Annotated in this window: 44 protein-coding genes (2 of these 44 running past the window's edge); 13 read left to right on the top strand and 31 right to left on the bottom strand. The window is 47.4% G+C overall.

Translation table 11 applies throughout. The features are described from left to right. The 5 genes from GO493_RS11990 to GO493_RS12010 all read left to right on the top strand — a co-directional run. A protein-coding gene (locus GO493_RS11990) for a response regulator (RefSeq protein WP_157306399.1) crosses the window boundary here: on the top strand, positions 1-981 show its 3' portion. 78 nt of this gene lie to the left of the window's left edge; only the last 981 of its 1,059 coding nucleotides appear in the window; its start codon lies beyond the left edge, outside the window; its stop codon occupies positions 979-981. 163 nt (positions 982-1,144) lie between these two features. Next, a complete protein-coding gene (locus GO493_RS11995; RefSeq protein WP_157306400.1) occupies positions 1,145-1,456 on the top strand; it encodes a hypothetical protein in 312 nt (103 codons plus the stop codon). Between the two features lie 152 nt (positions 1,457-1,608). Further along, entirely contained in the window at positions 1,609-2,037 is a 429-nt protein-coding gene (locus GO493_RS12000) for a MauE/DoxX family redox-associated membrane protein (RefSeq protein ID WP_157306401.1), read from the top strand. Between the two features lie 80 nt (positions 2,038-2,117). Beyond that, positions 2,118-2,339 carry a hypothetical protein gene (locus GO493_RS12005; RefSeq protein ID WP_157306402.1) on the top strand — a complete coding sequence of 74 codons (222 nt, stop codon included), beginning with the start codon at positions 2,118-2,120 and terminating at the stop codon, positions 2,337-2,339. Positions 2,340-2,429: 90 nt separating this feature from the next. Further along, positions 2,430-3,470, top strand: coding sequence for a hypothetical protein (locus GO493_RS12010; RefSeq protein ID WP_157306403.1), 1,041 nt, complete (start codon positions 2,430-2,432; stop codon positions 3,468-3,470). A gap of 28 nt (positions 3,471-3,498) precedes the next feature. On the opposite strand, the gene GO493_RS12015 is transcribed toward GO493_RS12010, so the two are convergent. The 7 genes from GO493_RS12015 to rmuC all read right to left on the bottom strand — a co-directional run bounded on the left by GO493_RS12015 (position 3,499) and on the right by rmuC (position 16,140). Next, a complete protein-coding gene (locus GO493_RS12015; RefSeq protein WP_157306404.1) occupies positions 3,499-4,854 on the bottom strand; it encodes a RagB/SusD family nutrient uptake outer membrane protein in 1,356 nt (451 codons plus the stop codon). Positions 4,855-4,863: 9 nt separating this feature from the next. Next, positions 4,864-8,097: a SusC/RagA family TonB-linked outer membrane protein gene (locus tag GO493_RS12020; RefSeq protein ID WP_157306405.1), complete on the bottom strand. Its 3,234-nt coding sequence runs from the start codon at positions 8,095-8,097 to the stop codon at positions 4,864-4,866. A gap of 51 nt (positions 8,098-8,148) precedes the next feature. After that, a complete protein-coding gene (locus GO493_RS12025) occupies positions 8,149-9,378 on the bottom strand; it encodes a FecR domain-containing protein (RefSeq protein ID WP_157306406.1) in 1,230 nt (409 codons plus the stop codon). A 54-nt stretch (positions 9,379-9,432) separates the two neighbouring features. Then, positions 9,433-9,954, bottom strand: a complete 522-nt coding sequence (locus GO493_RS12030) for a sigma factor (protein WP_157306407.1) — start codon at positions 9,952-9,954, stop codon at positions 9,433-9,435. 143 nt (positions 9,955-10,097) lie between these two features. Beyond that, positions 10,098-13,697: a response regulator gene (locus GO493_RS12035; protein WP_157306408.1), complete on the bottom strand. Its 3,600-nt coding sequence runs from the start codon at positions 13,695-13,697 to the stop codon at positions 10,098-10,100. Between the two features lie 247 nt (positions 13,698-13,944). Beyond that, complete coding sequence (locus GO493_RS12040) at positions 13,945-14,634, bottom strand: basic secretory protein-like protein (RefSeq protein WP_157306409.1); 690 nt, start codon at positions 14,632-14,634, stop codon at positions 13,945-13,947. A 105-nt stretch (positions 14,635-14,739) separates the two neighbouring features. Beyond that, positions 14,740-16,140: a DNA recombination protein RmuC gene (gene rmuC / locus GO493_RS12045; RefSeq protein WP_157306410.1), complete on the bottom strand. Its 1,401-nt coding sequence runs from the start codon at positions 16,138-16,140 to the stop codon at positions 14,740-14,742. A gap of 257 nt (positions 16,141-16,397) precedes the next feature. On the opposite strand from rmuC, the gene GO493_RS12050 reads away from it, so the two are divergent. Then, positions 16,398-17,006 (top strand): porin family protein, encoded by a 609-nt coding sequence (locus GO493_RS12050; protein WP_157306411.1) that lies wholly within the window; start codon positions 16,398-16,400, stop codon positions 17,004-17,006. Positions 17,007-17,189: 183 nt separating this feature from the next. Here GO493_RS12050 and GO493_RS12055 read toward each other — a convergent pair whose 3' ends face one another. The 11 genes from GO493_RS12055 to GO493_RS12105 form a co-directional block, all read right to left on the bottom strand. Beyond that, positions 17,190-18,884, bottom strand: a complete 1,695-nt coding sequence (locus tag GO493_RS12055) for a DUF885 family protein (protein ID WP_157306412.1) — start codon at positions 18,882-18,884, stop codon at positions 17,190-17,192. A gap of 11 nt (positions 18,885-18,895) precedes the next feature. Beyond that, the gene (locus tag GO493_RS12060) at positions 18,896-20,143 is read right to left on the bottom strand and encodes an NAD(P)/FAD-dependent oxidoreductase (RefSeq protein ID WP_157306413.1); all 1,248 of its coding nucleotides are present in this window, start codon (positions 20,141-20,143) and stop codon (positions 18,896-18,898) included. 29 nt (positions 20,144-20,172) lie between these two features. After that, entirely contained in the window at positions 20,173-21,174 is a 1,002-nt protein-coding gene (locus GO493_RS12065; RefSeq protein WP_317165421.1) for a 4-hydroxyproline epimerase, read from the bottom strand. Between the two features lie 290 nt (positions 21,175-21,464). Then, positions 21,465-22,187, bottom strand: a complete 723-nt coding sequence (locus tag GO493_RS12070) for a LytR/AlgR family response regulator transcription factor (protein WP_317165422.1) — start codon at positions 22,185-22,187, stop codon at positions 21,465-21,467. Continuing rightward, positions 22,087-24,024 (bottom strand): tetratricopeptide repeat-containing sensor histidine kinase, encoded by a 1,938-nt coding sequence (locus GO493_RS12075; protein WP_157306416.1) that lies wholly within the window; start codon positions 24,022-24,024, stop codon positions 22,087-22,089. The genes GO493_RS12070 and GO493_RS12075 overlap by 101 nt, the downstream gene beginning before the upstream one ends. A 28-nt stretch (positions 24,025-24,052) precedes the next feature. Next, positions 24,053-24,481, bottom strand: coding sequence for a hypothetical protein (locus GO493_RS12080; protein ID WP_157306417.1), 429 nt, complete (start codon positions 24,479-24,481; stop codon positions 24,053-24,055). Positions 24,482-24,614: 133 nt separating this feature from the next. Beyond that, entirely contained in the window at positions 24,615-24,986 is a 372-nt protein-coding gene (locus tag GO493_RS12085; RefSeq protein WP_157306418.1) for a hypothetical protein, read from the bottom strand. Positions 24,987-25,024: 38 nt separating this feature from the next. Then, the gene (locus GO493_RS12090) at positions 25,025-25,687 is read right to left on the bottom strand and encodes a hypothetical protein (RefSeq protein WP_157306419.1); all 663 of its coding nucleotides are present in this window, start codon (positions 25,685-25,687) and stop codon (positions 25,025-25,027) included. 72 nt (positions 25,688-25,759) lie between these two features. Beyond that, a complete protein-coding gene (locus GO493_RS12095) occupies positions 25,760-26,329 on the bottom strand; it encodes a phage tail protein (RefSeq protein ID WP_157306420.1) in 570 nt (189 codons plus the stop codon). A gap of 23 nt (positions 26,330-26,352) precedes the next feature. Next, a complete protein-coding gene (locus GO493_RS12100; RefSeq protein ID WP_157306421.1) occupies positions 26,353-29,007 on the bottom strand; it encodes a hypothetical protein in 2,655 nt (884 codons plus the stop codon). 74 nt (positions 29,008-29,081) lie between these two features. Continuing rightward, the gene (locus GO493_RS12105) at positions 29,082-29,702 is read right to left on the bottom strand and encodes a hypothetical protein (RefSeq protein WP_157306422.1); all 621 of its coding nucleotides are present in this window, start codon (positions 29,700-29,702) and stop codon (positions 29,082-29,084) included. Between the two features lie 239 nt (positions 29,703-29,941). Here GO493_RS12105 and GO493_RS12110 point away from each other — a divergent pair, with 239 nt between their 5' ends. Next, a complete protein-coding gene (locus GO493_RS12110; RefSeq protein ID WP_157306423.1) occupies positions 29,942-33,349 on the top strand; it encodes a PAS domain-containing hybrid sensor histidine kinase/response regulator in 3,408 nt (1,135 codons plus the stop codon). Positions 33,350-33,482: 133 nt separating this feature from the next. Here GO493_RS12110 and GO493_RS12115 read toward each other — a convergent pair whose 3' ends face one another. Further along, the gene (locus tag GO493_RS12115) at positions 33,483-35,654 is read right to left on the bottom strand and encodes a DUF6055 domain-containing protein (protein WP_157306424.1); all 2,172 of its coding nucleotides are present in this window, start codon (positions 35,652-35,654) and stop codon (positions 33,483-33,485) included. A gap of 271 nt (positions 35,655-35,925) precedes the next feature. On the opposite strand from GO493_RS12115, the gene GO493_RS12120 reads away from it, so the two are divergent. The 4 genes from GO493_RS12120 to GO493_RS12135 all read left to right on the top strand — a co-directional run bounded on the left by GO493_RS12120 (position 35,926) and on the right by GO493_RS12135 (position 39,745). After that, entirely contained in the window at positions 35,926-37,371 is a 1,446-nt protein-coding gene (locus GO493_RS12120) for a circularly permuted type 2 ATP-grasp protein (RefSeq protein WP_157306425.1), read from the top strand. A gap of 18 nt (positions 37,372-37,389) precedes the next feature. Beyond that, on the top strand, positions 37,390-38,331 hold the full coding sequence (locus GO493_RS12125; RefSeq protein ID WP_157306426.1) for an alpha-E domain-containing protein: 942 nt from the start codon (positions 37,390-37,392) through the stop codon (positions 38,329-38,331). 9 nt (positions 38,332-38,340) lie between these two features. Continuing rightward, the gene (locus GO493_RS12130) at positions 38,341-39,270 is read left to right on the top strand and encodes a transglutaminase family protein (protein ID WP_157306427.1); all 930 of its coding nucleotides are present in this window, start codon (positions 38,341-38,343) and stop codon (positions 39,268-39,270) included. A gap of 88 nt (positions 39,271-39,358) precedes the next feature. Further along, positions 39,359-39,745 (top strand): hypothetical protein, encoded by a 387-nt coding sequence (locus GO493_RS12135; RefSeq protein WP_157306428.1) that lies wholly within the window; start codon positions 39,359-39,361, stop codon positions 39,743-39,745. On the opposite strand, the gene GO493_RS12140 is transcribed toward GO493_RS12135, so the two are convergent. Genes GO493_RS12140 through GO493_RS12150 form a run of 3 tightly spaced genes read right to left on the bottom strand, consistent with a single transcriptional unit; the run spans position 39,733 to position 43,555 of the window. Then, on the bottom strand, positions 39,733-41,181 hold the full coding sequence (locus GO493_RS12140) for an APC family permease (RefSeq protein WP_157306429.1): 1,449 nt from the start codon (positions 41,179-41,181) through the stop codon (positions 39,733-39,735). The two genes, GO493_RS12135 and GO493_RS12140, sit on opposite strands and share 13 nt — an antisense overlap. A gap of 9 nt (positions 41,182-41,190) precedes the next feature. Then, positions 41,191-42,639 (bottom strand): aldehyde dehydrogenase (NADP(+)), encoded by a 1,449-nt coding sequence (locus GO493_RS12145; protein ID WP_157306430.1) that lies wholly within the window; start codon positions 42,637-42,639, stop codon positions 41,191-41,193. Continuing rightward, on the bottom strand, positions 42,629-43,555 hold the full coding sequence (locus tag GO493_RS12150; protein WP_157306431.1) for a dihydrodipicolinate synthase family protein: 927 nt from the start codon (positions 43,553-43,555) through the stop codon (positions 42,629-42,631). Before GO493_RS12150 ends, GO493_RS12145 begins: the two co-directional genes overlap by 11 nt. Positions 43,556-43,862: 307 nt before the next feature. On the opposite strand from GO493_RS12150, the gene GO493_RS12155 reads away from it, so the two are divergent. After that, positions 43,863-44,738: an AraC family transcriptional regulator gene (locus GO493_RS12155; RefSeq protein WP_157306432.1), complete on the top strand. Its 876-nt coding sequence runs from the start codon at positions 43,863-43,865 to the stop codon at positions 44,736-44,738. A gap of 111 nt (positions 44,739-44,849) precedes the next feature. Here GO493_RS12155 and GO493_RS12160 read toward each other — a convergent pair whose 3' ends face one another. The 5 genes from GO493_RS12160 to GO493_RS12180 are packed head-to-tail and all read right to left on the bottom strand — an operon-like array spanning position 44,850 to position 53,355. After that, a complete protein-coding gene (locus GO493_RS12160) occupies positions 44,850-47,111 on the bottom strand; it encodes a S9 family peptidase (RefSeq protein ID WP_157306433.1) in 2,262 nt (753 codons plus the stop codon). Positions 47,112-47,119: 8 nt separating this feature from the next. Further along, positions 47,120-48,061 (bottom strand): hypothetical protein, encoded by a 942-nt coding sequence (locus GO493_RS12165; RefSeq protein WP_157306434.1) that lies wholly within the window; start codon positions 48,059-48,061, stop codon positions 47,120-47,122. 11 nt (positions 48,062-48,072) lie between these two features. Further along, the gene (locus GO493_RS12170) at positions 48,073-48,735 is read right to left on the bottom strand and encodes a hypothetical protein (protein WP_157306435.1); all 663 of its coding nucleotides are present in this window, start codon (positions 48,733-48,735) and stop codon (positions 48,073-48,075) included. A 4-nt stretch (positions 48,736-48,739) separates the two neighbouring features. Continuing rightward, positions 48,740-50,206: a RagB/SusD family nutrient uptake outer membrane protein gene (locus GO493_RS12175; RefSeq protein ID WP_157306436.1), complete on the bottom strand. Its 1,467-nt coding sequence runs from the start codon at positions 50,204-50,206 to the stop codon at positions 48,740-48,742. Between the two features lie 5 nt (positions 50,207-50,211). Continuing rightward, complete coding sequence (locus GO493_RS12180) at positions 50,212-53,355, bottom strand: SusC/RagA family TonB-linked outer membrane protein (RefSeq protein WP_157306437.1); 3,144 nt, start codon at positions 53,353-53,355, stop codon at positions 50,212-50,214. Between the two features lie 185 nt (positions 53,356-53,540). Here GO493_RS12180 and mgrA point away from each other — a divergent pair, with 185 nt between their 5' ends. Further along, positions 53,541-54,536: an L-glyceraldehyde 3-phosphate reductase gene (gene mgrA, locus GO493_RS12185; protein ID WP_157306438.1), complete on the top strand. Its 996-nt coding sequence runs from the start codon at positions 53,541-53,543 to the stop codon at positions 54,534-54,536. 67 nt (positions 54,537-54,603) lie between these two features. On the opposite strand, the gene GO493_RS12190 is transcribed toward mgrA, so the two are convergent. From GO493_RS12190 to GO493_RS12205, 4 genes are all read right to left on the bottom strand, one after another. Then, positions 54,604-55,380 carry a phosphosulfolactate synthase gene (locus GO493_RS12190; protein ID WP_157306439.1) on the bottom strand — a complete coding sequence of 259 codons (777 nt, stop codon included), beginning with the start codon at positions 55,378-55,380 and terminating at the stop codon, positions 54,604-54,606. A gap of 61 nt (positions 55,381-55,441) precedes the next feature. Next, entirely contained in the window at positions 55,442-56,308 is an 867-nt protein-coding gene (locus GO493_RS12195) for an aldose 1-epimerase family protein (protein WP_157306440.1), read from the bottom strand. 48 nt (positions 56,309-56,356) lie between these two features. Continuing rightward, entirely contained in the window at positions 56,357-56,566 is a 210-nt protein-coding gene (locus GO493_RS12200) for a hypothetical protein (protein WP_157306441.1), read from the bottom strand. Between the two features lie 53 nt (positions 56,567-56,619). Further along, on the bottom strand, positions 56,620-57,671 hold the 3' portion of the coding sequence (locus tag GO493_RS12205; protein ID WP_157306442.1) for an MBL fold metallo-hydrolase. The gene runs 367 nt beyond the window's last position; only the last 1,052 of its 1,419 coding nucleotides appear in the window; the start codon falls outside the window, past its right edge — the gene reads right to left on this strand; its stop codon occupies positions 56,620-56,622.

Consider the following 57,671-nt stretch of genomic DNA (forward strand, 5'->3'; position numbering starts at 1 on the left):
AAAGTGCTTACTGCTGAAAATGGCAAGATAGGTGTGGAACTGGCCCTGGAAGAAAAACCGGACCTGATAATATGTGATATCATGATGCCCGTGCTGGATGGGTATGGTGTACTGCATCTTCTGCAGAAGCATGAAGAGGTACAGGATACTCCTTTCATTTTCCTGACGGCGAAAAGTGAAAGAGGGGATTTCCGGAAAGGTATGGAAATGGGCGCTGACGATTATATTACCAAACCGTTCAGCGGAACGGACCTGCTGAATGCGGTGGAAGGAAGACTTAAAAAAGCAGCTCTTAAAAAACAGGTATTACCAGCAGATATGGAAGGATTACAACAACTGCTACTGACAGCCACAGGCACTAACCCTCTGAAAAAGCTGATGGAGGAGGGTAATACGGACCGCTATAAGAAGAAACAACTGATCTACCAGGAAGGTAACCGTCCTACCTGCCTGTATTATATACAGAAGGGAAAGATCAAGACATATAAAGTGAATAATGACGGTAAGGAACTGGCGGCCAATCTATATAGTGAAGGAGAGTTCCTGGGTTATGTGGCGTTGCTGGAAGGCAGCAATTACCAGGAGAATGCAGAGGCGCTGGAGGCATGTGAGCTGACGGCTATTCCAAGAGAGGATTTTGAAACACTGATCAACAATAACCGTGAAGTGGCGCAACAGTTTATCCGACTGCTGGCGAAGAATATCACGGAAAAAGAGCAGCAACTGCTGCACCTGGCTTACAGCTCTTTGCGTAAGAAGGTGGCGGAAGCGCTGTTGTTCCTGAAAAAGAAATACCATCACGTTACCGACCAACCTTTCTCTATAGATATTTCCAGGGAAAACCTGGCCACTATTGCAGGTACAGCTACGGAATCGATGATACGAACGCTGGGTGATTTCCGTGATGAGAAGCTGCTGGAGATCAAACAGGGTGTTATAACGATCCTTAATGAACAAAAGCTGGCCAACCTGGTAAATTAACTGATAAAAATCAGTTTTTGCGCTGATGCACATCCTGTGCAGGAGACCGTCGTCAGACTATCTTTACAATAACGATAAGATAGTTTAGACGATGGAATCTCTCCAAAATGAATTAATTACCCTCAGGAAAAAGCTCGCTGTACTCGAAAACCGGAATATTGCCATGAAAACGCAGCTGGCGCATATCCTGCAATACCATTTTGACCGCTCCCTGCTGGACAAACTGGAATACTTCAATACCACGTTTCTCCAGCAGGACACACGCGTAGAAGCATTACGCAGGGAAATGGCGTTGCAACAGGTATGGCTTTCGCAGTCATCCGGGGATGCAGATGGTGATGACACTATCCGCAAACATCAGTGGTTAATGCAGGAAAAACTGTATAATATGGAAACTGATGTGCAGCAGCTCACACAATCATTCAGTGAATATCTTCAGCAACATTTTCCTTCTGTCCCCAAATCTCCGCAGTAGGTTATCCACTTTTTCCTTTTATTGACCGCTACCGCTAATGCGCTATTTCTGCAGGGTATTTTCTTTATTCCACGCCGCACACAGCATAAAAGAAACAAAATACCTTCAATTAATATCAGAAAAGCCCTATATTAGTAACCCGTAAATATCCTATGCTAACAAAACGACTAACAGACATCCTGTGTGCGCTGCTGGTATTCCTGTTCATATATACCAGCGTCAGCAAGCTGCTGGAGTATCACACATTCCGACGACAACTGGGACAATCTCCTTTCATTACTTTGTACGCTCCTTTTATTGCATGGGCGCTCCCGGCGGGGGAAATTATTATTGCCGGTCTGCTGCTCATTCCTCGTACCCGGTTAACGGGGTTCTATCTTTCTTTTTTCCTATTATGCCTTTTTACTTTTTATCTGGCAGCGATGCTGCAGCTGAGTTACTTTATTCCATGTTCCTGCGGAGGCGTATTACAAAGCCTTTCCTGGCAGGCACATATCGTTTTTAATATTGTATTCATTATACTGTCTGCACTTGGGGTACTGCTGCAAATCAGGCAGCAAAGTGCAACAGCCTCTATCTGATCTGGCGGCAAATATTATTCAGGGGGAGCCGAAAACCTGCAGAACAGAGTAGGCATTACTATTATCATCAATTAAATACCATGAAAAAGACCCTATCCTTAGGATTCCTGGCCGCAGTGCTGGCAGTGGGCACTGCTGTTGCCGGAAAAATGCGGAATGAAGACCCGCATTGGTTAATGAATGACAACTCTATCGTTACGGGAACAGCCAACTACATTAAAACATTTTACTGTGCCGGCGCCAACAATATCCAGTGCGCAGTACAGATAGAAGACCCGTTCGTTGTTATCAGAAAATCTTAGTTTATTGTTTACTAATGAGAAGCCTGCTCTGAACAGGCTTCTCATTAATGACTGAGTTGAGATATTACCTTTGCGTCATCATTTGTTTCTATGAAAAAAGCCATTTTGTACCTGCTGTTATTACTGACGGCCGCGTTCCTTATTGTTGCAGTACTTGTTTATACAGCCCCTGATCCGGACAAACAAGCAGCCGGATTTAAAAGAGAATACCTGTTGCCAGGCGCCCTGCCTGCTTTTGCTGCAATTCCTACTTTCGGGAATATCAGGGATATACTGGCAATACACCACGATCATCTTTTCTTTTCTACCAATGATCCTTCCATATTGCTGTTCAGTGATACATTGCTGCGAATGTCTCCTCATAAGAACAGGAAAAATATAAATATCTCTCCCGGCCTCCGGGATTCTATGAGAAATGATTTTTTTACTTTAATGGAGGATGATCAAATCTACATATGTGCTTATAATATTCCGGCAATAGCACCGGCGGATAGCAGCAGTCATTACAAAAGGCTTCCTTACGGCGGGTTTTCACAGGCTGTACTGATGAGGGACGGCAACTTCATGTTGCGGAAACTGGAGCCAGGGATTAAAGACCAGCTGTTCATGCACCTTGATACAAGTACCTGGAGCTTAACAGGGGAAAAAGGTCTTTCTGAAATTTACCATGACGGAGGTATGCGCACAGATGGTTCACTGAACTACGATATAACTACCGGCCTGCTTACTTATGTACACTACTACAGTAACGGCTTTTTTACTTTTGACAACAGTATGCAGCTGCGCAGTAAAGGGCATACCATAGATACATTCAGCCATTACCGTTTCCGGCTGGCAGAGGGCAATAAAAAAGTATTTACCGGTGAAGGGCCGGACCAGCTTGTGAATGCACATAGCTGTGCATATAATGGTATACTGTATGTCAACTCAAAGATCAGGGCTGATAATGACGATTACAGGTTCAGGAGGCATAATGTAATAGATATGTATAGCCTGGCTGATAATTCATATAAGGGAAGTTTGTACCTGGATATTCCTGCTAATGCAGGGATAGGTCAGTTATTTGTTTACGGAAATATTTTGCTTGCTAAGTGTGAGGATAGTGTTTATGGGTTCAGGTTGCCTTTTTGAGAGAAGGGTAAACCAGCCTACGGCTGGTTTACTGATATCCGTCATTCTGTGTAAGCTTAGGGTTCCTGTTACGCTCTTCCTGTGGAATGGGATACAGTGCAGCAGTACTTTTCCATACGGGCTTTACCACCTCCAGCACGGTATCTATCCTGTTAGTTCTTCGCAGGCTCAGCCAGCGGTCGCCCCATTCGGTGAACAGCTCTATTCTCCTCTCCTTCTCTATTGCCAGCAAACATTCATCCTGCTTCAGCAAAATGGAGAGACCGGGCAATCCCGCTCTTTTACGTAATACATTCACATCTGCCAGGGCGCCTGTAACATTTTCCAGTTGTGCCAGGGCTTCTGCCCTGATAAGATACATCTCTTCTATTCTCAGTATCATGAGATATTCTTCACGGCCGCTTATTGCCGCTGCCCTGTTCTTATATTTCAACGGGTAATGATACAGCAGCCCTGCATAGGTGAAAGAGCCTGTCCACATAGCTTTCCGTATATCGCCATCTTCAAAGCCGGCTATGAGATCGTCAGTAAAGGGATAGAAGGAATAATTTCCTGCGGATACGGGAATGAATGTCAGGCCGGGTAATGTGTAGCCTTCGTTTGTCCAGATCTGTAGTATTGCCGGACGGCTATTCCTCAGAAAAACACTGTCAGGCCTGATGAGCGGTGTGTAGATGCCGGCGTTAAGCACCAGGGTAGCCTGTTCTGCTGCCTGCTGCCAGTTATGGGTTTGCAGGGATACACGTGCCAGCATAGCAACGGCGGCCCATTTATTGGCCCGTACTTTTTCTGTACCGGGATAGGCGGCAGACAAGAGACTTGCAGCCGTTTTGAGATCAGACATTACCAGGTCGTATACCACTGCCGACCCGCTCCGGGGTGCGGACGCAGTCTGTTCCACATCTGTTGTGGTAATGAGAGGTACGTCTCCCCAGCAGTTAAGCAGGTAATAATAGCAGAAGGCACGGAGGAAAAGCGCTTCACCCTGCAGCTGCTTTGCTTTTTCCTCCGGCAGTTTCCGGGCCGCCGACACTCCTTCCAGCACAGCGTTGGCACGATAGATGAGCCGGTAGAACTGTTGCCAGGAAGACAGGATCAGGGCATCGTCAGACAGGATAGCATTATTGACATAGCGGCGGTGGTAGATGTTCAGTGTGTTCAGTTCATCTGCTGTCATACCGTTTATAACAGAGAGGATATTGCCGGAAAAATAACCGGAAAGCCCGGCATAAATATCTGCCACGGCGGCATCTGCCATTGCCTCATCATCATAAACAGATTCTGACGGGACTTCATTGGATGGTGGTTCCACCTCTATCAGTTTCCGGCAGGAAATAAACAGCAGACAAAACAGAATGATATAATAGTTGCGGTAATGTAACATACTGTCAGCTTAAAGTGTCAACTGGATACCCGTAGTAACTATTCTTAAAGGCGCTGTACCTACCTGGGTTTCAGGATCTGCTCCCTGGTAACCGGAGAAGGTAAGCAGGTTCTGTCCCTGTATGTACAGGCGGCATAATTTCAGTTTCAGCCTTTTGCTCAATGCTTCAGGCATAATATAAGAGAGTTGAACATTCTTTAACCGCAGGTAACTGGCATCTACATACGATGCACTGGAAAGTCCGAGGATCTCATTGTTATCATACGCCGGAATACCGGGGGTGGCCGTTGCACGTGGTACCATAGTAACATCTCCCGGGTGTTGCCAGCGGTCCAGCGCGGCAATGGTCTGGTTTCTCAGATCGCCGGGTTTGTTGACAATGATCTTCCCCTGTTGTTTTACAAACTGGCAGAAGACTTCCAGCCTGAAAGCGCCGTATTGAATATCATTTCGGAAGCCTCCGTAAAATACGGGGTCTGTGTTGGAGATGGTGGTATAATCTGCTCCGGCCGTCAGACTACCGTCTCCGTTATAGTCTTTGAACGTGGCGACGCCTGTCTGCGGATCTACGCCTTTGAAGCGATAGCCTCTTACAATATTGAGTGACTGTCCTATAATATACTGATTGGCGTAGGAAGAAGAGGCGAGGTCCTGGAATTCCAGGAGCCGGTTATTAAAAAAGGAGATATTGGCAGAACTATTCCAGGTGAGGCGGGACGTATTGATATTCTTTGCCTGCACTTCAAACTCCCATCCTGTGTTTTCCACTTTTGCCGGGAGGTTGGCCTGGTAACTGGTAAAGCCGGTAATGCCGGGCAGCTGGTATCCTACCAGCTGATTGCTGCTACGGTTATAGTACCTGGCAGCAGAGAAGAATATGCGGTTATCTAGAAAACCCAGTTCCAGGGCTGCTTCCATCTTCTTATTCTCTTCCCAGCTGTAATTGTTATTGGCGATACGCAGTGGACGGAGGGTATTGGATCCCTGGTAATTGGTATTCACTCCGTAGTTGCTCATATACTGGTAGTCAGGTATCTGGTCGTTGCCGGTAAGTCCGCCGCTGGCCCGGAGCTTACCATAGCTGACCCAGGTCAGGTCTTTCATGAAATTTTCCTGGGAGAAGATCCATCCCAGGCCTATTGCGCCAAAGTTCCCGAACTGTTTACCGGGGCCAAAGCGGGAAGATCCGTCCCGGCGGTAGCTGATGTTAAGCAGGTATTTGCTTTGCCAGTCGTACGTAAGGCGGGTAAAGAAGGAGATATACCGGTACATGGTATATGTATCCGGGGGGCGGATGATGGTATCTGCTTCGCTGAGATTGCCCAGCATGGATTCATTCTGGTACCCCTGTCCTTCTGCCAGCCGGCCTGTCTTTACTGTTTGCTGCCAGGTGCCACCTACCAGCAGCTGCAGTTTGCCTTTGGCAATATTCAGCTTATAATCCGCCTGTGGTTCTATGATATAAGATTCCCTGTCATTTTCTGCTTCTCTTGTAAAACTTATGGGAGCGTTCTGCGGATGTTGTGCTGACTGGGGGAAGATAAACAGCTGGTGCATGCTGATATTTGACATGCCCAGGCTGGTTTTCAGCTGTAGGCCCGGTAGCAGGCGATAGCGCAGTACGGCGTTGGTGAGCAGGTTATTGGTTTTGCTGGTGGTTTTCTGTCGCAGCCATGCTTCCGGATTATCGAAGGAAGAGCCCCAGAACAGCGCCCCTGACTGATCGTACAGAGGATAATTGGGTGGCAGGTTGGCGAAGGAAGACAGGTCGTTGGCGATGCTTCTGTTCCTGTCTGCCGTGAAGCTTGCTGTCAGTGAGGCATCGAGCCGGTGGTCCGGATTGTAATGCTGCAGGCTAAGATGTGCCCCGCCCCGGCGGTAGCTGAGGTTGGCCGGCATTACGGAACCTTCGCTGTAGTAGTTACCGCCCACACGAAAGGTAGTGGTGCTGCTGCCGCCGGAAAGGGTTACCTGTGCGTTGGTGATGGGAGCAGTGCCTCCTGTCAGCCTGCGCTGCCAGTTGATGCTGCGGGTAGTATCCCAGACAAACAGGTCAGGAGCTTCTGCTGCTGTAGGCGTAACCCCGTCATTTTTAAACGCTTCCCTGCGCAGGCTCAGGTACTGGCTGGTATTGAGCATGGATGTATAACCTGCAGTAACGCCTACGCCGGTATTAAAATTAAGGTCTGTTTTCAGGTGTCCCGGTTTGCCTTTTTTAGTAGTGATCAGCACTACACCATTTGCTCCGCGGGAGCCGTAGATGGCTGTGGCATCTGCGTCCTTGAGGATATCTATGCTTTCTATATCTGAGGGGTTGATGCTGTTGAAGGGGCTGATCCTGCCTGCTGCGTTCAGGAGGGATTCCACATTATTGAGCGGGGTAATATCGAACGGCACTCCATCTACAATAAACAGTGGATCGTTACCAGCAGCAATGGAATTCCTGCCGCGGATAAAGAGTTTGATCTGCGCTCCGGGTAAGCCGCTGGTATTGGTGACCTGTATGCCGGGTACCTGTCCCTGCAGGGCGGCCAGGGGATTGGCTACTGGCTGGGCCGCCAGCTGGGAGGCGCTGACAGTACTTACAGAACCTGTGAGCATACGACGGCTGCTGGAGCCATAGCCTATTACTACTGTGGCGTCCAGGCTGTTCACTGCATCAGAAAGTTCTATTTCATGAAATTTTACGCTGCTGAGTACAGTATCTACAGGAGTATATCCGAGGGAAGAGATGCGGAGAGGTGCATGGCTGGCCAGGTGGTAAAGGGTGAAAACGCCGTCTGTTCCTGTTGTGGCCCCCCTGGAAGTTCCTTTTACTACTATGGTAACGCCGGGAATGGGTATACCGCCTGAAGCGGTTATCCTTCCGCGGATGGTAACGGAAAGCGTATCCTTAAGCGGAGGGCCGGCTTCCGGAGCCGCGAGGGGTTGCAGGAAGATCCTGCGGCCTTCGAGCAACCAGGTAACGTTCCTGTTCCGCAATACGAAGGTGAGCACTTTCTCCCAGGGCATATCCGTAAAGTTCAGGGAAACTTTTTCAGCGTCATTAATAGCGGCATTATCGTATGCGAAGTGTAGTCCGGTCTGTTTGCTGATAGTTTTGAAAACGTGGCTGAGTGGGATATTGTTGCCGGAAATGGTTATCCTGCCGGTATCGGCCTTCTGTTGCGCATCCGCAATGACCGGCAGCAGCAGACAGCAAATGAGCACAAGGATTTCATAAGCCCGAACAAGCTTTACCATTATACGTTTTTCTGGTATGGATATTAGTTGGCTTTCCCGGAAGATGTGGCCTTATTTTGGACTAAGATATATCTTATCCCCGGTAATATTATATGTTATACCTGATATTGGCCCAAGACTTTCTAAAAATTCTGTAACGGGGCGGTCCCTTTCTATTACTCCTGTCAGCATTTTATTGGCCAGTTGCGGGTCCCGGAAGACAAGTTCTTTACCGAACCAGTGGAATAATACTGCACTCAGACTACTCAAAGGTTTGTTATAATATGCGTATTCTCCTTTTCTCCAGGCCAGCGTAACGGCTTCGTCAAATGAATTGACCTTTTGGCCCAGGCCTTTGTGATATACAGTTTCCTGTCCTGGTTCCAGGATCACGCCTGCTTCTTCCTTTATGCTTGTCATAATGCTGCCTTCAACGAGCGAAGTGACAACCAGAGTGTCATAATATGCATTGACATTAAATGATGTGCCGAGTACGCGTATAGCGGTTTCGGGGGTATGTACGATAAAGGGATGGTTTGCATCCGGGGCGACGGAGAAATAGGCTTCTCCTTCGAGGTAGACTTCTCTTTTATTGCCGGAAAAGGCGAATGGGAAGCGCAGGGTAGAAAAGGCATTGAGATGAACGATAGAGCCGTCGGCCAGTTTAACCTTATAATCCTTGCCGGTGGGTACAAAAAGTGTATTCCAGCCGGAAGCATCCTTAGCCGGGGTAAAAGACAGCTGACCATCTGCGGGGTGCAGGCTGGCTTTTTCTACAGAAATGACCTTACCATTATTCCCGGTAAGAGAGAGCGTATCTCCATTATCCAGCAAAAGCTGTACATCTCCGAAAACGGCTTTGCCGGTGGCATACCTGTCTGCAAATGGTGATGTGGCCCCACCTTTGGGGGCGAGCCCTGATAACATCCAGATACTGCTGGCAACGATAAAAATGACGGCGGCTGCAAGCCACCATCTGGAATTGGTATTCTGCTTATTTAGTTTATTTAAAGGAATTTCCCGGGCGGGCAACTGAGTATCAATACTCACTATTACTGTATGCTGTTTCTCCTGGTCTCCATGCAGCAGCGAGAGCACATTGCTCCAGGCCCTTTCATTATGGAGGTCGTTCATGAAATCAGGGCCCGCTACATCCCGGGCGCTTTCCAGTTCTTCCAGGCAGCGGCGTACGCTTTCATCCTGACTGGCAACGCGTTCCAGGTATTTATTGTCTTCCTCACTGATATCACCACTCAACTTCTCCAGTATCAGCTGAAAGATATGTTCTTCGTTATGACTCATGCGGGTAGAACAGAAGATTAATATTTAATTGGCGATAGGTTTTTCTCCGGCTTTTCATAGTCTGATCTGAAGCCTTAAGGCCTTTAGGGCAGCATTACACTTTGCTTTCAAGGTACGGATACTTTTTTGAAGTATTGCTAAAAAATCCCAGGAATGTTTTTTATAATCTGACAGCAGTGATAAGCTGACGCCTCCCTGGTATTCCAGCGCTACCTGTTTCCTGTATTGCATCATATAACCCGGAAGCGGTAATACTACCTCCTGCATCAGCAGTAATCCCGGATCGTTAGACAGCCGTCCGTCCGACTGTCCTTTTTTGATCAGGTTAACACAGCTGTTGTGCACCATCCTATAAAAATAGCCACCTACAGAATGTTCTATCTCCAGGTACAACTTTTCTTCCCAAACCTGTACAAATACATGCCTCACCAGCTGCTCAGCTTCTTCCATGCTGTTCAGCATCATACGGGCTTTCAGGCAAAGAGGCTTATAATATTTCATAAAGAAGTACTGATAGGCCTTTATTTCACCGTCTTTTAACGCCAGAAGCATTACAGAATCGTCCGTGTGCTGCATACAGTAAGATTTGGAGTTGTTGACGTAAATATCAGATTTCCCGATACTTTAAAGAGTTAACTACATGTTAACACGTACATAATACGCTTTATGATAAGTCCAGATCCAAGCCTGCAGCCAGCTGGCGGAAAATGAAAATATGATCAGATCCTGCTGTTATCATACAACCATACCCGCAACAGGGACACCAGCTGATCTATATCGACTGGTTTAGAGATATAATCAGACGCTCCGGCCTTAATACATTTCTCCCTGTCTCCTACCATTGTTCTGGCAGTAACGGCCAGGATGGGCAGCTGCCTGTAAGCGGGTAACTGCCTGATCTGCCGGATGGTTTCGTAACCGTCCATTTCAGGCATCATCATATCCATCAGTACAATATCCACTTTACTGTTGCTGGCCAGCTGTTCTATAGCTTCTTTGCCGTCCAGCGCTGAAACGATGTTCATCTTATGCTGCTCCAGCGCTTTTGTAAGAGAGAAAATATTACGTACATCATCGTCTGCTATCAGTACTGTTTTGCCTTCGAGTATTTCTTTCAGCGGCGCCTGTTGTTTGCGTGGTGGTTTCCCCCCTCCTTTCTCTTCCACCAGATGCAGGAACAGGGCTACCTCGTCCAGCATACGCTGGTAAGAATGCGCCGTTTTGATCACGATAGAATCAGCATACTGACGTATACGGTTTTCCTCGGCGCGGGAAAGGTTCTTGCCCGTAAAGATGATGATAGGCAGGTTCTCCAGTCCGGGGTTTCGTTTCACGGTTTCCAGCGTTTCATAGGCCTGCTGGTCAGGTACGCCCATATCGAGGATCACGCAATTCACATCTTTTTCCAGCAGGGCTGTTACACCATTGCCGATATTGCCGGCAATCTCCGTACTGACGTTGAAGTTTTCCAGGAAATAAGCAAGGGCCTGTGCATGTTTGGGATTTTCTTCCACTATCAGCACTTTCCCCGGGTTACTGTTCAGCATATTTTCCAGCTGCTGGAAGATACGGGGCATCTGGTCCAGCGCTAACGGTTTGTTAATGAAGTCTACAGCGCCTTTCTGCAGGCTTTCCTTTTTGGCTTCGAGAGACGAGATTATATGCACGGGAATATGACGGGTAGACAGGTTGGATTTCAACGCTTCCATCACCTCCCAACCACTCTTAACGGGCAATACAATGTCCAGCAGGATAGCCAGCGGCTTATATCGTTTTGCCATCTCTATGCCATCGTCTCCCCGTACAGCCACTATCCCTTTATATCCCTGTTTACGGGTAAAGTCCAGCAGAATGTTGGCATACCTGGTATCGTCCTCTACAATGAGCACTACTTTGTCTTCCGATGTGATAGTCTGACGGTCGTCCGGGATCTCCGCCGGAATCTCATCGGCTATATAATGTGCATTAATATGATGTTGCCTGGCTTGTTTTGCATCCTGCCATACCTCTTCTGCCTGCTGCCGGGTGGGTGGTGTTATTTTTTCTTCTGTTCCCGGGAGCGGATGAATGGGAATGGTCACTATAAATTCACTTCCCTGGCCGGCATCGCTGTTCAGCCGTATCTCGCCTTTCAGGAGCTTTGCCAGCTCGCGGCTGATAGAAAGTCCCAGGCCTGTACCACCGTATTTACGGCGGGTAGAACCATCTGCCTGCTGGAAGGCTTCAAAGATCACCTGTTGTTTATCCTGCGGAATGCCTATACCGGTATCTTTTACGGAAAAACGCACGTATCCTTCCTCTTCCGCCTCTTCCACCTGCAGCAAGACTGTTCCCCTGGCAGTAAATTTCAGCGCGTTAGAAAGCAGGTTCTTCAGTATCTGCTCCAGGCGCATTTTATCTGTTTCTATCAGTGCAGGGGCATTGTCATGTATGTTTACTTTCAGTTCCAGGTTCTTTTCACGGGCAATAGGCACAAAGAGGGATTCCATATCGGCACATATTTCATGTACCGGTATGGGCGCCAGCTCCAGTTCCATTTTACCGGCTTCTATTTTCGACAGGTCGAGTATTTCATCTATCAGGTCCAGCAACCCTTTGCCGGAGCTCTGGATGACACGGGCAGATTCAACATGGTCTTCTGTAAGGTTGTTATTTTCAGCCATGAGACGGCTCAGCAGCAAAATGGAATTGAGAGGGGTGCGCAGTTCGTGGGACATATTAGCCAGGAACTCTGACTTGTATCTGGTGCCTATTTCCAGCTCTTCTGCTTTCTTCTGTATCTCCAGGTTTCGTTCTACTATTACCTGGTTACGTTCTTCCAGCAGCCGTGAGCGTTCTTCCAGTTCCTGGTTAGCCTGTTGCAGCTCTTCCTGTTGTACGCGCAGCTCTTCTTCGGAGGCCTGGAGTTTGGAGGCCTGGGCTTCCAGTTCTGTATTAATATTTTCCAATTCCCCATGTTGTACCTGCAGCTCTTCTGACTGGGCCTGGGTTTCTTCCAGCAGCTCCTGTAAGCGGCGGCGGTTCTCTGCTGCATTAACAGCAATACCGACATTGTGAGATACGGCTTCCAGGAAATGCAGCTCCCTGCTGGTATACGCAGTCAGGGATGCCAGTTCCAGGACAGCTTTTAAGCGTCCTTCATAGATCATAGGGACGGCTACTATATTGACAGGTTTTATTTCACCTGTGGCATAGCTGATAGCTATATTATCTGGTGGTACATCTTTCAGCAGGAGCAGTTTACCATCTCTGGCGCATTGTCCTGAAAGGCCTTCTCCGAAGGCCAGTTTCCTGCGTTCCTCTATACCTGAAAAAGCATAGCTGCCGGCCAGTTCCAGCTGCTCTTTACCTGCTTTTATGTACAGAGCGCCCACCTGGCTACCTGTATACTCCGCCAGGAAAGCTACTACCTCTGAGGCAAGAGGCGCAATATCCAGCTCTCCCATCATACGGGTATTCAGCCCCGCAACACCGGTCTGGAACCATTCTTTCTCTGCCAGTTTAGTGAATGAGTTATCCAGCGAAACAGCCATCTTGTTCAATGAACCTGCCAGGATGCCGAGACTGTCCCGTTCATCCTCCTGAACGCGTATGCTGAAATTACCGGCAGATATCTCTCCGGCAATATCCCTGATAATGTTTATACGTTGGGTGATCTCTCTTTCTTTTTCCTCCAGCGCCTCATGCAGCGCTTTTCTTTCCTGGTAGTCGTTGTTCACACGTATATAGAAAACGCAGGTAATAAGCAGGGACAGAATAGCGGCTATTACAATGACTACCGGCGTATAGCCGGATACGCGGTTAAGGTCCTGCGTACGTTCCTGCAGGAAGCGCTTTTCCCTTACTTCCATCACGCCGACCAGGCGACGGGCTTCTTCCGTTACCAGCCGCCCGCTCTGCAGGCTGTCAAAGCTGATAGCTTGTCCTGTGCGGCGGGCATCTATAGAAGATTGCAGCAATTTCTGGCGTCTTATAATAATTTCTTTGATCTGGTCTATTGTAGCTTGCTGTTCATAATTATCGGCAGTGAGTTCTTTGATATTGGCAAGGTGAGCAAGGGCGCTGTCAAATGCGCCTTTGTAAGGATCAAGAAATTTTTCATCGCCGGTAAGCAGGTAACCGCGCTGACCGGTCTCTGCATCTTTCATAATAGATAAGGTGTTTTCCAGCTCCAGTATCACCTGGTTGGTATGGTCAACCAAGAAAGCACTTTGCAGCAGGTTACGGATACTATAGAAAGAGGCGACGGAGGTGACGGTAAGTAATAATAAGGATACTCCAAAGCCAATCAGCAGGTTTCTCTTAAAGGTCGTTTTCATCTGACAATGTCTTGATCAGTTAGATTATAAAGATAATTGGGCGAGGTGAGATTGCCAAGAGGAGCGGGTGTATTGGTTGGGTTTTAAATGGTTTCGCAAAAATTGCTTTTGCCTTCGGCAAAAGCAATTTTTGCGAGGGGGGGGGATGGCCTGCGGCCGGCAGGGAAATTATTTTCTGGTAAGATAGTTTGCCTATCTGCAGCCGGTCAAAGATATTTTCTGATAGCGCAGGCGAATCTGGTTTTGTCTATACCTCGGGCTGAGCTGCATATTCTGCCCACAACTCATCTACTGTCTTCCCGGTAAGCTTTTTCCAGATAGCATCAGTATAAGTCCTGGAACGCATGGCAACATCCAGCTTATCTATGATATCCTTCCGCTTTTTCTTTTCCAGCCAGAGGAAAAAGCGGGCAGTAATGCGATAGCTCTGTGTATAATGCTGTTTCTCATTATACGCCGGAAGTTTCCAGTTAGCGCTGGCATTGTCAACGCCAAAAACATAGCGAACATAATCAGCTATCCCTTCTGTCAACCACCAGGGGCCGGCATCGCCGGGATAGGCCTGTACCACATGCATGGCTTCATGGGTCACAACATCGATATCGTCCGGGTGCTGCCGGAACCATTCGGGGTTGAAGACTATTACACCTCCACTGGTAGCAGCTACACCATCATATCCGGGATCTATCACAAAGCTGACCTTACGGGCTGTGTTGCGGTTAAAGCGTTTAGCCTCTGCAGGGTAGACCTGGAAGAACGTGTTGATGAGGCGCCGGCCTACTGCTGTGTCGAATGTGGTGGATTTGTTCGTGTATTCCAGGGTATAACCCTCACGGATGATTGTTTCATGCTGCACCTGGCTAAGAGCAGGTAATGTGCAGAGTGACAGGCATAGCAAGCCTGCAGCTCTTTTCAGACCTTGAGTTGAGTGGACCATTTACGTGGGTTGTTTGTTACAAAATAAACGATGTCAAAATAACAATTATTTGCAGGGTATTAGTTAAACTTTTTTTGCGCAGGGGATGGCTGGCCTGCGGCCGGCTTAATCAGGCATTTCATCTGATTCAATGCCCAGTTGCCGGATGCCTGTTTCTACAGGTTTCATTTCCGGCAATGTATTCTTAAGTGCCGGTCCCAGGTTATACAGTTTCCTTGCCTGTGGCACAAAACGGCTTTCCAGGGAAGCTACAGCATCATTATAATGATTGACCGCCGTTTTCAGACTGCCTCCTATATTGGCAAAGTGTTTCAGTAATACGTTGGTACGGTTGTACAGTTCAATACCTGCATTGCGGATGTCTTCAATATTGGCAGCTACATGCAGCTGCTGCCATACAAAACCTACGGTACGCAGCAGGGTGATCAACGTTGTTGGAGTAGCAAACACTACCCTGTTCCTGATACCATCTTCAATAAGGGATGGATCTGCCTGTAGCGCTGCACCAAAAGAAGATTCTATCTGCATGTAAAGAATAACATAATCAGGTGATTGCTGCCACTGGCTCCAATAAGCTTTGGCGCTCAGCTTTTTCAGATGGTCCCTTACTGCGGCAGCATGCTGTGCAAAGAGCAATTTGCGCTCTTCTTCATTCTCTGTTTCAAAAGCACGCATATAGGCATTCAGCGGTACTTTGGAATCTACCACTATCGTTTTACCTTCAGGCAGACGGATGATCATGTCTGGACGCAGATGGCCGTCCTCGCTGCTGACAGATACCTGTTCACTGAAATCACAATGTTCTGTCATGCCTGCAAACTCCACTACACGGCGTAAGGCTATCTCTCCGTAACGGCCACGTATATGAGAGGTTTTCAGGGCGCTAACCAGGCTATGGGTCTCTTTTTGCAGCTTCTCTGTGCTTTGCTGTACACCCAGTATGAACTGGTTGATCTGTCCATATTGCTGCATACGGTTATTTTCCAGCTGACGCATATTTTCATCAAAGCGATGCAAGCTATCAGAGAGAGGTTTTACCAGGGCATCTATGGCCTGCTGCCGTTTTTCAAGATCGCCCCTGGCATCTGTCATCTGGGTTTCCAGGGCTGATTTTGCCAGTGCAACAAAGGAGGTATTATTATGCTTCAACGCTTCGGCGGAAAGGGCGTTGAAAGCGTCTTTCAGTCTTTCGTTAGACTGTTCTATAAATAGCTGCTGCTCTCTTAAACGGTTTTCTGCTTCCCGGTAACGGGCCTCTCCATTACTTTGTGTGCGGATATTCTCTTCCTGCAATATCTGCAGGCGGGTTTGCAGTTCTTCTATAAAGGCCTGCTTATCAAGTGCCTCCTGGCGGAGAGCGGCCGATTGCTGATTAAGGGCTGACAACTGGGTTTCCAGCACGGCTACCTGCGTTTTTGACCGCTGACCGGCAATAAGGACTTTTATCAATACAGCCAGGGCTGCACAGGAAATCAAAGCGAAAATGAGTACTAACAGATGATCCATAAACTGGTTGCAATGTTACTTTAAAAAGACATATTTCCGGCATTCATCGACAATAAAATGGCATTCATCTCATAAAACCGACAATCATTAAACCTTACAGCAGAAAGTATATCTAAGACACCAAGGAAACTTTTTAATGCTTTATTAATTATGATCTACTTTGAATTACGTATGTTTGCCCGCGAAATATTTTAGCCTGAATTACGCGGCAACATACGTAATTCATTTTGATCATCTGTAATCGTCAAATAATATCTATGAAAAAAGGGTTGTTACTGGCAGGTGCCCTCGCGATCTTTTCAGGATTTGCAGCGAATGCCCAGCGCTTACATTACGGGTTGAAAGCGAATTTATTGTTTTCGGGAATCCATGGAGAAGGATTGACATCTTCATTTATACCTGGCTTCCAGGGTGGTGCATTCTTTGAATACAGCCTGAACAAGAAATGGGGGCTTCAGCCTGAATTGCTGTTTACGCAAGCTACTGCTAAAAAAGCAAGTGACTTTCCAACTTATTTTACAAGCAGCTACAATACGTCTGCAAATGAGAAAGCAAAGATCAGCGCTTTAACTGTACCTGTATTATTAGGTTATACACCAATTCCTGCTGTTACCCTGAACTTTGGTGTACAGTACACTTACATGTTCTTTATTGATGAGAACTTCATCAGGAAAAGCCAGGGAGATGCTTTCAAAAGCAGTGATGTAGGGGCTGTAGCTGGTGCGCAGATAAATGTTGGTAACGTACGTTTTTATGGTCGTTATGTGTATGGGTTTTCTGATCTGAATAATATCCCGGAGAATCCGAACAATTATAAATGGAAGTCACAGCAGGTATCTCTGGGTATAGGAGTTGCTATTAAATAAGGTTTATTTTTTGTGAAATAGAGTGGGAGAAACTGCTCAAAAAAAACGCTTTTGCCTTCGGCAAAAGCGTTTTTTTTGAAGGGGATGGCCGGCGGCAAGCTAAGAGCTTTTATTTGTTTTGCTTTAAACAGAGCCTGCAGCCGGCTATGATTTTTTTGTACGTTGTTTGATATAAGCGAATTACTAAAGTTTGTAAAAACGCCAGGCCGTCTTAAAATCTTTGCTCAGCGGCTGGTGAGTTAACAATGCCCGAATCATCTCGACAGGCAGCATATTTTCTTTCATTATTGCATCATGGTACTGCTGACAGGTCATCTTTCCACTGTCTACCAGTTCCTTTTTCAGCGCCATGAACTGCAATCCACCAATCATATATGCTACCTGGTAAAGCGGGCTATAATCTCCTTTAAAGGAACGGCGTACTTCTCCTATAGCATTGGCGCGTTCATGTCCTACCCTGTCTACCAGGAAGTCTATACATTGCTGCGGCGTCCATTTGCCCAGGTGATAGTTAAGGGAGAAGATAATGCGCGCACAGCGGTGCATTCTCCAGAAAAGCATACCTATACGGTCTTCCGGCGATTGGGGGAATTTCATGTCCCACAGCAGCATTTCCCAGTACAGCGCCCATCCTTCTATCCAGAAAGGTGTTTCAAACCGGCGATAGGTCTTGTAGCGGTTGGTCATGAATTCCTGCAGCGCATGACCTGCAAACAGTTCATGATGGACAGTGGCGCGGGAGAAATGCGGGTTATTACCACGCATGCTCATCAGCTTGTCAGCTTCTTCCATATCGTTGGTGGGATAGGAAATACTCAGTTCTTCACCACCTGTGAAGAAGGGGTTTACCAGCTGTCTTTCCGGCGTCATCATGATCATACGCCATGTCTCTTCTGCCAGTGGCGGAATGGTAATGAGGCGATGCTCTTTCAGGAAGCCAACGGATTCATTGTAAAGCTTCATGATGGCTTCCGGCTGATCGCCGGCAGGAACATAGGTGTTCTTTACCTTTTCCATTGCCTTATGCCAGTCTGCGCCAAAGCCCATTTCCTTTGATGCTTTGAGCATCTCGGCGTCACAGAAAGCAAATTCTTTGTTGGCGATCTCTATCAGCTCTTCAGGAGAGTAAGGGATCATCTCTGCCTGCAGCTGGCGTATCAGTTCTTCCCTGCCTATAGGGTGACCAACAATTCCGCTGCCATCGTCTTTTCCACCCGGCAGGGTCTTCACTTTCTGGTCCCACAGGGCAACATATGTTTTCAGTACGCTGTCCAGCTGTTTATAGGGTGATGGCATCCACCAGGTATACAGGGGGTCGTAGCCGTTATAGAAGGCATGAATGCTGGCCAATGCTTCCTGTAATCCTTTTGTGATGCCTGCTCCCCTGCGCAGGAGGTAAATATTCAGGTCTGTATTTTCTGTCAGCTGTTTCTCTTTTTCAAGAATGGCCATGGATATTCTGCGGAAGGTGGCTGCCATAGCCTGAGCGTCCTGCTTTGTACCTCTTCTTCTCAGCTTCTCTGCTTCGTATATTTTCTCTGCTTCCGGAAACCATGCCTGCAGCTGCTGATATTGAGCTGCTTCTTCGTTCAGGGAGCGGACACGGTCTGCCAGCTGGCGACTGAAAAGAATATAATCCACTTTTGCTTCGGCGGAGAGGCTGTTGAAATCGACCTTCTGCAATTGCTGCTGATAGTCTTTGTTGAAGGTCAGCATGCGTTCCCTTCTTTCGGGGGAGTTGTCTATTGTATAAAACCGATAGAGACTGCCTTTGTCTGCATCATAGTGTATTAAAAGTTCTGTGATATCTTTCTCCTGCGCTATAACACTTCCTGCTATCATGAGTAAACCTGTAATTATGCCGGTAATGCGTTTCATATGTATAATGTTTAACCGAACCTTTCTACTTTAAAAGGGGTGATATCCATTGAAGGCTTCTGACCTGTAGCCAGTTCACTGACCAGTTTCCCGGTGGCGGGACCCAGGCTGATGCCCAGCATGGCATGTCCAGTGGCTACTGTCACATTAGGGAAACGGGCAGTATTCCCGATATATGGCAGGCCGTCTGCACTACAGGGGCGATAGCCGTACCATACTTTATCTGCCGAAGGCATAGGTATATCGTATGCCGGAAAATAACGCTTAACAGATTCCAGGATGCCTTCTACCCTTTGCATACGGGGAGGAGTGTTGAGCGGGGTGATCTCCATTGTACCACCAAAACGCACCTTATTGCCATCCATGGGAGAAATGGCTACGCGGGCCTCACTGAGAATCACGGGGTGGCGGAATTTCCAGGGTGCATTCTCATAGGTTACAGAGTAACCACGACCGCCTACCAGTGGTATGTTGACCCGCAGCTGACGGGTCAGTTCTGCGCTCCAGGCGCCGGAAGCAATGATAACATGATCAGCAGGCAGTATTTCGCCGTTTACTTTTACTCCTGTCACTTTATTCCCGCTTGTCACAAAACCCGTTACCTCCTTATTGCCCAGGAATTTTACACCTTTCTGTTTCAGGTAGGCCAGCAGGGTTTTCATCAGCAGGTTGGGATACAGCTGGGCATCGCCGGGAAAGTAAACAGCGCCCAGGGCGTTGATGGCTGTATCTGGTTCCATCTGCTGCAGGGTGGCTTTATCTATGAGACGGGCTTCCAGGCCTATAGCTGCAGCGGCTTTTACAGATTCTTCTGCATGGCGGGCATTTTCTTCTGTGTTGAAAAATTCCAGCATGCCCTGCGGATCGTAAGCAAAGCTCAGTCCCGGTACATTTGTCCACTCCTCATACAACTGTTTGCTGAGCAGGGAAATATCCCGGAGGGGTATTGCAGAGCGTTCCACATGCGCCTGTGTGGCGCTTTTCATAAACTTCAGCCCCCAGTTGATCAGGGTACCGTTCAGGCTTGGTTTGACATAGAAAGGGCTCTTTGAATTGAGCATCCATTTCAGCCCCTGTTTTACGATACCCGGGGTAGCCAGCGGCACGAAATGGCTGGGAGCAACGTAACCGGCATTACCGTAGGAACAGCTGTCTGACATATCAGTACGGTCTACTACCGTTACATTGTGGCCTGCCTGCTGCAGGTAAAAAGCGCTGCTTAATCCGATGATGCCACCGCCTGTAATAATTACTTCCATAGCTTTTGGTCCTGGTTCTTTTAGATGCGTTAAATTACTTGTAATCCATATGCGTACGGATCATCTTCCGGATCTATTGTAATTGTGTTGTAACCATATATCCTTGCCCAGCCTTCAATGCCCGGGCGTATTGCCGGTACGCCGGCCACCGTCGTCTCTTCCTCAATGGTGCCTGTAAAGCGGGAGCCGATAATGCTTTCGTGCAGGAACTGATCGCCTTTCTTCAGTTTTCCTTTAGCGTACCATTGCGCCATACGGGCGGAAGTACCGGTACCGCAGGGCGATCTGTCGATGGCTTTATCTCCATAGAATACGGCATTACGAGCGGTAGACGATGGGTCCATCACTGCACCGGTCCACAATACGTGGGAGCAGCCGTTTATATTGGGATTGTCAGGGTGTACGAAAGTATGTTTCTCATTGATGCGCTTACGCAGTTCCCTGGCCCAGCCAATGAGCTGGGAAGCGGTATAATGTTCCAGTCCGGGGAAATTCTCCTGTACGTCTACGATGGCATAATAATTACCGCCGTAGGAAACATCGACCTTCAGCATACCCAGGTCCGGGCATTCCACTTCCAGGTCAGTTGCTGCCAGGTAGGAAGCCACATTGGTCAGCTTTACGCTCTTTACTTTTTTGCCTTCCTGTTTGTATTCGATGAGTACCAGTCCGGCAGGAGCTTCCATTCTGACGATGCCGGGAGTTTTAGGTGTGATCAACCCTTCTTCAATGGCAATGGTGATGGTACCTATGGTGCCATGCCCGCACATGGGGAGGCAGCCGCTGGTTTCGATGAAAAGAACACCCACGTCGTTGGCGGGATCGTGGGGGGGATAGAGGATGCTGCCGCTCATCATGTCGTGACCGCGTGGTTCAAACATCAGTCCGGTTCTTATCCAGTCGTATTCCTTCAAAAAGTGATTGCGCATTTCGCTCATATTACTGCCTTTCAGGACAGGGCCGCCACCGGCTACCAGTCTGACAGGATTACCACAAGTGTGCGCATCGATGCAAAAAAAAGTTTTCTTCACGGCTTCCTCTTTATTTAAGTGACATTGGTTGATTCCTTTGTTCAAAAATACCTGTAGGGGGAGAATCGGATATTACAGGTATTGATCAATGGTTTGCAAAAATTAACATAAATAAAGGGGATTATTCGTGAATGGGGATAATTTCTGAGGGGGGGGAACGGGGCAAAAGACACTTTCCTTGGGAAAGTGCTGTGACGCTAAAGTGCTACCGCAGTCCATACACTATCCATACTTTATCCCAGCCTTTGAGTGGGAGTATCTATATGGTATCTATGCTTGCGGATAGCCATTCACTTCACCATATGTACATTTTTCATAAGCTGTTCCTTGTAACGCCTGCTCATGTCTACCTGCCGGCCATTACGCAGTAGGATAAAATTTTCAATCACGTTCAGCTCCCTTATTTCCTGCAGGTTTACGATGAAATTACGGTGTACCCTGGCAAATAATTGTGCGGGTAACAGTTCGAGCATATCTGACAAAGGGCGGAAAACGAGCAACCTATTTTCAGCAGTAACAATACTACAGTACTTACCATCTACTTCCAGGAAGAGAATGTCTTTTATCAGCACTTTTACCAGGGAATTACCCCGTTTAACGAAAAGCGCTTCTTTTTGCCGCAGGTAGGCGGGATTACCGGCCGCAATGGGCCCGGCGCTGTTGCCTGAACGTTCCAGCGCCAGCTCCAGCGCATATTGCAGGGCTATTTCGTTAAAGGGTTTGATAAGATACCCGTAGGGGCCTGTAAGCCTGGCCTTTTCGAAAGTATCCCTGTCTGTCATGCTGGTGAGGAAAACAAAGGGAGTATCCGGCAGATGTAACTGCAGGGTACGGGCAAAAGTAAGTCCTTCGCTCCTGCCGTTGAGCATGATGTCGATAATAACAATATCCGGAGAGGTATTATGCAGCAGTTCAAGCGCCATGTGAAGGGTATCGGCGATGCCTGTTACCCTGTACCCGTTTTTTAACAACTGCTGTTTTAGTATCTGCGCTTCCTTCGGGTGATCTTCCACGATCAGAATATTCGTTGCCTGCATGATATGGTCCTGAGGTAGGTAAATGAATAGACACAATAGTACCGTGATGCTCCTTGCTTTGTATATTGATATATCCGTTGTTCTTTTCTGCCAGGTTGCGGCACAGCCATAGTCCCATACCGGTAGCCGGTTCTCCTGCTGTCCCCCTGGCAAGTGTTTCGCGTTTAAAATCAAAGATGAATGGCAGATGTTCCCTGGCAATTCCCCGGCCTGTATCTGAAACCTGGATACAGCTGGAAAGCTGGCCGGGAATGGCTTCTATCGTGACGGTTCCCTGCTGGGTGTGTTTAATCGCGTTACTGATGATATTACGGAGGATGATCTTTACAGATTCCATATCTGCTTCAATGAAAAGATCCGCCGGTACCAGGCAACTGCAGGAGATATCTTTTCGTTGCATGACCGTAGTAAAATCATACAGGACGATGTTCACGACAGAAAGCAGGTGTAAACGTTCGCTGTTGAAGTGCAGCCGGTCAGTATGTACCCAGACCCATTGCAGCAGGTTATCCAGCAGGAGGCGGAATCCCTGCAGGGTATATCCCATCTCTCCTACCTGGTCGGCTAAACGGTCATGTGTACCGGTGATGACACATTCGCTGATACCGGTGTGTAAAAGCTGCATGGTGTATACGGGAGAGCGGAGATCGTGCGCTACTATAGAGAAGAACTGGTCTTTGGTTTGCATCAGTTCTTCCAGCCGTTTTTTCTGCGAAGCGATGATAATGCCGGCCGCCCTGTTCTGCCGGTAAGCATACAATACTATGCCGGCAACCAGTAGCAGGCCAATTGCTGTGATAAGAAAAACGTTGCGCTGCAATCTTTTTCCTCTCAGCTCTGCTGCCTGGAGGGCTGTCTGTTGCTGCAGGGAAGCGATCTCTTTCTGCTTGAGGGACACTGCATATTTCTTTTCCTGCTGCGCCAGCTCCCATACTTTATCGCGGTTCCAGTTATCTTCCCTGAGGGCAACATACTGCTTATGATAATCCAGCGCCTTTTTATAATTCCGCTGGCTTTCTTCTGCGAGTGAGAGGTTATAAAAAGCATTCTGCCTGATAAGCGGCAAATCTGCTGCGGTAGCCAGCTGCAATCCTGCCTGTATATACTGGATGGCTTTCCGGTCGTTATACTGCTCAAAGTAAAGGTCTCCGAGGTTGAGATAAGAGGTGGCAATACCGGCGGTATCTTTCTCTGCTTTTTCTATGGCCAGGCTCCTGAGGTGATATGCTTCAGACTGACGGTAATTCTCAAGATAGAGGTAGATAATAGCCAGGTTATTGCAGACTGTTTTTTCCAGTCCGCGGTCCTGCAGGGAAGACAGGTCTTTTTCCAGCGGCTGATAAGCAGCCAGTGCTTTTTCATATTCTTTCTGCTGAATGAAGATACTGCCCAGGTCACAACAGATGCGTGTGAGCATGGGTAGTTTCCTGGCTTCGCCAATAGCTCTGGCGGCCTGGAGCACGGGTATTGCTTCTGCATCCAGCTGATTACGGTGGTAGATACTGGCCTGCATAAGATAGGAGAAATACAGCAGGGTGTCCTGCCTGTTCCTGGCTGCTTCCCTGATGTTATGCAGTATCAGGGGGAGCGCTTCCTTATAACGCTGCCTGCCCAGTAACACATGACTATTATGAAAACACACCTGCGGGGACCCTTTTCCTGTCAATATTTTATCCCGGTATGGTTCCTGTCCGTGACAGACTGTACAAAACTGCCTGTAGGTCTGTTCAGAATATGGTACGGCAGCGCCGTTTCCCCTTCCTGCAGAAAAAGCTGACAGGAAGACAATGCAATAGAGTAAAGTAAATTTCACGTGGCCCCCCTTCGGGGTATTTAATGGTTTAAGACTCCACGCCTTTCTTTGGTACCGAGATACCGCCCCTTTTCGGCCCTTCCTTGTTATACTGGTCTGAGAGTATCACCACTTCCACCCAATCCACCTCTCCGGTATATTCAATGGTGGTCTCTATATACCATAATACGGGTTCTGCCGGGAGCTGTTCAGACGCATATGTTAATGTTATTACCAGCATGGGGATATTATTATCAAGGCCTCCCAGAGAGGAACTAACGTCCAGCTGGAAAGACTCCATACTGTTTGCCAGGAGCGCGCTCATGGCCTTTACGCGCAAAATAGAGGACTGGCTATTTTCATCGAAATAGCAGAAAACAAAAGGTTCATTCAACCCGACTGTCAGTAATGCAGGTGCGGATACAATTGAAGTAAATTCACTATGGGTAATAATGGGGGGCGTGAGAATTGAGGTCATCGGATTGGTTTTACTGCAATTTAGCAAAAAACCTACATTAACGTTATCCCAAAGTGTTGGGGCCGGAAAGACTTCCAGCCCCTTTTTTCAATTGTAACTGCGAATACAAAAGTCCAGATAAGAGTGGTTTTGTTTAATCTGCCAGGTATATGTGGAAGTTGAATAATGTGCCATAATTGTCGACCTGCACATCCAGGTAATCCCGTCCCTCTCTCTCAGGCATCACGCGTCCCAGGGTTGCCCCCCGTAGAGTTTCCCTTGCCCAGATGCTCAGTGCTTCTATATCCCGCCGCCTCATTCTGTATTGTCCACGGGGAGTGGTGCCGGCGTTATAAATCGACTGCTGATCATAAGGGCGGTAATGAGAAACCCCTTCCACGTAGATATTTTCCTGATTACCGGGAATTCTTACCAGGTATAAGTCAGGATTAGGCCGGTTATTCTGCTGGCTTACTCCGTAAGAAGCGTTCACTATAAACTCCCAATCTGCGAGTGATAAGATCATAAAAGTTTTTTTACGGTAATGAATATTGTTTAACAGCTTTACTGACGTTCCAGGGAGATCCACCAACCGGAGAATTTGTATTTTCTCTCCAGTGTAATGAATGTTCTTAATGGTAGAGGTTGTTCTCTATCATACCTGCAAACGGTACCACTAGCCGAATCATAACAGGTATCATAACCGATAACGATCCAATGTTTATGGTCATTTACTCCCAGCAGATGTACCTGGTTCTTTTCTGGGAAACTCAAATATTCTACAGGGCCCATCACCTCGCCAAACTGAGGTGAGATCAACGCTACTTCAGCATCAAAGAGATTAGGCCATGGAGAAATATTCTGCAATTCCAACCGGGAAAAATACTCCTGTGCTGCAATGTTATAGGACACCCTTATACATGAGGCTTCCATACCAGATCTATGCGCCACACATGTCAATGCGGAAGGTGGGTTCTGGTGCATGGCCGGAGAAGAGTACTGGTACATGGCCACACTTTCTCCCAACATAACATTACCCGTGATCTGGTAGATACGTTGCGCGTACGCCTGTGGCGAAGGCTTGGTATAGCCTTCTACAATGACCTCTGTGTTCAGTGCCATGGGGATTTCAGCCAGCCCCATATCTTCAAGTGCAGCCGCCAGTGCAAAAGCTCCGCAACTGTTAGGGCTTGTCTGGTTAACACCCTGAAATCTTTCAAATGACATAAATGGATCTTTTTTAAGGATAAGAAATCATTACAGCCCCCGGATATTGCCGGCACAAAAGGGGCAGTTTCTTTATACGTATTTTATGAGATAGTACACGTAAGTATTGAGCGGCCTTGTTTCGGTACTGGTTTGTACTGCGGGGCCGGATTGCGCAGTTGCGTTACCGGTATATCCCTGCAGAGCAATGGCTGCTGCTCCTCCCCCTTCTTCTGCCGCTGCTGTCTCAGCCCCGTTGTAAGTATGTTGATGCTGCTGCAGGGCGAAGGACTGAACAGAACCTACGCCTGCACTTGTCTGCCCATTGGGCAGTTTACGCGAACCACTGTCAGGGTCCCTGCCGGCCCCCATATCTGTCATACGGAGGAAGTAGCCCCGGTAATCCGGCAGGGAAAATTCATCATTGCTTTCACTACCTGTATTGTAAAGTGTTCCCAGAACACTGGAGAGCACAGGGTAGTCAGAAATGTTATAAGTAGCCCCGTTACATAATAACCAGCCATATGTTCCTACAATAGTCTCTGCTGTAACGGACGTACCTGTGGTATTGAGCTGTCCGGCAAAGGCAATCACAGTACCGGGCGGCAATGAGGAGGGCATTACAGGAAGGCGTTCCTTCCTGTGAAGAAATGGTATTTTCATGGAGATGGTATTTTTGAGTATGGTTATCTGCGGGGCAGGAAAGAAGGAAGATGTTCACTCTCATCTATTACCTGCATATCGGTAGGCAATGCTATCTCCCATGTCTTATCAATAGTAGTATGCCCGTTCCAGTTATCTACTTTTTTAATATGCGCTGCTATCTGTACATCATTCTCTGTAACGGGAACGAAAGGCGCCGGCAGCTCCCATATTAAGCCGGAAGAAAGATAATAGAGCGCCTGGTAATTATCTTCCGGCCGCACGGGCAGGAATACTGTAGCAGCTTCCGCCTGCAGGAAAGGTCTCAGCGAGGTATTGCGGCTTTGCAGGGCAGCGTTGTATTTCAGGGGGGCATCATCCAGTACAAAGGTCATCTCGTCCCATTCAAAGGCATGCTGAATGAACTGGTAATAAGCCTGCCTGTTCGCCCATGCAGTACTACGCCCATCTTCCGGTATACCCTGCCTGTCTGTAAATATATTTATCAGCAGTTCCCTGCAGCTGCGTTGTATGGAAGAATATTCAATATCCCGCAGCAACATGGTATTGGCCTGGTCTCCTTCTCCTGCCAGCCTTGAAATTTCCAGCGTATATTCTTCCAGCTGTTTCTGCCATGCGGCTGTGATCTGTTTATAAACATCGGCCTTCCATCTGTCCATCCATCCTTTCAATGGTTTACAGGTTATTTTTGCGTGCAGTATACATCCTGCCGGCAGCTTGTCTGTTTTAGAAGGCCTGTTACCTGCTACAGAGAAAGAGAGCGGGCTGCCTTCATCCGTCAGTTTAAGCTCATTGGTATTGGCTGCCGGCGTGAGGGTAAAGATGCTTCCTCCTATAAAGCCGGATACCTGGTTGTCTGCATCATCCGTCACAAACAGGACGGAAACTACTGCTGCCGATGCTGCATACTGGTCCGGCAGCTCCACCTGTTTCTCTGTTTCTCCGTTTTGCAGGGAAACACCGGTATATAATGTTTCCTGGGGCGGCAGGAGAATAGTATCTATGTTATAATATGCTGCCAGTGTTGTATAGTTTTCCCGCGTAATGTCCCTGAAGCTGTGAATACCTTTCTCAGCCGGAGAAAGCGGCTTTTCCATATTAATGTTGTTCAGCAGCTGCTGTGACCTGATATAATCACGGGCGGGGTCTTTCAGGCGTATTTCCAGCAGGAAACGGTGACCATAGTTCTCCAGGCTGATGGTATAAATTTTATTCAGCCAGCGGTAAATACCGCGGAAATGCTGAGTACCGTTACTGTTGTCGAATATGCTGGTGTTCACCTCCTCCTGCTCATTGTATGCGGTATATAACCTTTTCTTTGAAATGGTGTCCCGTATGCGGCTCACCGTACGGTTAAGCACTTTTTTCACAAAACGGCTTTTATCTTCCGCACCGGGATTTTTTGAGCCATCTATGGTGGTTGACCATGAGCCGTTCAATGTTGCTTCTGTAGGTGGGCCATAAGTAGTTTGAAAGTTGTTGTACGTTTTTGTTTTAACATATCCGGTAAGCGTCTTCTTCGCTTCTGCCACCAGGTCCTGCGTTGCTTCCCGGAAGCTTTCATCATTGTCTGTTGCTGTAATGCTGTTTTCTTCAGTAATGCTGGTTGTATGTTGTTTGTTCCTGCGGAGCGACTTTTTCCTCTCTCCTTTCAGGATATTCTCTATATGTGCTATCTCCCCCTGTTCATAGCGCCGCAAGGCAAATTTCACCATCTTCAGTTCGCCAACGGCATAAGGTACAATGGAATCGTCTTTATTATCTGTTACGCCGTAAGGTGGCAGCGGAAAAACGGCTGATGGCAATACGATGGTGGCATTGAGCGGAGCTATCTGCTGTATTTCAAAACAATGCAGGATAACCAGCACTTTGTTGAGCGCGATGGCCAGCTCTTTATTGAAACCAGGAAAGACAGAGAGTGCAAAATAGTTCTGCCAGACCTGCTGTATGGTATCCTGGTAGTTATCCGGAAGATCTGCGTCCTGCAGCAGCATGTCAATAGTGTATACATCTTCACTTCTCTGCAGACGGTCATAGATATCCGGGAATAAGGTAAAAGGCATGGGGATGGCGGACGGATCTCCAAAATACTGACCTTCAAATGGCGATTGCCCGTTGATAAAGTCCAGGCATAAGGTCTCTGCCTGTTTCCGTACATCCGGCGGTTGCAGGGTGGACAGCTGGCTGTAGAGCAATGCGCTGTTTCCTGTTCCGGGAGTATAGGTAATGAAGTTGAGGACCACGAACGCTGCGCTTTCCTGTGGCCAGGGAGTGACATCCACATAGGGGAACAGCGGCGAGGAGATGATATCCTCAGGGTCAGGCCCCGGAGAGGGCGTTGATGGGAGAACCGGGGGTACAGGAGGAGGTGGTGGTTCTGGCGACAATATCACCATTGTGCCGTCAAAATGTTTCTGCAGGCCAACGCTTTCATTTTTGCCATAATAGAGGTTACCGTAGAGTAATTGTTCAGATTTGCGTTGCACCAGGCTTACCCGGCCTTTTATATTGAACCTGTCCGGAGCCATGTAATAGACTTCCTGTGTTTCGCCCGGCTCAATGCTCCGCCGGATCACTACCTGTGGGTTCTTAAGAGGATAAATGAATTCATATATCACCCCTCTTCCTTCGTTGAAGGCGATTACCCTGAACTCGTTATTAACAACATTATCAGCCATGGGACAGATGATTTGGAGCCAATGGAAAAGATGGTAACCCCGGGGGCTATGCCGGTCACCCCGGGGTCAGAGAGTTATGCGTACTGGATATTATCAAGTACAAACTGGAATGGAGTTGCTCTTGCACTATTACCGCCGCCGGTCATGATAATGTCTGCGCTGGCAATACCGAAGAGGGACAGTTCTGTATTGACCTGGGAAAGTACTGCAGAGTTCATTACCTGGCCTTCCTGGATCTGGGAAACTACACCGATCCAGATGGTGGGCTTAAATTCAAAAACAGCCTTTTCTCCCGGAGGGATACCTGTTTTGGTAGCCAGCAGCTTGCCATTCTTATAGGCATTGGCCGTAAATGCACCTATTTCAAGCCCGTTGTAGATCTCAATTTCAGTATCGCTGCTTGCGGGGCCACGCAAGGTCAGAGAATCGCCGGAATTGCTTTCAGATACCTGGAACTGCTGACCATTGGAGGCCGGTGTTAGCGGACTGTAGTTACCCCAGCTGTCACTGGCGGAGATGTAAAGATCCAGTGGGTAGCTGAAAGGGTGGTTCCAGGTAACGCCACAGTTTTCAATAACCATCCAGGCAACAGCCAGTTCTTCAAAAGAGGTGTCTACGTTTTTCTGAAAGATGACAATCTTGGAGTTGTTCTTGTCATTGGAGTTGTTGATCAAATTAAGCGAAATACTGCTCATTACTTGAGGTTTTTAAGATGTGAAAAGTTGTTTCAGGGTCACCGGTGATCTGATATGGTAAAATTAAGGCAGGCAAAAAACCCGGGCCGGATGGTTGCCCCGGGTGGGGAAGTTGGCTGCGGGAGTGGTGGATTATATGGTATAAGTGGCGGTGGTTATCCTGACGGAGCTACATATTATTACTAAATGAAAATCAAGTAATTAAAATATCTGTTAAATTGCAGTTATAACACTGCGATATGAAAGCTATAGTTACCCCACTAAGCGAACAGGACAGTGCACGAATGCTTCGGGAATATGGATTGCTTTATCCTTTTAAAGACCAGGAACTGGACCAGTTTACAGAGCTGGCCATGCTTACCTGTGGGGCATCAGCCTCAATGATATCTATTGCAGGTACAGATAAACAGATCATTGTTTCTTCCATAGGCAATACCTCCCTGCCTTTTAAACATGAGGTACCGCTGGCTGACAATAACGGTCATATCCAGGGCGCTCTCAGCGTAATGAACGACGAGCCCCTTCAGCTTTCAGCAGCGCAGGAGCAGGCGCTTTCCATCATTAAAGACAGGATGGTCGCATATATACGCCGCCGCCGGATACAGATAGAAAGTAATTATTATGAAAGACTGTTTGACATGTCTGACGGGCTGGTCTGCGTTTCTGACACCAGTGGCCAGCTATTAAAGCTCAACAATGCTTTTAGCCGGCAGCTGGGATGGGATGAACAATTCCTGCTTAATACCCCCATCCTGGAAATAGTGCACCCGGACGATATCGAAAGCACTACTGAAGAACTGCAAAGGCTTTCAGCAGGGCATTCCTCCATCCGTTTCCAGAACAGGCTAAGAACATCGACCGGCGAATACAGGCACCTGTTATGGGGGGCTGTCCCCGAACCGCTTACCGGCTATATTTTTGCCGTAGGCTGGGATATCACCAGGGAAAAAATGCGGGAAGAAGAACTGATGGCCAGTGAAAATGAGCTACGCAACTTCCGCGAGTATTCCCATGGCATGATCTGTAAACATGATCTGAACGGGAAGCTGCTGTATGTGAACCAGGCCGGGGCGGACAGCATAGGCTACTCTCCTTCTGAAGTGAAAGGCATGAGCCTCTTTGATGTAGTACCAGAGAATTTCCACTCAGAGCTGAAGTTCTACCTAAAACATATCAGGCAGGAAGGCAAAGCCAGTGGGCTGATGCATGCCAGGCATAAAAAAGGCAATGTGCGGACCTGGCTGTTCAACAATGTAATAGCTAAAGATATAAAAGGAGAACCTTATGTAATTGGTAACGCCACAGACATCACAGAAAGGCATGAGCTGGAGAAAGACCTGAAACGTACAAAGGAGCAGCTGGAACGTACTAACCATGTGGCACGCATAGGCGGTTGGGAATATAACCTGGTAACGGGTAAAGTATGGTGGTCTAAAGTAACGAAAGAGATACATGAAGTACCGGACGATTATATATCAGATCCTGCCCGTAGCATGGAGTTTTACAAGGAAGGGGAAAGCAGGAACAACCTGGCGATGGTAGTAGAAAGAGCTATCACTACAGGTGAGCCCTGGGACCTGACAATGGAACTGATAACAACCACAGGAAAGGAACTCTGGGTGAGAACCATTGGCTATGCCGAGTTTGAGAACGGCAAATGCAAAAGGCTGTATGGTACTTTCCAGGATACAGACGCTATCAAGAGAGCAGAAATAGAGCTGCGGAATGCAAAGCTCCAGGCGGAGCAGGCCAGCAGGGCTAAATCTGAGTTCCTGGCTAATATGAGCCATGAGATCAGGACCCCGCTGAATGGCGTGATAGGGTTTACAGACCTGGTCATGAAAACAGAGCTGAATGAAACACAGCATCAGTATATCTCTATCATTAACCAGTCTGCCAATGCCCTGCTGAGCATCATAAATGATATCCTTGATTTCTCAAAGATCGAAGCCGGCAAACTGGAGCTGGATATAGATAAATTTGATCTTTATGAGTTCAGCAGCCAGGCCAGTGATATACTGAGTTACCAGGCGCAGCAGAAGGGACTGGAAATGCTGTTGGACGTATCTCCCGACCTGCCCCGTTTCATGTGGGCAGACACTGTCCGGTTGAAACAGATACTGGTCAACCTGCTGGGCAATGCCGTAAAATTCACGGAAGAAGGCGAGATAGAGCTTCGTATAGCTCCGACAGAAATGGCAAAGAACGGGATTGCAACCATACGGTTTGAGGTCAGAGATACAGGCATTGGTATACGCCCGGAAAAACAGCAGAAGATCTTTGACGCCTTTCTACAGGAAGACATCTCTACCACTAAAAGATATGGAGGCACAGGCCTGGGACTTACCATATCCAATAAACTGCTGGCCCTGATGGGCAGCAGGCTGCAGCTGAAAAGTGAACCGGGCAGCGGCAGCTGTTTCTTTTTTGATGTAACGGCCAGGACGGAAGATGGGGCCCCTATTACCTGGGCCAATATCAACTCCATCAAAAGGGTACTGATAGTGGACGATAATGCCCATAACCGTATTATCCTGAGTAAAATGCTGCAAATGAAAGATATACAGGTAGAAGAGGCCAGGAATGGCATTGAGGCATTGCAGAAGCTCATGACGGGAAAACAATATGATGTGGTACTGATGGATTATCATATGCCGTATATGGACGGGCTGGAAACTATCCGTAAGATCAGGACGCACTTTGATCAGCTTAACCAGGAAATGGCAATTATACTGCTACACAGTTCTGCTGACGATGAAAAACTGATAAAAGCATCTGATGAGCTGAATGTTGCCCAGCGTTTGTTAAAACCCATCAAGGTACACGAGATGTATGACGCGTTATCGCATCTCTTTGTCAAAACACCTCATGAAAAATTTATGACGGATACGCCGGAAGGGAAAAAGATCAATGGAAAGATCAGGATATTGATTGCGGAGGACAATCCTATCAATATGTTGCTGGCCAGCACTATTCTCAAAAAGATAGCGCCGGAGGCTATTATACAGGAAGCGGGTAATGGAGAGAAAGCGTTGAGTTTTTGTCGCCAGCAGTTATTCGACATCATTTTCATGGATATACAGATGCCGGAAATGAACGGCTATGAAGCTACACAGCTGATCCGCGGGTTAAGTTATTACCAGCGTATACCTATCATTGCACTTACTGCCGGTAATGTAAAGGGGGAAAAGGAGAAATGCCTGGAAGCCGGGATGAATGACTTTGTCACTAAGCCTTTTGTGGAAGATAATATCGTTTCTATCCTTGACAGATGGCTGGTACAGCCTGCAGAACAGCATGAGGCCGCGGAAGATGCTGCCCATTTTGATATAGAGATACTGAAAACCCACCTGGGAGATGATGATGATGAAATGATCAGGCGGCTCCTGAACATTACGGTAGATGTGCTGCAAAAATCTCCGCCGGAACTGGAGGACCTTTATGCGCGCCAGGATATTGTAAAAATGAGCCAGTTTGGCCATAAGCTGCGGGGCACCGCTATGATCATAGGGCTTACTCCCCTGGCAAAACTGGCGGAAGAGCTGGAAATGCAGAAGGATTTTCATCAGCCGCAGGTGAAGGAGATAGTGGAACAGCTGCTGCAGGAGATGGTAAAATGTGAGAAGCTGTTAAGGAAGCATATATAAGGCCCTGTATTTCTCTCAATCTATGTAAGACGCGAAAAACTGTTCAAAAGAACGGGTTTCACCTTCGGTGAAACCCGTTCTTTTGAGAGGAGTGAATCTGGTTACCGCCGGCTGAAAATCAGTGGCCAGTTAGTTATTCTGTTATCACGATCTTTTTGGTGAACACCTTAGTACCTGTAATTTTCAATACATATACACCAGGTTTCAGTCCTTCGGAGGCGGGATTCAGCGTCAGGTTTGGAGTTGCCTTTATGCGTCTGTTGATCAGTATCCTGCCATTGCTGGTATAAAGTGACAATACCAGGTCTTCATCAGCAGAGAAATTCTTCAGGTTGATATTCACAGAGGAAACGGCAGGGTTAGGATATACCAGTACCTCTCTTTCTCCATGAACTTCCGGCGTCAGCGCCATGGCAGTAATTGCTGCAGGACAGGTAACATTCCCGGTAAAAGCCATCTGCGCATCTGTAAACTGAGTGTAGGTTGTATTTACATCTACATTAGAAGTATGTGTTGCCGGCCGGCCATCACATTCTGTGCGGCCATTATTGCTATGAGGCACCTGCAGGTAAACCCCTGTGGTACTACAGCTGCCGATTTCTGCGTCACCGCCTACAACAACACCTGAAGCGCCGAAAGTAACGCCCCATTCCATAGCATTGCCTTTCACAATTGCGTTACCTGACACTGTACAGTTATTGAGGATGGCATTCTCAGTAACCTGCGCCGTACCCGTATAAGTACCGCCCCATACATTGGCGTTACCACTGATCACAACGTTGTTCTGCACACTGGCATTCTCTACCCATGCAGTGCCTTCTATGCGGGCGTTACCGGAGATATTGGAGCTTCCGCGTACAATAGCTTTAGGGCCTACATAAGCAGTTGAAGCCACTGTTGCTGAATTAGACACCCAGCCACCACCATTGGAGTGGGTATGTCCGTTGGTTTTCCAGGCAGAACGGAAGTCAGACTGGTAACCTTCCGGTACGGCATTAGCAATGCGGACCTCATAAGGATAACGTTTTATCTTAGGGAATCCTGGTTCCCATACATAAGAAGTATGTGTAGTTGGCGCGCCTAATACTACCAGGTAAAGTTGTGTTTCGTTGCTGTTCATCTGGAAGCTGATCTCACTTTCATTAGCGCTGTTCAGTGCACCATAGCGGGAAACGGTGCCATCAGCGTTGGCTGCAACAAATCCATAACGCCATCCGCCGGTACTGTTCACTTCTGTATGGCCTTTAAATTTCACAGTTACATTCCTTGAACTACAGGTAGGATATAGCGGGATGATGTTATAGCCATAATCCTGCGGGGCAAAGGCATCGGGCACTACATACCGGTTGGTAGTGGCGCTGATCTGCGTCAGAATAGTGTGCATACGCCAGAGATAATGAGGCTCTGATGTTTTCAGTGCATTCCTTGCCGCACGCATAATGCCGCCAAAATTGTTGACAGGATAATCGTATGTAGCTTCCCGTTTGGCGTATTCATACATGAAGTCGTTCAACTGTGCCTGGTTCCATCCTTTCAGGCGCCGATAAGTAATAAGCGGATGTTCGTTTGCTACGGATTCTTTCCAGAGGCGGTTCACCATAGTGATGCCTTCCAGCTGCTGAATAGTATACAGCCATTTGAAAGTGCCGTAGTGGTGGCGGGTAGAGCTGAGGTGAAATGACTGTGTGCCCAGCCAGCGGGGCAGGTCATCGCCCGCAAAACGCGGATACATCTGTGTGCGCATATAATTGGCATGTGCTTCCCAGAAGAAGCCGGCAGGTTCCCAGTTGATATATCCGCCGCCAACGGTATTCTCCTGGATGGAGATCATACCCTGTAATGAGTGGGTCAGTTCATGGCTTATCACGCCACCGTCCCGCGTGGCATTGGGATGTACCCACATGGCGCCTATGGTATTGCCGTAAGTACCGCCAAAAGCCCAGCCGGAGGGGCCGCCGGAGCCCCAGGTATCGTTCATTACGATGATGATCTTGTACTTACCCAGGTTCTTAGTAGCCGCATCTGAGCAAAAAGCGATGTTTGTAACAAATTTAGTGTAGATCTTTTCCAGGGTGTCACAGATGGACTGTGGATTGAAACGCAGGTTGGGATCTGAATAAGTAGCGGGGCTGGTGCCTACTACATTACCCCAGAAAACAATAAAGTTTGCCGATTGATACGATTTACTGTATGACCACGTATTCAATGGGGCCGTGGAAAATTCTGCAGGGATATACACCGTTTTTTGCGCGGCGATGCCACCTGACAGTAACAGGCATAAAAAAAGCAGTACATGTTTTTTCATGAGTGTGGTTTTAATGAGTGCTGGTTAATTTTGGGTTGATCAGGTTCGGGCTAAGATGAGATATGGGTTCTTCTATAGGTTTTAAATCCTTACTAAATTAACGGAATACCCTATACGGGGAGTGACAGATATTAACGGGTTTGGACTGTATTTTAACCGGGGCACATTACTTATTAAAATAAATTCTATATAACATTTCTCAAAACAATAAGCGCATTTTACTCGCATTTATCTCTTTAAAATATTATATTAGTAGCATAAGCATGAATTTATGGACCTGCCTACGCTACTACAACAATATGGCCATGCCGACGGTATCTGGGATGAAATGTATGATCATCAGCAGATAAGAGAACAATACAGCAAAGTATATTCCGCCCTTCAGCAGTTTGATGCCGGCTCCCTGTTACAGAAAGACAGGCTGGCCAGTGAGCTGTTCATGAACCAGGGCATTACGTTCACCGTTTACAGCGATGATGCAGGCATTGAACGGATCTTCCCTTTCGACATTATTCCCCGTATTATTACAGGCCGGGAATGGGCGCATATAGAGCTGGGCATACAGCAGCGGCTGAAGGCCCTTAATCTTTTCCTGAAAGATATCTATAATGAACAGCAGATCCTGAAAGACGGGATAGTACCGGCTTCGCTCATTGCCTCCTGTCCGCATTATACCCGGGAGGTTTTCGGGATTAAGGTACCGCATGACATTTACGTCCATATTTCAGGGATAGACCTTATACGGGGCCAGGACGGTCTTTTTTACGTACTGGAAGACAATCTCCGTACTCCCTCCGGTGTAAGTTATATGCTGGAGAACCGGGAGGTGACCAAAAGAATATTCCCGGAGCTGCTGGCATCCAATCATGTACGCAGGGTGAGCAACTATCCTCTATTGCTGCATGAAATACTGCTGCAGATGGGGCCTGCCCAGATATCTGACCCGCGGGTAGTATTGCTTACACCCGGCATTTATAATTCTGCCTACTATGAACATACCTTCCTGGCCCGGCAAATGGGCATTACCCTGGTGGAGGGAAGGGACCTTGTAGTGAATAACCACAAGGTATATATGAAAACCACAGAGGGGATGGAGCAGGTACATGTCATATACCGGCGCATAGACGATGAGTTCCTTGATCCGCTGGTATTCCGGCCTGACAGCGCCCTGGGTATTCCCGGGCTGATGAGCGCCTACCGTATGGGAAATGTTGCCATTGTAAATGCTGTAGGGAATGGTGTGGCGGACGATAAGGCTGTATATGCCTATGTACCGGCCATGATCAGGTATTACCTGAATGAAGAGCCAATACTACCTAATGTGCCAACCTATGAACTGAGTAACAGGGAAGCGAGGGAGTATGTTTTTGATAACTATGAGCAGATGGTGATAAAAAGGACTAACCAGTCCGGCGGCTACGGTATGGTAATGGGCAATAAAGTAAGCCCGGAAGAATGGGCCAAAGCGAAAACTGCAATAGAGGCAGAACCGCGTAGCTTCATTGCCCAGCCTATCATTAAATTATCTACTGTACCTTGTTTCATAGACGGCACTTTCCAGGCAAGACATGTGGACCTCCGTCCTTATGCGCTTTGCGGTCCTGACGGAGTGAAGATAGTTCCCGGCGGGCTTACCCGTGTTGCATTACGCAAGGATTCACTGATAGTTAACTCCTCACAGGGCGGGGGCAGTAAAGACACCTGGATTATAGATTGATCAACCAAACAAACATTCATGCTAAGCAGGATAGCTGATTCACTTTTCTGGCTGGCCCGGTATATGGAACGGGCCGAAGGTTTACTAAGAGTATCTTCCACACATTATTCATTATCACTGGATAAAGATGTAAACGGGGAACTGACATGGCAGCCCGTACTGGAAACATTTACCAGCGCCACTGCATCAGAGATAGAAGAGATAGCCCATCACACGGGGCCGGCCTTAATGAAACTGTTAACAGAAGCAAACAATAACAATTCATTAAAGGCTATCATTGGAAGAGCCAGGGAAAATGCAAGAGGAATACAGGACTATATCACGAAAGAGGTATGGGAAGAAGTGAACTCCTTCTATCACCTGATCAACCAGCCATTGCTTGACAGGCGGCTGCTTACCTACGAAGCGGCAGACGTGCTGCAGGAATTTACCCGGCGCAGCGTATTGTATACCGGCATCACCGATATAACAATGGCGCGTGGTACAGGCTGGGCATTCATGAACCTGGGGAAATATATTGAACGGTGCCTGGAAACTATTGTATTGACCAATAAGCAGTATGCGCTGAATTACTACAAGGTGAACGAGATAAAAGATATTATGCAATGGAGGCATTTGCTGATGTCCCTGTCAGGTTATGAACTGCACCTGAAAACGTACAGGTCTTCTCTCTATAATCATGATGTGCTGCACCAGGTATTATTCAATGAGGACTTCCCTCATTCGGTGGTCTATTCCCTGGGCAGAATAGACAGGCATCTGCAGGATGTAACCAGGAAAAGTTTTTCGGAAGAGAATGCTGCCCTTCAGAGAAACTTTGGCAGGTTATTCAGTAAAGTGAAACATACTGACCTGGAGGTGTTGAATGACAATACCCTGCAGCCGTTCCTGGAGGAGCTGCGGCAGGACCTCCTGCGTTTCACCCACCTGTTAAGTCAAAAATTTTTCTCTTACGCCTAAGCCTTCAACATGCCTATCTTCAGAATACATCATATAACACGGTACGAGTACGACAGACCAGTAAAAGAGAGTGTGAACGAGATCAGGATATTTCCTTATCAATGCCCTGACCAGGAAATATTACAACATGATCTGATCATTACCGGTCAGCCGGAAGTAAAGATCTTCGACGACTACTGGCAGAACAGGACAGGCACATTCAACCTGCTGCCACCGCATAAAGTGCTCAGCATAGAAAGCAAACTGCTGGTACGTACTACTGCTTCTTCCCAGCTGAAGATTAATTTCCATTCGTCGTTCGATCAATTGAAACAGGAGCGGGAAGGGCAACTGCAATTACTGGAAATGGCTTTGCCTGATATCATACGCTCTCAGGAAGCTATTGACAACATTATAACAGTGATCTACCAGCCGGGTAAGAGTGTGGCGGCAATGGCAGAGCATTGCAGTGAATATATCTTCAAGAATTTTAAATACATCAAGGGCATCACCAATGTAGAAACTACTGTAGATGAGCTGATGCAACATCGTGCCGGCGTATGCCAGGACTTTGCACACCTGATGCTGCATATACTCCGGAGCTGCCAGGTACCCTGCCGCTATGTAAGCGGTTATATCTGTCCGAATAAAGACGGTATGCGCGGGGAAGGCGCCACCCATGCCTGGGTGGAAGCATGGATACCCGGATATGGATGGGCCGGTATTGATCCTACCAATAATGTATGGGTAACCAATAAACATGTGAAGTTATCTGTAGGGCGTGACTTTAAAGACTGTTCTCCTGTAAAAGGTAGTTTTAAAGGTCCTGCCAGGCAGAAGTTGTCAGTATTTGTAGCTGTAGGTTATGAAGATGGTAATGTATTCCAGGACACCAACGATGTTGCGTTGAATGGTGAAGTGGAGGAAGTGCTTAGCAATGATAATGGCGGACAACAGTAATCTCTACTGTTAATGCTTTGCTAAAACACTAAATGGCATTAAATCTTTTTACTCAGGCGCTGTCCAAGAAGTATAAAAATTTTAAGCCATGAAAAAGATAATAGTAGCATTACTCCTGGCTGTAACTTTTCAAGGTGTTTCAGCTATGACACCAGCCAGGATTGGCGGAGGTTTCCACGGAGGCGGTTATTATCACCCAAGAACAACCGTGGTATTAGGCGGTGGATTTTACAGCCCATATTATTCTCCTTTCGGATTCTATTATGGATATCCGTATCCATATGCGGCTCCTTACCAGCCCACCAAGCTGGACATGCAGATAACCGATATTAAAAACGATTATGCAGATAAAATAGAATCAGTAAAGCTGGATAAGAATCTGACAGGTAAAGAAAGAAGAGCCCAGGTAAGAGAATTCAAAAGAGAACGTGACCGTGCGGTACTTGAGGCAAAAAGGAATTATTACAAGTCATAGGTTGTTAAATTTGGTTCGTGTAAAGGGGATGGTTTTCGATCATCCCCTTTTTTCATTAAATAATATACCGGAATGCCGAGCAGTACAATACATAGTCCCGGCCAGGTATAAAGTGGTTTATAAACAAGTAATGAAATACAGATAATACCTGCTGATACAATGTATAAGAGCGGCAGGAAAGGATACCCGAAGGCCTTGTAAGGACGGGGCAGTTCCGGGCGGGTACGGCGAAGGCGGAAAATGCCTGCAATCGTGAGAATGTAAAAGATAAGCACTACGAAGATCACATAGTCCAGCAGCTGTCCGTATTTACCGCTCAGACATAACACTGAAGCCCACACGCATTGTATCCATAACGCCCTGGCAGGAACGGCATTTTTATTGAGCTGCCCCAGTGACCTGAAGAAGACCCCATCATTGGCCATTGTATAGCACACCCTTGCTCCGGAAAGAATAAGCCCGTTGTTACAGCCAAAGGTGGAGATCATTAACAATGCTGCGATGATATACGTGCCTTTTGTACCGAAGATCTTTACAGCTGCTGCTACTCCTACCCTGTCGTTCTCTGCATATGCAATATCATTCAGGGGCAGGATGCCGATATACACCAGATTTGTAGCTACATAGATGACGGTGACGATAAGTGTTCCCAGAAAAAGGCTTCTGCCGATGTTGCGTTGGGGGTTCTTGATCTCTCCTGCAATGAAGGTGACATTATTCCATGAATCACTGCTGAAAAGGCTGCCTACCATGCTGCCGGCTATTGCGCCGAGAGCGGCAAGTCCAACATATGGCAGCAGTGAAGCGCCTTCCATTTTACCAAATGAAAAGCCTGTCTGCCAGTTAGCGTCCCATATGGCTTTATCTGCTGCGAAGACACCGAAAAGGATCAGTGCCAGCAATGCAGCTATTTTAGCCAGTGTGAATCCTGTCTGTATCCATTTACCTTCTTTAACACCCAGTGTGTTAATGAAGGTAAGCAGTACTATGAGCAGGATGGATGTGAGCTGTGCTGCAGAAACCTGGATAAAGTCCAGGTCAAACAGGATATTCTTTTCACTCAGTATAGGAAAGATGTAGGCGGAGAATTTGGCGAAAGCCACTCCAACGGCGGCGATAGAACCGGCCTGGATCACGGTGAAGAAACTCCATCCGAAAAGGAATCCTGTCAGCCGGTTAAAGGCTTCTTTCAGGTATACGTATTGTCCGCCGGCATGAGGGAACATGGCGCTCAGTTCACCATAGCTCATTGCTGCGGTGAGTGTGAGCAGGCCGGTAATGACCCAGATCAGGATCAGCCAGCCCGCACCGCCTACGTTCCGGGTAATATCCGCACTTACTAGAAAAATGCCGGAACCAATCATGGAACCGGCTACTATCATGGTAGCATCCAGCAGTCCGAAGGAGCGCCGGAAGGATTTTGGTTGATCTGACATAATTATTTTTTATCGGGTGTACTCGTTGTTTACCAGTCGCCATATACCCAGCGGGTTGTCCTTTTTCAGGGCATCCGGAAGCATGGCGTCGGTAAAGTTCTGGAAGCATACAGGGCGTACCCAGCGCCTGATGGCGCCTGTGCCTACAGAGGTGAAGCGCTGGTCAGTTGTTGCGGGGTAAGGTCCGCCATGTACCATTGCGGCGCATACCTCTACGCCTGTGGGTGCGTTGTTGAGTATTACACGGCCGGCCAGGGTTGTTTGTACAGCAATCACGTCCTGCCATTTTTCTGTATCTGTTTCCGTTCCGATGATGGTAGTGGTTAGTTGTCCGCGGAGACTTTTCAGCACTGCTATCAGCTCTGTTTTATCTGCGCAGACCACCATGAGTGAGTAAGGGCCGAACACTTCTTCCTGCAGGGATGGGTTTGCCAGGAAGGCTTTCCCTGTAGTGCGTGCCAGGGCTGGCCAGGCTTCTTCTGCTGCCGGAGCTGCGGTTTCACTAACCAGGGTCAGTGTTTCCTGTGCCAGCATGTGAGAGCGGCCCGTCTGATAAGCTTTATAAATACCGTTATGCAGCATTTTCTGCGGTGTGCTGGCTGCAATAGCGGTACCCAGCATTTGCAGGAAATTCTCTGTTTCTTCGCTTTGCAGGCCTATCAGCAAACCGGGATTGGTACAGAACTGTCCCATGCCGAGGGTTATGGAAGCCGCAAATGTCTGTGCCAGCTGCTGCGCCTGTTGACGTAAAGCGTCCGGAAAGAATACTACGGGGTTGATGCTGCTCATTTCTGCAAACACGGGTATGGGTACTTCGCGTTGGGCAGCATAGGATGAAAGCGCTTTACCTCCCTGGAAGGAACCGGTAAAAGCCACGCCCGTTGCAAGCGGGTGCTGTACCAATGCCTTACCTGTTTCATATCCTTCGTCAGCAACATGCTGTATGGTGTTGGCAGGCATACCGCAGGCGGCAATAGCCTTTTTCATTGCGGTAAAGACCAGCAGGGAAGTGCGTGGATGGGCAGGATGGCCTTTAATCACCACTGTGGCTCCTGCCGCCAGTGCAGAAACGGTATCTCCACCAGCCGTAGAGAAGGCAAAGGGGAAGTTGCTGGCTCCGAAAACCACAACAGGCCCTACGGGCAGGAGCATCCTGCGAAGGTCCGGTTTAGGCGGCGTAACGTCTGGTTTGGCAGTATCTATCACGGCTTCTACCCAGCTGCCTTCCTTTATAAGGTTGGCAAACATCTGGAGCTGTGTGGTGGTACGGGTAATCTCACCGTTTAGCCTGGGTAAGGGCAGGTTGGTCTCTTCATGTGCTGTTTGTACCAATACTTCTCTCTGCCCTTCTATTTCTGCAGCGATCTTTTCCAGGAAAGCAGCACGTAAGGGCGGTGTTACCGCCCTGTACTGTTCAAATGCCTGTGCAGACCACAACATGATATCATCAATCTGCATATTCCAATAATTTGTATTCCGGTAATACTGGTCTGTTAGCCAGTGCTGTGTCAATTACTTTGAGGATACGCGCTCTTTCTTCTCCTACCAGGGTAAGGCGTGGCGCTCTTACTGTTTCAGAACCCAGGCCTGCCTGTTGTTCTGCCAGTTTGATATATTGTACCAGTTTAGGATGCAGGTCCAGCTCCAGCAATGGCAGGAACCAGCGGTAAATGGCCAGCGCCTCTGCAATGCGGCCGGCTTTGGTGAGTTTGTATACAGCTACAGTCTCTGCAGGGAATGCGCATACCAGTCCGCCAACCCATCCGTCAGCACCCAGTACAAATTCTTCCATTGCCAGGGTATCAACACCGCAAAGGATCTTAAAGCGATCGCCGAAACGGTTTATCATCCGGGTTACATTGGACACATCGCGGGTAGATTCTTTCACTGCCTGGATATTGGCGTGTTCTGCCAGCTGGGCAAAGATGTCCAGAGTAACTTCCACTTTATAGTCGACCGGGTTGTTATAGATCATTATCGGCAGGTTGGTAGAGGCAGCTACTGTTTTAAAGAACTGTGCGGTTTCACGCTCATCGCTCTTATAGCGCATGGGCGGCAGCAGCATCAGTCCTTTTGCGCCCCATTTGGCAGCAAGTTCAGCCTGTTTCACCGCTTCGCGGGTAGAACCTTCTGCAATGTTCATTACAACAGGAATGCTTCCCTGTGCCTGTTCCACAGCATATTTTGTCAGTGTTTCTTTTTCAGATGTTGTCAACACACTGGCTTCGCCCAGTGATCCTCCCAGGATTATCCCGTCGATACCGGCATCCATCTGTACCTGTAAGTTCTTACCAAACAGGGGCAGATCCAGTTCATCAGCAGGTGTAAATTTGGTGGTAAATGCAGGAAATACTCCTTTCCATTCAATAGCCATAGAACATTATTTTTTTATCAAAAATATCAGAAAGCGATAAAGTTCACCTAACTGATAGTAATCAATTGTTAGCTGATATTAACCTATTTTAACGGTTTAGCATACGGATCAATATATGGTTAACCATTTTTTCGCCTGCCAGGATATTTTTCTATGAAATTCCGGTTAATATTTGTAATATTGAGGTAAGGTGAAAAATTAATTGTACAATTAACACTCATTAGATCGACCAAAATGTAATTACCGCGTAACCTGTAAGTATTCCCGTAGACCAACTAGTATTTGCTAAATTTAAAAAAGTTCACAAATGAAAGTGCTGCAGTTCACCATACCTGTTCCGCTGGATAAGTCCATCATTGTGCAAAAGGATGTACTTCCTTATTTCTATCCGCATCTGCACAGGCATAAAGAGATCCAGCTAACCTGGGTACAGCAGGGAGAAGGCACTCTTGTTGCTGACAACAATATGCACTCCTTCCGTTCTAACGAGATCTACTGGCTGGGCGCCAACCAGCCACATATATTTAAGAGTGAGGCATCTTATTTCCAGCCTAAAAGCAGGAAGAAAATAGTAGCACTGGTTATATTCTTTAATCCTTACGGAGAGCTATCTGCACTGTTTAACCTGCCGGAAATAAAAATGCTGAAGAACTTTGTTCAGCAGCACCAGTCAGGCTTTAAAGTGCCACAGGACCATGCAGCAGAGATCTCTGCCAGGATGCTGAAAGTAACTAACAGTACCGGGACGGAACAGCTGATACAATTTGTGGAGCTGCTGAAACAACTGTCCTCCTATGCAGATATTAGCCCGCTGGCTTCCGGTCAGAAAACGCAGATGGTGAGTGAGCATGAAGGTATCCGGATCGGGAATATCTATAATTATATCATGCACCATTACGATAAACCTATTACCCTGGAGGACGCTGCCAAACAGGCTCATATGACGCCACAGGCGTTCTGCAGGTTCTTTAAAAAGCACACCCTGCATACGTTTGTGTCATTTCTGAATGAAGTAAGGATCAATGAGGCGTGTAAGAAACTGACGGACGGGACATATGATAATATAGCAACAGTTGCTTATACGTGCGGATTTAACAGTATTACAAATTTTAACAGGGTATTTAAGACGGTGATGCAAAAATCGCCGAGTGAATATATGAGTAGTTATTTTCAGAGCGTCTGATATAAAGGGATTTACAGCGCGGAAGTGCGTAAAAAAAGCGGTTTTGCCTTTGGCAAAACCGCTTTTTTTACGGGAGAAGTTTAACCGGCCGATGGCTGGTTAAACTGTTTTTTAAAAAGCCGGAGGTTCTACGCCCAGCAAATGTCTTACAAAGAAATTCCTCTTCTTACGGCGGCCATAAGGCCCGCCATCACTATGTCCCATTCCGGGTACTACCAGCAGGTCAAAATCTTTATTGGCTTTAATGAGAGCGTCCACTACACGGTAAGTGGATTCAGGCGGCACATTCTTATCTGCCTCTCCTACTATCAATAATAAGTTGCCTTTCAGCTTAGCGGCATTGGTAACGTTGGATTGCTGTTCATAATGGGGACCAACAGGATATCCCATCCACTGTTCATTCCACCATTGTTTATCTACACGGTTATCATGACAACCGCAGGCAGATACTGCCGCCTTATAGAACTCAGGATGAAAGAGCAGGGCGCCGGTGGAGTTTTGTCCGCCGGCAGAAGTGCCATACAATCCCACCCTGGTGGTATCCACATACGGGTATTTAGCCGCCAGTGTCTTTATCCACAATATCCTGTCCGGCAAACCGGCATCTGCCAGGTTCTGCCAGCACACGTCATGGAAGGCCCGGGAGCGGTTGGCTGTTCCCATTCCATCCATCTGTACGACAATGAATCCCAGCTGCGCCATACTTTGCATCTCACTGTAAGGCATGAAGGTCTTGGGAACGAAAGCATCCTGCGGACCAGCATAAATGTTCTCTATTACAGGGTAACGGCGGGTGCTGTCGAAGTTGCGTGGACGGCATATAATGCCCCAGATATCTGTTTGTCCGTCGCGGCCTTTGGCATGAAAGACTTCCGGCAACCGTATGCCTGTGGCAAAATAATCTGCCAGGTCAGCCCTTTCCAGTTCCATGATCTTCTTACCATCTGCTGTGCGATGGAGCTCTGTAACAGGGACCAGGTCCGGGCGGGAATAGTTGTCAATATAGTATGTTCTGCGGGGAGAATAACTGAGGGCATGCTGGGCATTGGCAGTAGTGAGCTTCACCAGGTTACTGCCGTCAAATCCTACCCTATAATAATGAATATTATACGGATCTTCTCCTTCATTCATTCCGCTGCCTTTAAACCATATTTCCCGTTTCTTTTCATCTACGCTGTCTATTCCTCTCACTACCCAGGGGCCGGGAGTAATTTCGAGCTTCACACCACCTTTAACAGCATCTACCAGGTACAGATGATTCCAGCCATCTTTCTCTGACGACCAGATAATTTCATTGCTGTCCTGCAGGTAATAAGTGAAAATGCGCTCTTCATGGATGAAAGTCTTTGTCTGTTCATCTATAATATTGCGGGTAGCGCCGGTAACCGCATCTACCTCAATAATGCGGAAACGCTGGTGACCACGGTCTGCTTTCTCATAGGTAAAATAACGGGGGTCTGACTTACGCCAGCGCAGGTAAGGTATTCCCAGGAAGTTGTAGATCTCTGTATTGACCTTTACTGCCTTCTTGTCTGACAGGTTAAACACAAACATTTCATAGCTGGTAAAAGGATCGCCCGGCTGTGCATATTCATCTGTTTCCAGTTTTGCGCGGGTGGTACCAGGCATGGAAGACAGGAGATGATAAACGGGCTGTTGCTTTACCGGGGTGATACGATAGCCTACCAGGTACTTACTGTCCGGCGACCAGCGTAGGGCGCCATATGGTTTTTCAATTGTACCATCTGTTGTAAATGCGGTTTCTTCTGTACTGCCGGCAGCTTTTACATAGAGATTGCCATCACGGATAGAGGCTGTCCAGCTCTTATCCGGTGATAGGCTGTCTGATCCGGGGCTTTCATCATGCTCTTCCCAGCGGCTGCGCTGGCGGAAGGTACCTCTTTCTGGCAATTGCTGAGGAGTTGCGCAGGGTGTTAATGTATATACCGGCGGATGGCAGGCATACCATTTGCCACGGGCTTCTACCAGGAGCTCATTCCCTTTAAAAACGAGATCGCTTAATGGAAGACGGCTGGCGGTTATTGCCGTATCCAGCGCGGCAGAAAGCGCTGCCGCCATTTTTACATGGTCGAAGGCCGGTGTTTTCACAGCCTTAGCAATGGTTACCCTGATAAACTCGGAAGTGCTGTCTGCCAGGTAATTCTTATACCAGAAGCCTTTCTCGTCAGCATCCCAGTGGGATCTTACACTTAGTTTGTAAGCCTTGCCTTTGATAATGGAATCCAGAACTGCCGCATCGCGGTAGGAAACCTGTACCTCTTCCCTGTCCGGCTGATAGGGTGGTAAAGGCGATTGCGCGTGAAGCGCAAAGGCGGCTGAGAGGCCGCCAATTGTGCAAATTAACTTCAACATTATCCAACTTATAATTTAGCTACTGTGGGTATACGAAGTGTGTAGATCCACGTCCCCGTGTCGTTCAGCAACACCGAAAAGGTAACATTGACGTTCCTTCCTGTGCTGTTTTTTGTATATGGTATCCTGTAATAACTCAGGTATTCAAAGCCAGGTACTTTATAAACCGGGAACTGTGGCGTTGACGGGTATTGGAATACAAGCGCTGTATCTGTCTTCTCTTGCGGATAGTAAGGATCATAAGTGGCAAAGTCCGGCCGGTCACCGCGTTTGATCACATCTCCCACAGCAGGATTGAAAGGTACACCATTCTTATCCAGGAATCTGATGATGATCTTATTGGGGCCATCGGCAATTCTGTCTATAGTAATCCCCAATCCACCGGGTATTGCCTGAAAATCAGTCTCTGCACCGGCAGTGGATGTAGTGAGAGCTGTAGATTTTATTTCATAATAGATCTTGGGAAGCAGCCTGACAGTGCAGGCATCTTTGATCACTTTCTTTCCTCTGACATTAGATACTTCTATATCTATAGTATAATTACCAGTATCCAATGCTACGGATGTGGCAGAAAGTTCTATTCGTCCACCTATATTATTGACCTCGAAAGGCCTCACCATCGTTTTAGATATTTTCTTGTTCAGCATTTCCAGGGATGTATCAGTAATAGAAACAGCTGCCAGGTACCCCAATGCCTCCCGTGATTTAAGCTGTTCACTATCCAGCGGCAAGCCCGTTTTAAGGCTGCGTATCTCCAGTAATTTTACATAAAGGGGCATGGTAGATCCATCTCCATCCAGTGGCTTGGATACAGAAACAATACCCTGCCCTGCAATGAATGGGTTAGGACGATACGCCAGCTTATCGCTCAGGAATCCTTCTTCTGTTTTCTGGCAGCAGAACAGGATGGTACATGCCGCCAATATGAGAAATAAATATCGTAAGTGCATTGTGTGAAAGTTTAGAATCTTGCAAAAACATGCCTGTTGTTCAGCACATGCAACAGCGGGCCGTTGCCGGACTTCGTTTCAATACCTGTGGTCTGACATAATACGCTGATGTCTTCTTCACCCAGAGGAGGCGTAACGCCGGGCGCATCCAGATCTCCCCTGATCTTAATATAGTACAGGTAATATACAGGATAGGATGACCATTCATTAACCCCATCGCCTGTGTGTAGTTCTTTCTTCACAGCACAGCTAATGCCAGCTGCATTGTCATACAGGTGCGGTTGTTCATCTTTGAAACTACTCACGGGTAGTTTTTCGGAGAACAGGTACTGGCGTACGGAATCTGCTGTCAGCTCACTGAAAAGACTGTCCATTGTATAAACCGCATTTTCATCCTTCATACGTTTTTCTGTCCTTCTCAGCAGCATATACTCTCTGACAGAATAATCTGTTGGTGCGAATACAGTACCTGTCTGATCTAATTCTTCCTGTAGCTGATAATGATCTATAATGGTCAGTACACTATCAAACATTTTATAAGGATGTTGCTCAAGGTATTCATGTACTGACAATGGGGTTTTAGGATCATGTGTTCCTCCGTCTGTCAGGTAATCTGTTTTTTTGCATGCGGCCATTAATAGCAGACCGATGACAAATAATTTATAATGACGCATAAGATTAAAGTTTATCACTCCAGAAGCTTGTTTGCTGCAGTCTTGAGTTCAGGTTCATTAAAACAGGATCAACCGGCCAATAGTACTTGCCCCGTTGGAAATCAGCCCCATTAATATTATCAAAGCGTAAGATGCCTTTGACGCGGGCCAGCCTTATAAGATCAAAGAAACGGTGGCCTTCCATGAAAAGTTCCCTCCCTCTTTCGTCAATGATAGCTTCAAAGAGATCTGTGTCTGCACCTGTCCATGAATCTATACCAGCGGCACCCCTGACCTGGTCCAGGATAGCGCGGGCATCGCCATAAGCATTGGTAGCTGCCAGAGCTTCTGCTTTTAGGAGCATGATATCAGCCAACCGGAATACTACAATATTGTAATGAGCAATAGGTCCTGTCTGTTCCGGTAAAGCGTAGGTAATATCAGAGTACTTAATACAGATAGGGTCTGTAGTGCTCATGAAGGCAAAGCCATTCTTCACACGCAGATCATTCGTATCTGCATACAGGGTATTCAGTGTTGTAGGATTGAGTGTAAAGACCGCGTTACCGCTTACAGTACTGAGATAAGGCTTTTTGAGCGTCCTGAATGCAATGCCATCACCTATGCCTTCTGTCTCCCTACTCTGCGCTATTTCGAAAACACCTTCTGATGATTTACCTTCCCATATACTGAGCCAGTTATGGCGGTCTACCAGTGAATAACCTCCTTTTTCTATTACGGAATCAGCAGCAGGAATAACTTTTGCATATTCTCCTGCCCAGGCATACATATGTGCCATGAGTGCAAATGCAGCCCCACGGGAAACCCGGATAGCCCTGTCCTGCGGATTGGATGTTTGCCAGGGCAGCAGTTTAAGTGCCATATCAATATCTGCCTGACATTGCGCTAATATATCTTTCTGTGGTGTACGGGGAATATTGATAGCATCAATCAGGTTGTCCTGTGTTTCCAGTACCAATGGCACATCCCCCCAGATACGCGCCATATAGAAGTATGCAAAGGCGCGAAGAAAATATGCCTCTCCCAGAAAAGCATCACGGGTGGTCTCAGGAGAGGAAGAAGTATACTCACTGAGTGGAACAGTGGGAATAAATTTCAGACAACGGTTGGCCTGGTCAATAATTCGGTAGAAATTATCGTACCGGCGCAACTTCATCATGTAACGCCATGTTGCAGCGGCGGTGACAGGCAGGGCCCAGTCAACGGTAGCTGCTGCTTTCAGGTCTGCATCCTGTATATTGCTACCCAGCAATTCGTCGGAAGGCAGATCTCCGTAAGCAAAATGTGTGAGGCCGTCAGCATCGTTCAGAGCTTTGCGTACAAGCGCATAAGCTCCTGCCACACCAGCGTCAGCTTCTGTCTGGTTCTTCCAGAAGTTAACGTCTGTGATCATGCTCACAGGTTCCTTATCCAGCCACTTGCTGCAGGAAGAAAGTAAAAATATGCAGAGGATAATTGTATATCGTTTCATAGTAATCAGAAGTTTACTTCAAGACCAATGGTTGCTTTCTTGGGAATGGGATAGTCGTTGCCTGAGCTGTAGCCATCTACCTGCACGGCTTCCGGGTCAGGCACGGTGGCATTGGACAGCACCCACACGTTGTCCAGGATACCATAGAAGCGGACCGCTTTCAGCTTGAAACGGCTTGTCCACTGACGTGGCAATGTATATCCCAGGCGGATATTCTTAACGCGGAAGAAACTGGCATCTTCTACAAAGAAGGATTGAGCTATATGCCATTTGTCGACACGATTGGTGACCAGTGAAGGATAGCTGGCATGATCCCCCGGCTTACGCCAGAAATCTACACCTGCACCAAAGTCAGATGCTGGTCCTGAACGAGGTCCCCAGAGTCCATAAGGGTCTGAAGAACCGGCATCCTGAAGCTTATCTGACAGATAACCATTCCATAATTTACGACCGGTAATAAAGGTGCAGAGCACATCCAGGGTGATACCTTTCCAGGCAAAGCTGTTGGTAATACCACCGGTCACTTTGGGATTTGGATCGCCCATATTCACCTTATCCAGGTCATCTATGTTATAATCACCATTCTGATCTTTACGTGCAGGATCTCCTGCAGAAAACTCACTTCCACCCTGCCATGTAATACGTTTGCCTGTTTTAGGATCGACAGGAACATCTGCATCGGTAGCATATACACCGTTCACTTCCCATACCTGGAAGGTGAAGAGCGGCTGCCCAATACTGAGAGAACGTTGCAACCAAGGCGGACCGAATTTGAAGTCACGGCCACCGTCAGGCAGGCGTGTTACCATGTTCTTATTAATGGAAATATTAAAGTTGGTACGCCATTGCAAAGCAGACTTCGGAGAAAGATTATTAGTATTGAGCGTGAATTCTACACCCGTATTGCGGAGGTCTACAAAGTTATCACTTACTGTAGTATACCCTGTAGTAACAGGTACCGCCACATCAAAGATCTTCGACTTTGAATCACGTACATAATAATCTGCCGTCAGGGAAACGCGATCTTTGATAAGGTTCATATCAACACCAATATTATACTGGGGGCTTCTTTCCCAGGAGATATTAGCAGCAGCCGCAGCTGCATAATAATTCGGATAAACCACGGTGGTACCATTATAGGTGGTCATCACATCTGTGCCATATAATACCGCATCCAGTGTGGAACGACTGTAAGAGGCGTCTGTGATCAGGCTAAGATAGCGAGCATAGTAATTACCCGGATCGGAACCCGTAATACCATAGCTTCCCCTGAATTTAAGGAAGGAAACAGTATTACGCAGTGATTCCATGAACGGCTCATCAGAAAGTATCCAGCCGGCAGAGATAGCGGGGAATTGCCCCCAGCGTTTGTTTTTGCTATATATGGAAGAAGCATCCCGGCGATAGTCGAACTGCAGCATATAACGTTGCTTATAGTTATATCCTAACCTGCCGTAAAAAGACAAACGTGTTCTTTCGTCGAAAGCCGAAGAAGCGGTGAGATTAGCGCCTGCTGGCACACCTACTATTGTCTTGATGGCATCGACGGTAATACCATTACCCCTTGCGTAGATACGGTTACGGGCCAGGTGTTCTGCTCCCTGTCCGAGTACGCCGGTGAAAGTATGGTCTTTCAGTTTTTTGGTATATACGAGGTAGTTCTCCTGTTCCATACGCCTGTCACCATACACCAGGCTGATTGCGTCGTTCCTGCCAAAGTTGATAATGGAAGGAATGAAGTAATCTCTTCGGTTGGTGTTGAAATTATATGCCAGTGTGCTGTTCATTGTCAGTCCCGGCATAATATTGATAATAAGGCGGGTGTTACCATTCACAGTAGTGGTACGGTCATCGTCTCTCAACGCATCATACCGTCCTGTATAGATTGCCTTTTCTTTTTCTGTGATCTTCCAGAATGAAGAAGGGAAGCCCCAGGCCGTAAACGGATAGCGGCTGAAGCCCAGATCTCCCGCCCCATGTTCTGCCTTCACAAAGCCCATGTAGAGGTCTGTCGATACTTCTACATTCTTGCTGGGCTTTACAGACAGGAACAATCTTGGAGTGATACGCTGTATACCATAACCTATCATTACACCTTCTTCTGTATACCTGTTTAAGGCAATACGGTATGAATATTTTTCATCCGCTCCGCTTACACTGGCGTCAACATTGCTAATAAGCGCATTCTGCAGGAAAAGTCCCTGCCAGTCTGTATTATTATTAAAGGCGGGATTGAGGCTGTCTGTCAGGAACATGCTGAGATTTCCGTTACCATCGTAAGTACCAAGATCACGCAGCAGCTCCATTTTATAGCGTCTTTCAGCTGTACCCGTCATAATTGGCTTCAGGGCTGGCTTTCCCCCTATACCACCATATACAGATACGCGGAAATCAGTAGAACCTATTTTCGCTCTTTTTGTTTTGACGATGATCACTCCATTAGCTGCCCTGGCGCCATAGATAGCAGAAGCAGAGGCATCTTTCAGTACGTCTATAGATTCAATATCATTCGGGTTGATAGCCGCCAGCGGGTTATTATTACCGTAGCTGTCCTGGAAGTCGTTCACATTAAATACAATGCCGTCTATTACATAGAGCGGGGCGCTGATACCACCAGGTGTAACGCTGCTGCTGCCGCGTACGTTAACGATATTGTTGCTTCCCGGTTCGCCGGAAATGGTCAGCACAGAAAGGCCGGCCACCCTACCCTGCAGCATGGCGTCGAAGGTAGGATAAGGCGTGTTCTCAATTTCTTTTCCTTTAACAGAGGAAACGGCGGAAGTGGTTTGCCGTCGCTGAATATCCTGGTAACCGATCACCACTACGTCATTCAGTCCTTTTACATCATCTTCCAGCAAGACATCCAGATCTGTACGTTTGCCTACTTTAAGCTCCTGCGTCTGGTAGCCAACATAACTGACTATTATAACGGGATCGGGAGATCTTAGCTCCAGTGAATATTTTCCTTTTTCATCCGTGGTAGCTCCCTGTTTGGTACCTTTTTCCCGGACGACGACGCCGGGTATGGGAGTTGTAGTTTTCTTGTCTGTCACCGTTCCTGTAATTTTCACCTGTCCCCAGAGCACGCACGGCAACAGTAACAGGATGGCAATAACCGGCCATCTCAGGTTGGTAAACTGATTGCTCATTGTTGCAGTAATTAGAATATAGTGGATACAAAAATTTGGTTGATACTGTCGGCTAGCGCAACTTGAATATACTTTCTGATGTTGCTATAAAACTACAGAGATACTGCACCTGTCAGTTTGCGGATTTTACCTTTTTGTTTACGACAAATAACATCTATCTTGACGCCCAAAATAATTCCATTATTATGAGTGCTTATATTCCAGCCGGCAACCGGTATGAATCTATGTTATATAACCGCTGCGGCAAAAGCGGTATCCGGCTCTCTGCTATTTCACTGGGTCTATGGCATAATTTCGGATCAATAGATAATTTCGAGAACGGCCGGCAGATAGTACGTCGTGCTTTTGACAGAGGCATCACTCACTTTGACCTTGCCAATAACTATGGGCCGGTACCCGGATCTGCGGAAGAGAACTTTGGCTCCATATTACGTAAAGACTTTACAGGCCACCTGCGGGATGAGCTGGTCATCTCCACAAAAGCGGGGTATTTAATGTGGCCGGGCCCATATGGCGACTGGGGGTCGCGCAAATACCTGCTTTCCAGCCTTGATCAGAGCCTGAAGCGTATGAAGCTGGATTATGTAGATATTTTCTATTCACACCGTCCTGATCCCAATACCCCTATTGAAGAAACAATGGGGGCATTGGATACAGTAGTACGTCAGGGTAAGGCATTATATGTGGGCCTTTCCAACTATAATGCAGAACAGACAAAGGCAGCACTGGCGGTATTAAAATCCCTGGGCACTCCCTGTCTGATCCATCAGCCTAAATATTCCATGTTTGAAAGATGGGTAGAGGGTGGTTTACTGGATGTACTGGGAGAAAACGGCGTGGGATGTATTCCTTTCTCTCCGCTGGCGCAAGGCCTGCTGACAGACCGTTACCTGAAAGGTATTCCTGAAGGATCGAGGGCAAGTAAACCCAGTGGGTTCCTGAAAGCCGAACATATTACTGATGCAAGGCTGAACCAGATCAGGCAACTGAATGATATAGCGCAGAAGCGTGGACAATCACTGGCGCAAATGGCGCTGGCCTGGTTGCTGAAAGATGAAAGGGTGACTACTGTACTGATAGGCGCCAGCTCTGTAGAGCAGCTGGATAATAATCTTGGCTCTTTGAATAATGTGCAGTTTTCAGAGGAGGAATTGAAAGAAATAGAGAAGATACTGGCATAATATATCAAATTCAAAAAAAGCGCTTTTGCATTCAGCATGCAAAAGCGCTTTTTTATGGTAGAAGATGTTACTTGCTGTCTCCGTCAAGGTAAAAATGGAAACTATCCCCTCGTAAACCAACCCTCATAGCTTCCAGTGAGATCACCTCATTAGAGGCAATATTTCCCAGGTTGGCGTTACAACCTATCAGGTCAAGGAAATAAAGCTGCTGGTCTTTACGGGGTGCTTCCCAGATGATCTTTTCACCAGGAATTTTGGTCAGTATTTCCTGTACCAGTCCTTCACGTACTTCTCCTGAATCACGGTAAAGGCCTACGGTACCATTTTCCCTTGCTTCTGCAATGATATACTGTGCGCCGGCAGAAAGTTCTGCATTCATCAGTTCTATCCAGCGGTAGGGAGGCGTAATATGCTCACGGTCTTTATCTTTTGACCCCACTTCACTTAAAACGGTACCCAGTTTGGCAAGTTTTTCAATATAACCGCATTTTTCAGCATGGGGGATGGAAAGAGACCCGTCTGATACTTCAACGTAGTTAACATTGTACTTCTTCAGTATGTCCAGGTAGTCGTCAAACTGGTTACGGATAACGAAAGCTTCAAATAACAATCCGCCGAAATAAACAGGGATATTGTACGATTGATAGACTTTTATCTTTTCATCCAGGTTGGGCGTTACATAAGCTGTTCCAAAGGCCAGTTTCACCATATCGACATGGGGAGCGGCCACTGAGAGGAAATCTTTGGCGTCCTGTAAGCTCAGTCCTTTATCTGTTACCATTGTAATACCGTTGGTACGGGGCTGTTGCGTACGCGCGGGGATCTTGTCCAGATTAAAATTCATCTTCCTGATATTTAGCTTCCGTGAATACTTCTTTAGTATGACAAAGGTAATTGAAAGGCCTTTAAAAAAGCCTAACCGACCAGGACCGTTCAAAATGTTTACCGGCCGCCAGGTGCTGTATCCCTTCCTTATGTGACAGCACTCCGGTGGCGTTCACACTATCCGCTATGCCACACCAGGGTTCAATGCACACAAAATCAGCGTCTTTTGCCGCCCAGATACCCATATAGGGGAATCCGTCGTAGCGAAGGCTGAGGCCATGTGGTGATTTATCACTTTTCAGGTCAATGATATTGGATTCCAGTCCTTTGAAAACCAGTGCATCTTTATAAAAGAGCTGTTTTTTCAGAGGCAGTTTATGTGTTTTCACCAGGTAAGGCTCGGGCGAAGCTTCTATCAGACCGTCGTTTGACAGGGGCCAGAGACCGGCATTTTCTTCCACGTTAAAATGGAGGTAGTAGTCTTCATAGCTGAGGCCATCTGTCAGTGGCACTTTAAATGCCGGATGGGCGCCTACTGAGAAAAGCAGGGCGTCTTTGCCTGTGTTTTCAACGATGTAGGTTACGTCCAGCGTTGTACCGTGCAAAGTATAGACTACATGAAAGGTGAAGTGGAAGGGGTACACTTTGAGGGATTCCTCGTCATGTGTCAGGGTGAATGTGAGCTTATGCTCTGTCTGTGCGGTGAGCGTAAACACCCTGTCCCTTGCAAATCCATGCCTGCCCAGTGTGTAACTTTCTCCTTTATATGTGTAAGTGTTGTTCTTCAGTGTACCTACTACCGGGAATAGCACAGGGCTTTTCTTGGCCCATTCGGGGCCTGCGCTCCAAAGATATTCCAGCTTCAGGTCCTTCCGGACAATGCTTTGCAGTTCCGCGCCTTTTTCGGCAACTACTACATGTACATGATCGTTTGAAATCTCAGGCATACCAGCTTTTTGCCTGCAAAAATAACTATTCAGGGCGTTCCCGCAGGCTTATTTTTTCCTGCCGTTCAATACCAGCACTATTCCTGCAACGATAATAATTCCCCCTGCATAAACGGGCCAGCCTACCCAGTGATTTTCTTTTTTGTTGACCTCTACGGGGCCGAGGTCTACTACTTTCTTTTCTGTCTGAACAGAGAAACCGCGTATTACTATCATGGCAATACCTATAACGATCAGAATAATACCGAATGTTTTCATATCAGTTTTTACCACCTGTAGCACAACACACATGCCAGATCGGCCCCGTAGCCTTACAATATCGGAGTTGGCCGCAGGTAATCCGTTAGCCGGAACCGGCCATTATCTTTAATTGCCTTCAATCCGCCTCTCACGTCGATAAAATTATAATACCCCCGGGAGCGCAGGATAGAAAGGAAGATCACGGAACGATAGCCTCCTGCGCAATGAACATAGTACGTATCATCCTTATTCAGCAAGTGCATGTTCTCATTAATATAATCCAGCGGTATATTCACAGCCCCTTGAACATGTTCATTACTGTACTCGCTCCTTCTTCGTACGTCTATCACATTGATCTTTTCCTTCAGGGTAAAAGGCTGTAATGCTGCTGCTGTAATATGGGGTATCCTGTCAGTTTTGTTTCCTCCGGCTATCCATGCCGCAAAGCCCCCGTCCAGGTAACCTATCACCTGGTCATATCCTATCCTGGAGAGCCTTACTATCACTTCCTGTTCCCTGCCCGGATCTGTCACTATCAGCAATGGCTGCTTTGCAAAAGGCAGGAGGGCGCCTGCCCATGGAGCAAAGTTGCCATCCAGGCCAATGTTGATGGCTCCCGGAATGAACCCTTCCACAAATTCTTCAGCCCCGCGGGTATCCAGGATAACGGCGTCTGTTTCCCGTGCAAGCGCCTGGAACTGTTGGGCCGTGAGTGGCTGAAGGCTGCGTGCCATTACGTCGTCTGCTTTTTCATATCCCTGTTTGTTCAACATGACATTCATAGGGAAATAGGCAGGCGGCGGGGTAAGTCCTTCGGTCACTTCCCTTATAAAGGCATCGCGGGTCATGTTTGTGCGGAGTGCATAGTTTGTTGTCAGCTGGTGTGCAAGCGTGTCTCTAGTCTCTTTTGCCATGTTCTTGCCACAGGCGCTGCCAGCGCCATGCCCGGGGTAGATGATAATGTCTCCCGGCAGCTGGAACATGATCTTGCTGCGGAGGGAATCGTATAAGATACCTGCCAGCTCGTATTGTGTTTTACCTGCTGCTTTCTGGGCCAGGTCGGGTCTGCCAACATCCCCGATCAGAAGGGTATCTCCTGTAAAAAGTGCGGTTTCCCTGCCTT

Source organism: Chitinophaga tropicalis, assembly GCF_009758205.1.
GTDB classification, from domain to species: Bacteria; Bacteroidota; Bacteroidia; order Chitinophagales; family Chitinophagaceae; genus Chitinophaga; species Chitinophaga tropicalis.

Bases quoted from the DNA above. Each gene is read 5' to 3' on its own strand.
- GO493_RS11995 (WP_157306400.1), top strand. From the start codon at position 1,145: ATGAAAACGCAGCTGGCGCATATCCTGCAATACCATTTTGACCGCTCC.
- GO493_RS12000 (WP_157306401.1), top strand. From the start codon at position 1,609: ATGCTAACAAAACGACTAACAGACATCCTGTGTGCGCTGCTGGTATTC.
- GO493_RS12005 (WP_157306402.1), top strand. From the start codon at position 2,118: ATGAAAAAGACCCTATCCTTAGGATTCCTGGCCGCAGTGCTGGCAGTG.
- GO493_RS12010 (WP_157306403.1), top strand. From the start codon at position 2,430: ATGAAAAAAGCCATTTTGTACCTGCTGTTATTACTGACGGCCGCGTTC.
- GO493_RS12015 (WP_157306404.1), bottom strand. From the start codon at position 4,854: ATGTTACATTACCGCAACTATTATATCATTCTGTTTTGTCTGCTGTTT.
- GO493_RS12020 (WP_157306405.1), bottom strand. From the start codon at position 8,097: ATGGTAAAGCTTGTTCGGGCTTATGAAATCCTTGTGCTCATTTGCTGT.
- GO493_RS12025 (WP_157306406.1), bottom strand. From the start codon at position 9,378: ATGAGTCATAACGAAGAACATATCTTTCAGCTGATACTGGAGAAGTTG.
- GO493_RS12030 (WP_157306407.1), bottom strand. From the start codon at position 9,954: ATGCAGCACACGGACGATTCTGTAATGCTTCTGGCGTTAAAAGACGGT.
- GO493_RS12035 (WP_157306408.1), bottom strand. From the start codon at position 13,697: ATGAAAACGACCTTTAAGAGAAACCTGCTGATTGGCTTTGGAGTATCC.
- GO493_RS12040 (WP_157306409.1), bottom strand. From the start codon at position 14,634: ATGGTCCACTCAACTCAAGGTCTGAAAAGAGCTGCAGGCTTGCTATGC.
- rmuC (WP_157306410.1), bottom strand. From the start codon at position 16,140: ATGGATCATCTGTTAGTACTCATTTTCGCTTTGATTTCCTGTGCAGCC.
- GO493_RS12050 (WP_157306411.1), top strand. From the start codon at position 16,398: ATGAAAAAAGGGTTGTTACTGGCAGGTGCCCTCGCGATCTTTTCAGGA.
- GO493_RS12055 (WP_157306412.1), bottom strand. From the start codon at position 18,884: ATGAAACGCATTACCGGCATAATTACAGGTTTACTCATGATAGCAGGA.
- GO493_RS12060 (WP_157306413.1), bottom strand. From the start codon at position 20,143: ATGGAAGTAATTATTACAGGCGGTGGCATCATCGGATTAAGCAGCGCT.
- GO493_RS12080 (WP_157306417.1), bottom strand. From the start codon at position 24,481: ATGACCTCAATTCTCACGCCCCCCATTATTACCCATAGTGAATTTACT.
- GO493_RS12085 (WP_157306418.1), bottom strand. From the start codon at position 24,986: ATGATCTTATCACTCGCAGATTGGGAGTTTATAGTGAACGCTTCTTAC.
- GO493_RS12090 (WP_157306419.1), bottom strand. From the start codon at position 25,687: ATGTCATTTGAAAGATTTCAGGGTGTTAACCAGACAAGCCCTAACAGT.
- GO493_RS12095 (WP_157306420.1), bottom strand. From the start codon at position 26,329: ATGAAAATACCATTTCTTCACAGGAAGGAACGCCTTCCTGTAATGCCC.
- GO493_RS12100 (WP_157306421.1), bottom strand. From the start codon at position 29,007: ATGGCTGATAATGTTGTTAATAACGAGTTCAGGGTAATCGCCTTCAAC.
- GO493_RS12105 (WP_157306422.1), bottom strand. From the start codon at position 29,702: ATGAGCAGTATTTCGCTTAATTTGATCAACAACTCCAATGACAAGAAC.
- GO493_RS12110 (WP_157306423.1), top strand. From the start codon at position 29,942: ATGAAAGCTATAGTTACCCCACTAAGCGAACAGGACAGTGCACGAATG.
- GO493_RS12115 (WP_157306424.1), bottom strand. From the start codon at position 35,654: ATGAAAAAACATGTACTGCTTTTTTTATGCCTGTTACTGTCAGGTGGC.
- GO493_RS12120 (WP_157306425.1), top strand. From the start codon at position 35,926: ATGGACCTGCCTACGCTACTACAACAATATGGCCATGCCGACGGTATC.
- GO493_RS12125 (WP_157306426.1), top strand. From the start codon at position 37,390: ATGCTAAGCAGGATAGCTGATTCACTTTTCTGGCTGGCCCGGTATATG.
- GO493_RS12130 (WP_157306427.1), top strand. From the start codon at position 38,341: ATGCCTATCTTCAGAATACATCATATAACACGGTACGAGTACGACAGA.
- GO493_RS12135 (WP_157306428.1), top strand. From the start codon at position 39,359: ATGAAAAAGATAATAGTAGCATTACTCCTGGCTGTAACTTTTCAAGGT.
- GO493_RS12140 (WP_157306429.1), bottom strand. From the start codon at position 41,181: ATGTCAGATCAACCAAAATCCTTCCGGCGCTCCTTCGGACTGCTGGAT.
- GO493_RS12145 (WP_157306430.1), bottom strand. From the start codon at position 42,639: ATGCAGATTGATGATATCATGTTGTGGTCTGCACAGGCATTTGAACAG.
- GO493_RS12150 (WP_157306431.1), bottom strand. From the start codon at position 43,555: ATGGCTATTGAATGGAAAGGAGTATTTCCTGCATTTACCACCAAATTT.
- GO493_RS12155 (WP_157306432.1), top strand. From the start codon at position 43,863: ATGAAAGTGCTGCAGTTCACCATACCTGTTCCGCTGGATAAGTCCATC.
- GO493_RS12160 (WP_157306433.1), bottom strand. From the start codon at position 47,111: ATGTTGAAGTTAATTTGCACAATTGGCGGCCTCTCAGCCGCCTTTGCG.
- GO493_RS12165 (WP_157306434.1), bottom strand. From the start codon at position 48,061: ATGCACTTACGATATTTATTTCTCATATTGGCGGCATGTACCATCCTG.
- GO493_RS12170 (WP_157306435.1), bottom strand. From the start codon at position 48,735: ATGCGTCATTATAAATTATTTGTCATCGGTCTGCTATTAATGGCCGCA.
- GO493_RS12175 (WP_157306436.1), bottom strand. From the start codon at position 50,206: ATGAAACGATATACAATTATCCTCTGCATATTTTTACTTTCTTCCTGC.
- GO493_RS12180 (WP_157306437.1), bottom strand. From the start codon at position 53,355: ATGAGCAATCAGTTTACCAACCTGAGATGGCCGGTTATTGCCATCCTG.
- mgrA (WP_157306438.1), top strand. From the start codon at position 53,541: ATGAGTGCTTATATTCCAGCCGGCAACCGGTATGAATCTATGTTATAT.
- GO493_RS12190 (WP_157306439.1), bottom strand. From the start codon at position 55,380: ATGAATTTTAATCTGGACAAGATCCCCGCGCGTACGCAACAGCCCCGT.
- GO493_RS12195 (WP_157306440.1), bottom strand. From the start codon at position 56,308: ATGCCTGAGATTTCAAACGATCATGTACATGTAGTAGTTGCCGAAAAA.
- GO493_RS12200 (WP_157306441.1), bottom strand. From the start codon at position 56,566: ATGAAAACATTCGGTATTATTCTGATCGTTATAGGTATTGCCATGATA.